Consider the following 56,073-nt stretch of genomic DNA (forward strand, 5'->3'; position numbering starts at 1 on the left):
TTCAGCGATGTGCACGTACACCTGGACTCGACCAGGATCGGCCTGCCGTTCCGGCCGCACACCGGCGGTCCGGGCGTCTGGACGATGATGCTCAACGACCGGCAGAACTGGCGCACCGCAGAGGTTCCCCTCATGGAACGGGTGGCCGGCACGCTGGAACGGATGATCGCCCGCGGCACCACGCGGGTACGGTCGTACGCCCAGGTGGACGTGGACTGCAAGCTCGAGAAGTTCGATGCCGTGGTGGCCGCGAAGGAGAAGTTCGCCGGTCAGGCCGACGTCCAGATCATGACGTTCCCGCAGGCCGGCATCCTCCGCGAGAAGGGCACCGTCGACTATCTCGAGGCCTCGCTGAAGGCGGGCGCGCAGGTGATCGGCGGCATCGATCCCTGTAGCCTCGACCGGGATCCCAAGGGGCATTTGGATGTCGTCTTCGGGCTGGCCGAGAAGTACCAGGTCGAGGTGGACATCCACCTGCACGAGCCGGGTCATCTCGGGGTGTTCTCCACCGACCTGGTGGTCGAGCGCACCCGGGCGCTGGGCATGCAGGGCAAGGTCACGATGTCCCACGCCTACGAGCTGGGCTCGGTCTCCGACTCGGAGAGCCGCCGCATCATCGACGATTTCGCGGAACTGGACATCGCAATGGCCACCGTGGCGCCGCCGAGCCGCGGACAGCTGTCACTGGTGGCGCTGACCGAGGCCGGCGTCCGGGTGGGCCTGGGCGAGGACGGCCAGCGCGACTACTGGAGCCCCTACGGCAACTGCGACATGCTCGATCGCACCTGGCAGCTGGCCTTCACCAACAACTTCCGCCGCGACGATCTGATCGAGATGTCGCTGGCGGTCGCGACCGTCGGCGGGGCCTCGATCATGAGCCACGATGTCGCTCGGCTGTCCGGCGTCGCCGACCGGCCCGGCCTGGCCGTGGGCGACCGTGCGGACCTGCTGCTGGTCGACGGGGAGACGCCGGCCAGTGCCGTGATGGACCGCGGCACCGACCGCACCGTCCTGCACGACGGCGTTGTCGTCGCCGACCAACTGGCGCTGGTACGCCGCTGAGCCGAGGAGCAACGGCCCCTCCCCTTGCCGGTGTCCGGATGTGCAGCTCGCCGTCCCGCACCACCTCTCGCCCGCCGGACATTACGGGTTCCGCCCGTGCACCGACCCAGGCACGGGACCGGCGAGACGATCAGCATCGGTAGGTCGGGCTCCCGGAGACACGAGTTCATCCAACAGCTCGCACATGCGTGACGATCTCGCCGCGACCCGGCGGGACAGCGTCGATGCGCTGTCCGGCCGGGTCATCGCGTTTCCCGTCGAAGTACCGCATCCCGGCAGGACCGACGGTCTGGCCGTCGTGCGGGAGGTATGCGCGGCCGGGGAACACCACTTGATCCCCTGTCTTGGTGGTTGGCTCCGGGAGTCCTTCGGGCGGCCCGAAAGCCGATGGGTTGCCCGGCGGTTGGTCGGACATCCGGGGCGGTGAGGCACAGGCGGCACGCGCGGTCGCCGACTCCAGGACGGCGGGCATGGGGCCAACCTGCCGGGTGGCGGGCGGCGTTGCAGGCTGCGCCCAAGTCCTGGCAGCACCTGCGTGTTCGGCCGCACCGAGCCGCACACCGGCATCGACCCGTTCTTGGCCTTGGCCCGAGAGGACGCGCCCGCACTGGTCCACGCGACGCGCACCGACCGTGCTCCGGCAGACGCCCAACCGCATCGAACCACCACACGCACACCCCGGCGATCACCCACGGGCACCCCGGCGATCACCCACGGGCACCCCGGCGATCACCCACGGGCACCCCGGCGATCACCCACGGGCACCTCGTCTGTCCACCGGACAGCCACGCCGAACCCGGACGCTGTGTCAGACCGCCTCCAGCACCATCGCATTGGCGAGTCCGCCCGCCTCGCACATCGTCTGCAGGGCGTACCGGGCGCCGCGCTCGCGCATCGCGTGGACCAGGGTGGTCGTCAGACGGGTGCCACTCGCGCCGAGGGGGTGGCCGAGGGCGATCGCGCCGCCGTGCACGTTGACCTTGGCGAGGTCGGCGCCGGTCTCCTGCTGCCAGGCCAGGACCACGCTGGAGAAGGCCTCGTTGACCTCGAACAGGTCGATGTCGTCGAGCCGCAGGTTCGCCCTGCGCAGCACCTTCTCGGTCGCCGGGATGACGCCGGTGAGCATCAGCAGCGGGTCGGAGCCGGTGACGGCGAAGCTGTGCAGGCGGGCGAGGGGGCGCAGGCCGAGGCGAGCCGCGGTCTCGCTGGAGGTGATCAGGACGGCCGAGGCACCGTCATTGATGGGGCTGGCGTTGCCCGCGGTGACGCTCCAGTCGATCTGCGGGAAGCGCTCGCCGAAGCCGGGGTCGTAGTAGGCGGGCTTGAGGCCGGCCAGGATCTCCGGGGTGCTGCCGGGCCGTACGCACTCGTCGCGCATCACGCCCTCCAGGGGCGCGGTCTCGGCGTCGAACAGGCCGGCATCCCAGGCGGCCGCCGCCTTGTGATGCGAGGAGACGGCGTAGGCGTCCATCCGCTCGCGCGTGATGGACCACTTGGCGGCGATGAGTTCGGCGCTGATGCCCTGCGGGACGAGACCCTCGGGGTAGCGCTCGGCGACTCCGGGGCCGAAGGGGTCCTTGCCGGCGGGCACGTTCGACCACATCGGCACCCGGCTCATCGACTCGACGCCACAGGCGACGACCAGGTCGTACGCGCCCGAGATGACACCCTGCGCGGCGAAGTGCACCGCCTGCTGGGAGGAACCGCACTGGCGGTCCACCGTGGTCGCCGGGACCGTCTCGGGGAAGCCTGCCGACAGCACGGCGTACCGGGTGGTGTTCATGGCCTGCTCGCCCACCTGGTCGACCGTGCCGCCGATCACGTCGTCAATGAGGGCAGGATCGACGCCGGAGCGCTCGACGAGGGTGCGCAGGGTGTGGGCGAGGAGCTCCACGGGGTGGACGTACGCGAGGGCGCCGTTCGGCTTGCCCTTGCCTATCGGTGTACGTACGGCTTCGACGATGACTGCGTCACGCATGGTGCGGGCCTCCTTGGCCTCCGGGCGACGACCGGGCCACCCGACTCCATTACCGGTGAGTAGGAACTACCGATTCACCATAACTCGGTAAGTTGGAAAATCAAAGCACTGGACGCGTGGCCGCCACGACAAATCCGCCCTGCTGCATCGCCGACACCCTCGCGCCCGTCGGCGAGAAGTACTCCCCGCCCTCCTGCACAAGGCGCGCCTCGGCAACGGCCGCTTCGACCGGCCGGTGCGCAGCATCGGCGCGCGGCTGCGCCGGCTCGTCGAGGCCGGGATCCTGGTCAAGCCCACCTGCAGCGAGCGCCGGCAACGCTTCGAGCACCGGCCCGGTCAGGCGGGTCCCGAACGGGAGTCGGCACGGTGATGGCGGCAGGGCCACGGGGTCGCGGCCGCAGCCACACGGCACTCCATGGGCCCAACATGTGGGCGCTTCCGGGAAAGCGGCCGGTCAGGACGCTTCCGTCAGAGCCTGCGCATCCGCCTCGGGCACCTTCGACGGGGCGGTTGCCGTCCGGCCCGAGCCGCCGCCACGGCTGAGGTGCACACCGAGCGCCGACGTCGCCAGGCTCAGCACCGCGGCCACGCACCAGACGATCCGGAAGTCGTGAAGCGGGGCCGCGCCGACGTGGGAGCCGACCACCGCGACCAGGACGGCGACGCCGACCGTGGTCGAGATCTGGCGGACGGAGTTGACCAGCGCCGACCCGGTCGCCGCACGGTGCCCCGGCACGGCGTGCACACCGGCGGCCACCAGAGTGCCCAGGGCCAGACCGACACCCGCACCGGTCAACACCTGGTTGGGCAGCAGGTCACGCAGATAGTCCGGCGTGACGGACGCGAAGCACGCGAACCAGACCATGCCGGCGGCGAACAACAACCCACCCGCGGCGACCAGCGGTCCGTGCCCGAAGCGCTGCGCGGCGCGGGCGGTCAGAAGGGTGACGACCGGCACGAGGGCCGGACCGGGGGCCAGGGCGAGACCGGTGCGCAGCGCGCTCCAGTGCCAGACCTCCTGGCACCACAGCACATTCGACAGGAGCATGATCGCGAAGGCGACGCCGAACACCAGGCTGCCCGCGTTCGCCGCCCCGAAGCGCGGCAGCCGCATCAGATCCAGCTCGAACAGCGGGCGGGGGTGCCGTAGGGACCTGAGGACGAACGCGGCGCCGCTGATCACCGCGACGGCCAGGAGCAGTACGGTCCTGCCGCTCGTCCAGCCCCGGTCGGGCGCCTGTACCAGCGCCCCGGACAGTGCCGCGACCGAGAAGATGACCAGCAGGGCGCCGGCGAGGTCGGGCAGCGGTCCGGCCTCCCGGGCGGTCGGTTTCGGCAGGACCGATCGGCCGGCGACGAGCGCCGCGATGCCGATGGGCACGTTGACGGCGAAGACCCACCTCCAGTCCACCTCGGTCAGAAGGCCGCCGGCGACGGGGCCGGCGGCCGCGGCGAGTCCGCCGACAGCAGCCCAGCTCCGGGTGGCCCGGGTACGGCGCTCGGCCGGCACCGTCGCCAGCAGCAGGGCCAGGGACGTCGGAATCTGGGCGGCCGCTCCGACGCCCTGCACCACCCGGGCCACGACGAGGGTCCCCAGGTTCGGGGCCAGGGCACAGCCCAGCGACGCGAGGGTGAAGACGGCGATCCCGGCGAGGAAGACCGGTCGCTGACCCAGGCGGTCACCGGCACGCCCGGCCACCACCAGCAGCGCGGCGAAGGTGATCGTGTAGGCATTGAGGACCCAGGACAGCGAACCGAGGGTCGCTCCCCTGCCGCCCCCGGAGAAGTCCTCTCCCATGGCCGGAAGCGCCACGTTGACGATCAACAGATCCAGGTTGGTCATGAAGACGGCCACCAGGACAACCGCAGAGGCCGTTCGAGCGTGCTTTGAAAATCGAAGCATGGCAGGCATGACCCAAGTCAAACATGGGGCGATTTGGAAATCAAACCCTATCGGGGTGATACTGGCTCTGTGACCACGCGCATCGATCCCCAGGACATGGCTGGACGCCCCTGTTCGCTCACCGCCGCCCTGCAGATCGTCGGCGACCGATGGGCCCTGCCGGCGATCCGCGAGGTCATGCTCGGCAACCACCGGTTCCGGCAGATCGCCCGGAACACCGGTGCCCCCACGGACCGCCTGGCGGCGCGCCTGAAGGCGCTGGTGGAGAGCGGTGTCCTCGAACGGCGCCCGCTGCCGGACGACGCACGCTACAGCGGCTACTACCTGACGGAGGCGGGGCGCGATCTCGGCGCCATCACCCGCGAGCTCATCGGCTGGGGCGACCGCTGGGCCGTCACCGCGCCGCCCAGCAGCATCCGTCACCGGGATCACGAACTCGTCACCCACACGGTCTGCGAGACCTGCGGCGAGCAGGTCCACGGCGAGGACGTCCACCGGCAGGAGCTGACCCCCGGCTGGGACCGGTCCGGCCCGCTGCAAGCCCCGTAGACCGTGCGGTGGTCGTCGCATTGGTGCGCCTACGCTACGGCGGATCCGCCGGTACCTGAGGCTTCGCCCTCCACCTTGCCGGCACCGACACGTACGAAGACACGATCCCGCCCACGGGATTCTTCGCCGGCACTCCCGAAGCGACACTCGACCCCGCGTACCGCCTCTACCCCACCGCCCCGGATATCTGACCAACCGCCGGGCAAGCCGTCGGCGGCCGAGGCAAACCCCCCGAAGGACTCCCGGAGCCAACCACTTAGGGTTCCCGCGTGACGACTACGCTCCGCCTGGCAGAGGTCACTGCCGCGAATTTCGATGTCGCGATCGGCCTGAAGGTCCGCCCCGACCAGCAGCACCTGGTCGCACCTGTCGTGAAGTCTCTCGCGGAGGCGTACGTGCACCCCGGCATCGCGTGGCCCCGCATCATCCTCGACGGTGACCGCGCTGTCGGCTTCCTCATGGCCTTCTTCGACATCGACTTCGCCGGGGACGGCACGGGCACCGACGTCCGCTCGGGGCTGTGGCGGCTCAACATCGCGGCCGGCGAACAGGCCCGCGGTTATGGGCGCTTCGCGGTCGAGTCCGTGGCCGCAGAGATCCGGCGTCGGGGCGGCACCCGCCTGACAGCGAGCTGGCACCCGGGCGAGGACGGCCCCGAACGATTCTACCTGGGGCTCGGGTTCCGCCTGACGGGTGAGATGAGCGGGGACCAGCGGGTCGGGGAGTTGGAGCTGAGTCAGGCAGATCCGCGCACATCGCGGTCCGCGTGTGTTGTGCGAAGGAATCCCGCCGGCCGGTAGTGGTCGGCGGCGGGCCCCGGTTCAGGCCGCTGCCGCGGGTCGTGACACTTGAAGTGCTCCCCCTCGTGAACGAGGCGGATCGCTGGGCGCGCCGCGGCCGGCCGGCCCGCGACATCGCTCCCGTCCCCCCGGCATCCGCGGACCGGTGAGCACCGGCGACCGTCTGGCGCCGGGGCGACGGTGCCACAGGCCGTGGCTGCGCGAACTCTACGACCGGGTGCGGAAGGAGCGGAACACGTTGCTGGTCCGGGAAGCGCCCGGCCGTTCGGCTTCGTCGCCGCTGTACTTCACGAGCTGAGGAACACGGAGCGCGAGCACCGCACCCCCTTGTTCATCTCCGTCCCCATGGCCACGAAGGCCTGCGCCACCTCGTCGAGGCTGTTCGCCTTCGTCGAGATGGCCATCAGGGATACCGAGTCGAAGTATGTGTTCTTCTTGACGACTGCTGTGATGGTCACAGCGAACCTCGCAGTTCTCTCTCCAGGTGAAGCCCGGCCACCAGACCGGACAGGGTGTCGGTGCCGGAGGTGTGGCCGTGGGCCAACGCGCGGCGGACCGGGTCTCGGACGGTTTCGATCGCCTGTGCTTCGCTCTGCCCGCGGGTTGCGGCGAGGGCCCACAGCACATCGACCAGTCCGGCACGGACCCGTCCTGACAGCGCCTCACGCAGGGTGGTCGTGCTCAGCAGCGTCGTACGACCGGGCTGCTCGTCGAGTACGTCGTGGAGCACCCGGGCGAGCGGACCGAGCCGGCTGCCCTCGAGCGACGACAGCAGGGCGATCGCGGTGAGGAAGTCGTCGCCGGCCGGGGTGAGTCCGGGGCCGAGGCCCAGGAGGGCGAGAACACCGTGACGCATGCCGACGCTGTCCGAGGACCGTACGGCCCGCACCAACTCATCGCGTCCGTGCTCCAGCGCCGTGCAGACGGCCGCCTCCATCGGCGCAGCGCCCGGCGTCGGGCCGAGCATCCCGCCGAGCTCGCCGTCGACGGACACCAGGTGGTGCAGGACCCGGGCCGGAACTGCAAGCTCGGACGGTGTCAGGGAGCCAAGGTACGGCAGAATGGGATGCCATTCTGCGGTCCCCTGCGCCGAGATCTGCAGGCCGCCGGCATCGCCCTGCAGGGCGATGCCGTCCGGGCCGAACCCGACGACCCCACCCGCCTCCACCCCGCGGTCGAGCCAGTGCGCGACGTCCACCACAAGCGTCCGGGGAGCGTCCCCACTCCCCCGCGCAGACAGCGCCATCAGCCCACCACCCGGCAACAACAGGTTGATCACGCCCCGAAAGACGCTCTCCACGCTCCCGCACCCCCTGAGCGCGCGCAGGTGCGCCAGGAGCACGGCATCACCGGAACACGCACGCAGAACCGCAGTCGCGCTCACCGATCCCACCACCACTCCTCTCCGACCGGACCGCCGGGACGCGTCGCACCCCTCGATCCCAACCATTGAAGATTGGTATACCATTTTGCAGCCGGAAGCGAACTAGTCGGAGGAGGAATCCATGCGCATCGTCGTGGCTCTCGGAGGCAACGCGCTGGCACGGCGAGGAGAGCCGATGACAGCGGACCACCTGCGTGCGAACGTCAGGTCATCCTGTGAAGCACTCGCCGGACTCGCCGGCGAGCACGAGGTGGTCATCACCCACGGCAACGGCCCGCAGGTGGGCCTGCTCGCCCTGCAGAACCTGGCCTACCAGGACGTCACTGCGTACCCGCTCGACATACTGGGCGCGGAGACACAGGGCATGATCGGGTACGTCATCCAGCAGGAGCTTTCCAACGCACTGGGCGGTCGGCGCGAGGTCGCGGCGGTCCTCACGACCACCGAGGTCGACGAGTCCGACCCCGCGTTCAGCCACCCCACCAAACTGATCGGGCCCATGTACTCCGCCCACGACGCCGCCGACGCGGCGGCCGAGTACCGGTGGACCATCGCGCGTGACGGCGTCGGCTTCTGCCGTGTCGTCCCCTCACCCCACCCGTTGCGCATCGTTCAGGCGCCCCTCGTCCGCACCCTCCTGGAGAACGACCGGCTCGTGGTGTGCGTCGGCGGTGGCGGTGTTCCCGTAAAGACCGACGGCAAGGGCCGTCAGACCGGTCTGCAGGCGGTCGTCGACAAGGACCTCGCCAGCGCCGCCCTCGCCGCCGAACTCAAGGCGGACATGCTGGTCATGCTCACGGATGGCGACTACGTCAGCGAGAACTGGGGGACGCCCGAGCAGCGGGACATCCTCACGGCCTCGCCGGAGGCCATCTCCGAGCTGGCCTTCGCCGAAGGGTCGATGAAGCCGAAGGTCGATGCCGCAGTGCGGGTCGCGAAGGCCGGCGGACGCGCACTGATCGGCCCACTGGACCGCCTGGACGACCTCCTGGCGCGACGGGTCGGCACGGAGATCCGCCCCGATGTCGCGGATGGGATCGTCTTCGTCTGACCCGGGGGGGCGCTCGTGCAGGCGGCCGGGGAACGCCTTCGTATGCCACGACGGTGCGCTCGTGCAGGCGGCGGGGGAACGTCTTCGTATGCGCCGAGGGGATCACCTTGGCGTGCGGCTGAGGGATCTCCTCGGTACACGCGAAGGGTTCGCCTCCGTACGGGCCGCCGCACGAGCGCTCACGTGTCTCTCAACCGACCGGCTCCCCCTACTCCTTGGCGGACCGCAGATGGGCCGCGGCCGCGCTGCGGCCCGTCTGTACGTGCTTCAGCACCAGCTCCTCGACGCGCGGCACATCCCGCGCCGCGATCGCGTCGTAGAGATCCTCGTGTTCCCTCGCCACACCCAGCAGATCGTCGTGCCGGCTGAGCAGCCAGCGCATGCGGCTGCGAAGGGTGCGCTCCAGCTCGCTCAGCAGCTCGTTCGCGGCCAGTGACGTCACTGTCTCGTGGAAGTCCGCCGCGGCGCGCCTCGCCTGTACGGCGTCGCCGCGCTGCGCCGCGTCCAGCTCGGCATCGAGGTCGGCTCGCAGCTTCTCCAGCCCCGCGCGGGTACGCCGCTGGGCCGCCAGCCGGAACGTCAGCGCCTCCAGCACGGAACGCACCTCGCCCAGGTCCGAGATGTCCGTGGGGCTGAATTCCCGCACCACCGCCCAGGTCCGCGGCCGGGGCGTCACAAGGCCCTCCGTCACCAGTACCTTCAGGGCATCGCGGATGGGCAGTCGGCTCACTCCGAGCTCGGCGGCCAGCTCACGCTCGACGAGCTTGCTGCCGGGCCGACGTACACCGTCGAGAATGTCGTCGCGCAACTGGCGAGTGACCCGGTCCGACTCGGGCTCGAAGTCTTCAGAACCTGCCATGCCGCTCATTCTCTCATCACGTCGAACACATCAGGTTTGGTATACCGAAGATGCCGCCATCGACCGCACCCGTCACGATACCGGGCCGCGCTGCAGCCGCTCCGGGAAGGCCGTCGCAGTCAGTGCCTTCCCGCTCGGGCCAGTGCGTCCTCCGCCTGCGCAGCGAGGTCGCTGACAAGACCTGCTGCCGATGGCAGATCGGTGATGAGGTCGACGGCCTCACCGGCCCACACCGGCAGCGGAGGAATCTCGCCTCGTGCCACGGCGGTTCGGTAGGCCAGCGCGGCCTGGGGATCAGCGGCGAGTTCGGCCTCCCGGCCGCGCCATTGGTCAAGGAAGCGGTGGCCGAGGGTGCGGGCGGTGTACTTCGATGGCCACCGCGAGCCCCGGGCGATGTCGAGCACGCGGCTGCGCTCGGTGTCCTCCCCACGCCCCTCGACGATTGCCCTGACGGTCGAGGGAGCGGCCAAGGCCTCGGTCGTGGCCTGGAAGCGGGTGCCGATGAGGGCCCCTGCGGCGCCCAGGGCCAGGGCGGCGGCCACACCGCGGCCGTCGGCGATCCCGCCGGCCGCCAGCACCGGCGCCGGTGCCGCCAGGTCCACCACGACCGGCACGAACGGCAACGTGGAGCGCCCGTGCCGAGCCCCGTGCCCACCGCTTTCCGTCCCCTGCGCCACGATGACATCGGCGCCCAGGTCCACAGCCCGCCTGGCCTCCTCCAGATCGGTCACCTGAATGATCAGTACCGCACCGGCCCGGCTGACGAGTTGAGCGAATGGGCTCGGGTCCCCGAAGGACAACATCACCGCCGTGGGGTTGTACTCCAGTACGCGCTCCACCACGCCGACGTCGATGGCCCAGCTCAGGAACCCGACGCCCCAGGGTCTGCCGGTGACACCGGCGACGATCGGCAGCTCGCGGGCCAGCCAGTCCGGGTCCCCGGCGCCGGCGCCCAGCAGCCCGAGCCCTCCGCCGCGAGAGACCGCCGCCGCCAGCGCGCCACCGGCCGACCCGCCCATCGGTGCCAGGGCAATCGGGTGCTGCACACCGAACAACTTCGTGAACGCCGTCGACAACGCCATGACCGCAATCATCTCCCCTAATTAGTCGGTGTGCAGAGACAGCAGGCACACGAACAGACCACCGGCGTCCCGATCGTCCGTGGACAGCCTGTCCCCTGCCGTGCCGCTCGGGCCGACCCCGCATACCGACGTGACCGTCCACGAGCCCAGGAACTCCGCGCACGGATCACCCGCTGCGATGATCGCGCCGGATGGCTCCCCGTCAGTGTTCATGACCGGGCAACGACGCGTGTCGTCAGGTGTCCCCGCCCGCGTTGAGGGTGGCTCGGGTGACGGCGAAGAGGCGGGCGCAGCGTTCGGCCATGGCGTCCGCGGACTGGTGGGGGTGATTGATCCACCAGCGGACCAGGGCAGTGACCATGCCTCGCCATGCGTACGTGAGCGCGTCGGCGTCCAGGGGGTCCGCGGATCCGGCGGCGCGGAGCAGGTCGGCGCTTCCGGTTGACGCGAGCTCGTCGATGGCGGCCCGGTAGCCTGCGGCGCGCTCGGCGGATTCGCTGCCGGCGGGAAGTGACGGGTCGTAGAGCACGAACCACGCCTCGCGCCGGCCTTCCAGAGCGGTGAAGAGAGCGTGAAGTACCAGCAGGGGCGTGCGCGGGGCGGTGATCTCACCCTGCCCCATCGCGGCGCGTATTGCGCCCAGCAGTTGATCGCCCACCGGCGTCAGGCAGGCGAGGTAGAGATCCTGCTTGGAGCCGAAGTACTGGTGTACCAGCGCCTTGGTCACGCCGACCTGCGTGGCGACGGCGGCCAGTGAGGTGGCCTCATATCCGTGCCGGCCGAACTCCTCGGTGGCGGCGGCCAGTATCTGCTGTTCGCGCACGACCCGGGGGACGCCCTTGGTACCGGCTCGGGAGCGGGAGGAGGTTGCCATGCCCATGATATTACCTTACGGTAAATTACCCAGTGGTTAGTTCAATGGATCAGTGGAACGGACATCTCATGGCCGACGCTACGACCGTGCCCCGCGCCTCTCGCGCTCGCTCCTGGTGGGGCTGGGGATGGGCCGACGACCACGCCGACGACGCGGAGTGCACCGCAATGGGAGCGCTGCTCCCGGGCACGCTCTCGCGCCCGCTGCCCGTCCCGCGCGTCGCCGATCTGCGCATCGGCCGGCCCGCCGTCGACCCGCCTCGGAGCCTCGCGCATCTGGTCACCGCCGACCCCGAAGCGCGCGCCGCCCACGCCATGGGCAAGGCGTACCGGGATGTCATCCGCGCCCTTCGTGGCCGGCCCGGCAGGGTTCCCGATCTCGTCGCCCGTCCGGAGTGCGACCAGGATGTGGCCGACCTCCTGGAATGGGCCGGCGGCCACGCCGTGGCCGTGATCCCCTACGGCGGGGGATCCTCGGTCACCGGGGGCGTGGAGTACCGCGGCGACGCGCACCGTGCGGTGCTGTCCCTCGATCTGACGATGATGGACCGGGTCCTGGAGATCGACACCGAGAGCCGGGCTGCGCGCATCCAGGCCGGCGCCCTCGGCCCTGCACTGGAGGACCAGCTCAGGTCGCACGCCCTGACGCTGCGGCACTTCCCGCAGAGCTTCGAGTTCTCCACCCTCGGCGGCTGGCTCGCCACCCGCGCGGGCGGCCACTACGCCACCGTCCACACGCACATCGACGACTTCGTCCAGTCCCTGCGGGTGGTCGCCCCGGCAGGCGCCGGCACGTCGTGGCGGCTGCCCGCGTCGGGCGCCGGACCGTCTCCCGACCGGCTTTTCCTCGGCTCCGAGGGCGCCCTGGGCGTCATCACCGAGGCGTGGATGCGCCTCCAGGAACGCCCCCGTCACAAGGCGTCGGCCCCGGTGTCCTTCGCCGACTTCCCCGCCGCGCTGCGCGCGGTGCGCGCGATCGCCCAGTCGGGCCTCGCGCCGGCCAACTGCCGCCTGCTGGACCCCGGCGAGGCTGCTCTGTCCGGCGCTGCCCGGGACGGTTCGTCCGTGCTCGTCCTCGGCTTCGAGTCCGCCGCCCTGCCCGTCGACACCGACCTCGCCCAGGCGCTGGATCTGGCCCGCGCCCACGGCGGCGTAAGCGGGGCCCCCTCCACCGGCTCCGGCGACGGGGCCGTCGGCGCCTGGCGCTCCGCTTTCCTGCGCATGCCGTACCTGCGCGACGGCCTCGCCCGGATGGGGGCCGTGGCCGAGACCTTCGAGACGGCCACCACCTGGGACCGGCTTCCTGCGCTGATCGACGCCGTCCGCGACGAGGTCGGCGCCGCCGCGCGCGCAGCCACCGGCCACCCCGCCACCATCAACTGCCGCCTCACGCACGTCTATCCCGACGGTGCGGCACCCTACTTCACCGTGCTGGCCGCCGGCCGCCCCGGCGACGAGGTCGCCGTCTGGGACCACCTCAAGGACGTTGCGACCGACGTCCTTCACCGCCATCACGCCACCATCACCCACCACCACGCCGTCGGCCGCGACCACCGCCCCGGCTACGACCGTCAGCGCCCCGAGCCATTCGCCCTGGCCCTGCGCGCGGCCAAGACCGCCCTCGATCCCCACGGGATCCTCAACCCCGGCGTGCTCGTGGACTGAACACCCCTCCTCGCCCATTGGCCCGGCGGACCGGCGCAGCACACGACGAGACGTACCGGCGCGGCGGGTGAAGCCGCGGAGCCCTGGCCCCTCTTGGGTGTCCATGCCGGCCACGGCATCCTGGCCACGAGCCTGGACGCCGTCGCGCGCGACATCCAGACATTCATTCCCTTCGACGCCACCGCCGACTACGCGGCCTACCGCCACACTGCCGCTCTCGACCTGATCAGCACCGCGAGCGGGCGGGTCCTCTCTGTGGACGACGTCCTGCTGGAAACGAGAGGCTGCTGAACCAGCTGCCACCGGCGGTCATGAGATGCCCGGTCGAGGTGTTCGAGCCGGACCTGATGATCTTGTTCCCGTTGAGGGTCTCCTGCTCGTCGTCCATGACCTCGTCAGGGAGGCGGAGGGGATACGGGCGGAGGCTGCACGGCCGCGTCGCGGTGACACGTACCCGGACACCGCTGATTGATGGCCGATGCCTGTCGACCTCGCTCCTACATGTCCAGCGGCCGGATCCTTCCCGACGACACCCACCGACCGTATCGCCAGGGGGCAGCCAGCCACAGAACGCCACTCGTCGCCTTCCGTCCATGGCGTTGCCGGGATGGCCGGTCGCCCTGGAGCGACACGCCGTCCGGGGCCCTGGCGGTCCGAGGCCGGGGGCCGTCGTCTCTGACGGCCCCCGTTCCGGGTGATCAGCAGCAGGCGGCGGTTACGGCGTCATTGCCGCCTACGTTGCTGCTGCCCCGGCGGATCCAGGGGAGGCTGGTCCCGGACGGGTGTCGGAACCCGCGCTCCTACTCGGCGTACGTCTCGTACTCCGCGACCTTCGGCGAGTCGGTCGAGCTGGTGATCTCGAACGTGATCTTGCGCAGCGAGGTCCGCGGGACTGCGATGACGCCCGCACCGCTGCCGGAGGTCAGGACGGTGCCGGTGTCGGCGTTGATGACCCGCCAGGATCCGATGCTGCCCGCGGAGCCTGACGCCTCCCGGATGTTGATCCTCGACACGGTGGTGGCGGAGCCCCATTTCATCGAGATGGAACCGGTCGAGCCGGCCGGTGACCAGTAGGTGCTCATGTCACCGTCCCGCACGTTGCCGTAGCTCGTCCCGTCGGCCTTGCTGGAGCCGTCGGAGCCGGCCCCGATGCTGAGATTGGTCCCGCTGGGCTGGGTCGGGCCCGGGGTGGGGTCGGTGGGATCCGGGGTGGTGGGTTCCGGCGTGGGGGTGGGCGGGATCTGCGGCGAGCAGTTGCCGTCCGACACCTGCATCCCCTTGTTGGCGCCTGCCGTCTGGCTCACGATGCTCGGCACACAGCTCGCCGCATCGAGTCTGTAGGAGTACGGGATGCTGACACTGGTGTTGGACTGCGGGTTGGGGCCGGCGGGGTTGTTCTCGCTACCGGGGCTGGACCAGGTCACGTTGTCGAAAATGTTGCCGCTCACCTGCCAGTAACCGGCCGCGTCGGTGTAGAAGGTGCCCAGGACGTCCTTCGAGTCCTTGAAGTAGTTGTTGTCCACCTTGGCGCGAGCGCCGGCTCGGGAGTTGATGCCGGACTCGTTGAGCTGCACGTAGTAGTTGTTGTAGATGTGGGCTATGCCACCACGCAGCAAGGGCGTACGGGAGTCGATGTTCTCGTACAGGTTGTGGTCGTACGTGATGAAGCCGTTCGAGAGCTCGGTCTCACTGGACCCGACGAGGCCACCGCGGCCGGAGTTGCGCAGGATGCTGTAGGACAGGGTCACGTACTGGGTGTTGTCCTTCATGTCGAAGAGGCCGTCGAACCCCTCCGATTCGCCGCCCGACGCCTCCAGGGTGGCGTGGTCCACCCAGACGTTGCGGACGTCGCTCTCCATGCCGATGGCGTCACCACCGTTGGATGTGGGCGAGCCGGACTTCTTCACGTTCCGGACGGTCACGTTCTGGATGATGATGTTGCTGGACTCGCGGATGTGGATGCCCAGCTGGTCGAAGACGGCGCCGCTGCCGACGCCGATGATCGTGACGTTGCTGATCTGCTTGAGCTCGATCACGCCGTCGGCGGTGTTGCAGCTGTCGCCCGACACCTTGCTGGTGTTGCCGTGGTTGATCGTTCCCTCGACCTGGATGACGATCGGGGTGCTGCTGCTGGCCCGGCCGCACAGGGCCGCATGGATCGCGGTCCCCGTGGTTGCCCGCACCGTCTGCCCGCCCGCACCGCCGGTGGTTCCACCGTTCTGGGACGCGTAGCCGGTGGCGTTACTGGTCGCCGCCGATGCCTCGGGCATGGACAGAACCGCGCCGGTCGCGGCCGCAAGGGCCATGGTGGCCAGCGCCGCATAGAGTCGCAGTGCGACTGGTCTTCTCATCTTCGCCTCAACCTTCGTCTTCGAATGCTGGGTGGTGCTGCTCCATGCCGTAGTCGTTGCAGCGGCCGCAAAGGTTGCCGACCTCTCGCAGGGCAACTGCCGCTCGGCGCGGATGCGGGTGACTCCTTCGATGCGATCGGGCCGGCGGTTCCGCTGCCGCCTGTGCCTGCGAGGTTGTCGGCGCCGGTCGTGAGGGCACCGCGAGGCCATCAAGTTGATGTGCCGTCATACGGGTCCAGGACCTGTCCGCGGATCTTGTGGCCGTCGGGGTCTCGCGTCGTTGGCATGATCAAGGGGCCGGAGATCTGACGGACGCGGAGTGGGTTCGACTCAAGCCGCATCTTCCGAAATCCGTTTGGCGTAGGGGAAGTTGGACAGTCATCGCAGGCTCATCAACGAGAGCTCGCACCGGCTGCGCACCGGGATGTCACGGCGGGTTCTGCCTGTGCGTCTCGGTCCGTGGAAGCCCGTCTACGAGCGACACGGACGCTGGTCGGCGGACGGCGCATGGGACAAGACCTTCGCGGCCGTCCTGGCTGACGCTCAGAGCTGCACTGTGATCGATTCAGACTGGAGCCCCCTGTGACCAGCGACGTTCACCGCCCCTCGTTCGGGATCGAGAGGCCTTTCCGCTTGATCGTCACGGGCGGCGGTACCGGCGGACACACGTACCCGGCTCTTACAGGGGTGCGTACGTTGCAAGCCCGGCTCGCGGCTCGGGGCGGTGCACTGGAAGTCCTTTGGGTGGGCAAGGCCGACAGCCTGGAGTCACGCGTCGCCGCAGCCGAGGGGATCGCGTTCGCATCAGTCGCGACAGGCAAGATCCGCCGCTCGAAGAACACCCTGAAGCTGGCCTCGCCTGCGACCGTGGCAGACATGGGACGCGTCCCATTCGGTGTCCTCCAGTCGCGTAGGGCGATCAAAGCCTTCCGTCCCGACGTGGTGCTGGCCACGGGAGGCTACGCCGCGGTCCCGGTGGGTGTGGCTGCGACGAGGCTGTGCCGAGTCCCTTTGGTTGTGCACGAGCAGACCGTGCGGCTGGGCCTGGCGAACAAGACCTTGGCTGTCGCAGCAACTCGAGTCGCGGTCTCGTCCGAATCGACTGTGTCGCTCCTGTCGGAAGCGGTACGCGCTTCAACGGTGGTCACCGGAAACCCGGTCCGGCCCGAGGTGTTCACAAGGCAGGCCGACAAGGCCATCGAGGCTCTGAGTTGGCACGGCTTCGACCGGCGGCTGCCGACCGTCTACGTCACCGGTGGCGCCCAGGGGGCGCAGCAGATCAACAGCGTGGTGCGCGACGCGCTGCCGTGGCTGCTCGACCACGCCAACGTGATTCACCAGTGCGGCCCGGACAACGTCGAGGGCCCGCGCCGGCACACGGCGCAGTTGCCCGCACAAAGCACGGCGCGCTACCACCTCACCGGGTACGTCGGCGCCGAGCTCGCCGACGTACTCGCCCTGGCCGATGTGGTGATCTCCCGCAGCGGCGCCGGAACCATCGCCGAGCTGACCGCGCTCGGCAAGGCAGCCGTATTCGTCCCCCTCGCCACGTCGGCCGGAAACGAACAGGTCCACAACGCAGAGCACTTGGCGACCAACGGCGCCGCCGTCACGCTGGTGGGTGACGTGACCGCCGAGCAGCTGTGGGCCGCTGTGGCACCGCTGCTGACGGACTCGCAGCACCGCACGGCTATGGCCGAGCGTGCTCGTTCGTACGGGCGCCCCGACGCCGCCGAGCGCCTGGTCGACGTCGTGCTCTCCGCAGCCGGGGTCTAGCGCGTATCGGGTCGTGAGATCAATGAGCGGGTTCTCCCCTCGCGCTGATCTTCGATCCCGTAGATCGTCTTCCATGACACGTGCGCAACTGACCGCTGTGGAGTGGGAGTTCAGCTAGCGTGCCTGCCGATCGGCGAGTATGGCGCGTACCCGGTGCGGCTGCGGCAGCAGTTCGAGGGGGTGATGGCGGTTTCGGACGGGCGGGCAGTAGCGGGACATGCTCGCCGAGTTCGGTGCCGGGTCGACCGAATCCAGTCTGCCTCTCCCCCGGCACCGGCAGTGGGCCACCGGAAAGATTCATGGAGGACATCGGCTTGGCCAGAACCACCCGGGGGTGTCTTCGTGTGCGAACGCCAGGCCGCCGTCGAGCTGGAACATGGCGTCGTACAAGCCACTCAAGGACGCCTTCGCCGCCCTGCTGGAGAGCCTCGGCGAGGTCGCCGGGGACGGCGTCCACCCGGCACTCCGACGGGGCACCCGCCCCGGAAGCTGCGGTGCTCACTGATCACGACCCGATACGCGCCCAAGTAGGGCCTCGCCTTCGGATCAGCCGGCGGACCAGATGAAGATGCCCGCGATGTGGAGTCCAGCTCGGAAGACGGTGGCGGTCCTCGCGCCACCGCCCGCCACGATCGCTTGTTGCTCAGCGTGGAGCGCGCCCGGTTTCACCGCAGGGTGATGTCCGCGAGTTCCGACAACACCTCAGGACTTGCGGTGGGAGCATCGAAGTGCTCGGCGCGATGAGGGGCGGCGATACGAAAGGATCACTGCATGCCGACACAAGGATCAGCTGACGAGTCGTGGTCGATGCTCGACGTGCCATGGCGGGCAGCCGTTGAGATGGCCTGGGATTCCTACCGTCACGGCGGGATCGCCGTCGGCGCCGTTCTGACTGACGGAACGGAGAACATTGTCGGCCGCGGACGCAACCAGCGCTTCGGGACGATGTCACCGCGTCGCCTGCTCGCTCATGCCGAGATGGAGGCGTTGGACGTGGTTCCAGCGAGCAAGGACCGCGCACGCGACAGCGCGCTCTACACGACCCTGCATCCGTGTCCCATGTGCCTCGGCGCCGTCGTCGTGGCGCGCGTCGGCCGACTTCATTTCGGTGCGTTCGACCCGACCTGGCAAGGGATCGAGCAGTTGCCTCAGCTCAACGACGAGGTGCAGCGCCGGTGGCCGAAAGTCGCAGGCCCGCTGACCGGACCAGTCGGCGAGTGGCTCGCGGTGCTGCCGTGCCTCAATACGAACGGGGCCCTGGTACGAGCAATGGAGGCAACGGCGCCGCAACGCGCCGAACTCGCCCGCGCTGTGGCACGGCGGCTCGACAGCACGAGCAGACTTCCTGACACCGCCGACCAAGCCCTGGAGCAGCTCTGGGATCTCCTCACCGAAAGCGGAGAGTAGCGCCGCAACCAGGCCGACCGTGAGGAACCGGGGCCGGCCGCAGCTAACCGCCCACGCCTCAAGCGTTGCCAGTTCTCATCAACATTTCGGGCCTCGGTGATCGCGAAGTGTTGCCCGGACCCGTCGATCAGCATTGCCCACTCCCACCTACGAAACCAGCGGGATGTCACTGTCACCGAGGGTTCTTGGCCGAGAGGGCGCTGCAGTTCTCAGGAACGGTTCAGCACCGCCCAGCCCGCGTACCGTGCGAATGAACCCAACTCCTCTTAGATCCAGATGAGTTGGTGGCACTTCGCCGTACGGTTGGCTGGGACAGCGAGCCGGTCTTGATCTGGCCGACTTGACGACGGTCCAGTCGGCGCGGTGCGCGGTGGCGACCATGGCGAGGACTTCGGTCAGCGTGCCTGTCCGGTTGACCTCGACCAGGACCGAGTTGCCGACACCTGGACGGATGCCCTGGCGCAGCAGTGCCTCAGCGGCCGCTCCCGGCGGCCGGATGGATCCGCAGATCAGCACGCCTCGCGAGCGGCCCGGCGCCTCATCGGCACCAACGGACCAGCTGGCGGCCACCGACGCGCTCTGCGGGCAGCCTTACCGAATCCTGGGCTCGTTCCCCCAGCAAGATCTCCTCCACGCCTGCTGTGCTCGCTACGCCGAGCCGCACTGCCATGACCTGTCCGCCCTGCACCCACAGGTCTGCGCGCCCTTCGTCAGTGGCGGGTCAGGGCGAGGGGTCAGCGGCGGTAGCCCCAGGAGTGGGTGTCCACGGTGCGGCCGTGGTTGTCGCGCAGGGTGGCCTTGTCGGCGTAGTTGCTCCAGATGTAGTTCCGGCGGGCCTGGTAGACATCGTGGCGGGTGTCACGTCCACGCCCGGTGTGGATCCGGACCGTGGCGCGGCCGGCCAGGCGCAGGTCGTCGAAGCGGTAGAGGTTGCCGTTGAAGTCCGAGAGCGACCATCCATCCAGGTCGACCGCGGCGCGGCCGGTGTTGATGACCTCCACCCACTCCCTGTTCAGCGACCAGTTCGACCAGTCGTCACGGCCGGGGCTGTCGTACTGGATGTCGCCGAGGACGACCTTCGAGTACGACGGGTGGCGGCCGTGACCGTGGCCGCCGTCGGCGGACGCGGGCATCGCCGCAACGGCGACGACGGAACCGGCCGCCAGAGCGGTAGCGGCAATGCGGCGAACAGTACGGGAAGCAGACATTGACGTCCCCTCAGGTGAAGGTGCTCAGACCCCGGCCAGGGGTCCTGCTGCGCGGTGTGGATTCCGGCCGCTGAGGCCGAGAACCACAGCCTGGAGCACCCTCCACGCCACCTGGTCGAGACACCGGCTCGTATTACCGAATGCGGACATTTCCGTAACTCGCGCATGCAGTGGTCACGTACCTCACCCAGGCGTGCCCCTGACATCGCCTGCTGGACCCACACATCCGCCCAACCGGGGGCAACCCTCGTCCCGCTCCCCCATAACGCCCCGCCCCGCCGACCCACAAGCCACCCATCCGGCGCACACATGATAGGTAACGGCCACAAGACAGAATAATTCAGGCATTCATTGCAAAATGACACATATACTCGCAGGGTGCGAGCCTCGCCATGCGGGAGCTGCCCGGCACTTGGATCAGATGGGGCTTCATCAGATGCGAGGACGCGATCATCGTTCTCGGGGAGCCGGACATCGAGGGCGTCAGATCTGCACCCCGCAGACAGGGCACAAGGCGTTGGTGCCGGTCAGGTGATGTGGTGCATCGCACGACGGCCCGAAGGCCACTGGTGTGACCCAAGGACAGCACGGGGCTGGTGAGTTCATCGGTTCCCCGTGAACTCACCAGCCCTCACCGAGGCTTCCGCTACTCGTCGATCGCCGCCCCGAACTGTGCATTGGCCACAGGCGCCCCGAGACGTGCCCCGTCGTAGGTCCACGTGCCCTTGGCGACCAGACCCGACGACGACGCGGGGATGACCCATACGAAGCCGTCGTTGGTGTTCTCGCCCGGTGCCGACGCCAGCAGGCCGAACAGACCGTCCTTGTCGGCGTCGATCAGTCGGACCTGGCCACCCCAGCGGTCCGAGGTCTCCGCCACGCCGGGGATGTCGGCAAGCTGCTGGTCGAAGCTCTTCGCACCGACGTCGGTGAGGCCGAACGGCGCACCGCGCATCACCCACACCGCGCCCGCGTTGGACACGCTGCCGATGTCCTCGCCGGGAGCGCCGATCGCGAGGTCCGGGTGGCCGTCGCCGTCGGTGTCGCCGGCCGACAGCTCGGCGCCCCACTGGTCGCCCGCCTCAGCGACGCCGGGAACGCCGGGAGAGTCCTGGGTCCACGTCTGCACCTCCTCCGGTTCGAGGCCGGACAGGTCACCCCTGCCCAGATAGACGGAGATGCCACCGCCCAGCGGGGAGCCCACGCCCGTGTCGCCGATGATGAGGTCGTCCTGACCTGTGCCGTCCCAGTCGCCGGAGACGATGGCCGGCCCGCCCCGGAACGTGCCGCCGTCACCGAGGTCGGCGATGTCCGGCGCACCGTGCAGCACCTGCACCGAGCCGATGCCCGGCTGATCACCGGTGGTGACCCCGGAGATCGCCAAGTCGGCCCAGGAGTCCTCGTTGTAGTTGCCGTGGCTGAGGTTGCGGAACTCGAAGCCGGTGTCCAGCGGCGAGAAGTCCCGCGCCCGAATGCTGCGGTCCGACACCTTCAGCTGCTGCGCCGTCGCGCCGGGCGGGGTGGTGAAGAACAGCAGCGCGTCGTCCTCCAGGACGGCAATGCTGTCGCGCGGGTTGGCGTTCGGGTTCGCCGGATCCGGGGCGAAGTAACGGGCCGCTTCGATTGCCCGCCCGAAGTTCGCGCCGGCCCTCAGCCGGTCGGGATTCTCCAGCCAGCTGCTGTCGGCCCCGTGCAACCCGGTCGGTGAGCCCCAGAAGACAACGGCGCCGCCCGCGTCGGACAGCCCGGCCAGGTCCTCGCCGGGGATACCGACGATCGCGTCGTCGTAGCCGTCGTTGTCCAGGTCGCCGGAGGCCACGGCCTTCCCGAAGCCGTCGCCGGCCTCGGCACCGCCCGGGACGCCCGAGGTGTTCTGGTGGAGGATGCTCTTCTTGGTGGTGCTGAGACCGCCTGACGAGCTGTACTGCACGGTGACATAGCCGGCGCCAGCGGCGCCGCTCACCGTGGCGCCCGGGGAGCCGATCAGCACGTCGTCGAAACCGTTGCCGTCGTAGTCGCAGTTGCGCTGCTGCCAGCCGATGGACGGGAACGGCACTACGGCCTGTGCGGCGGGAGCCGCGAACACGGCGCCGCCGCCGAGGGTGAGGAGTGCCGCGGCCGCGAGGGCCGCACTTCTGATGTGACGCACAGGAGAACCTCCTTGGTCCCCTAGGTTGCCTACGGCGTCCTGCTCAGCCGCCGTCGATGGTGCGTGGGGAAGTGGTCGGCGAAGGTGCTGGGCAGGTTTCCCGGCAGGAAGCCGAAGCACGGACCGGTACAGATGCCCGGGAGGGCCGGGCAGCGCCTCCGCGCCTGCCGCCGAACAGCGTGGAATCGTGCGCGGCCTCCCCTGTTGGGTAGTGCGGTGGGGGCAATGCCCGTAAGCACTCACCTGGAAGACATCCGAAGTTCGTCCAGGGTTGTAGGCGCTTCGCCGTACCGGCGTCCGATGTAGGGCGGTCTCAGTTGGTCACGGAGGCGAACGGGGTGTCGTCACTGCCGCGGACGGGGCTGTCGGTCGTCGGTCGTCGGTCGTCGGTCGTCGAGTAATTGTCAAGACCTGTGGATGGCCGGTCGACCGACAGTTGACCGCATGACGCACGGACGTGACGGTCGCGACCTGACGGGCTGTGGCTCCATGTGCGCCGCAGCGGGTCCCCTGCGGTGATCGAAATTGGGTCGTCTGCGGTTCATGGTCAGCCGTAAGGTGCGGCGATGGACTGGAACACCTGGCACGACAAGTACGACGTAGCCGACTCCTGGATGGCACGGAGGCTTCGGACCGTCCAATCACAGACCCGAGCCGCCCTGGACGATGCCCCGGCCGGGCCGCTGAAGGTGATCAGCCTGTGCGCCGGGGACGGTCGCGACCTCCTCCACGTCCTCTCCGATCACCCGCGCCGCCACGAGGTGCGCGCGAGGCTTGTCGAGTTGGACGCCCGCAACACCGCCGCGGCTTCGGAGACGGCGCGCCAGGCAGACCTGGAGCAGGTCGAGGTGGTGACGGGCGACGCCTCCCTCATCGACCAGTACCGGGACATGACCCCCGCGGACCTCGTACTGGTCTGCGGTGTCTTCGGAAACATCACCGACAGCGACATCGAGCACACCATCGGCGCCTGCAACCAGCTGTGCAAGACCGGCGGCACCGTCATCTGGACCCGCAATCGCGCCGCCCCCGACCGAGTGCCCCTGATCTGCGATTGGTTCGGCGGGCAGGGTTTCGAACTGCAGTGGCTGTCGGAACCGGGCGCTGGCTATGGGGTCGGTGTGCACCGCTTCACCGGCACGCCTCAACCCCTGCGCACCGGCACCCGACTGTTCGAGTTCGTGGGCTACGACGTGCTCCGTCAGCCGAGACCGCACAATCCATCTGACCTCGGCCGTGGCAACCGCACGCTCTAGATTGAGCAATTGCCCGATCCCGGCCAGCCGCCACAGGATCAGGCAGCAACCTGCGAACGTTCGACCAGGATGCCGTTCTCGAAGTGGGCGCCTGCACGGACCAGAGGCCCTCGGCCAGCGCGATCAGCTTCTTGGTGCCGTCCAGCCTCACCCCGAGCAGGACCTGGGACCGTGGTGCGGTGTGATGAGCTCATCGGTGACCTGCTTCCGCACCTCAGCGCCTTACTGCTGAAGCGTGTGTTCTTTGAGTGCGGAGTGATTCGCCTCATGGCGAACACTCGGGACGCTGAGGTGGCCTGCCTTGGGTATGCGGTGATGTCCAACCGGGCTCACAGCACGTATGGAAGACGCCTTGCTGACAACCCGGTTGGAGATCGGCCGGTGTTGATCGAACTGACGGCGCGGAGGCTGTACTGCGAAAATGTACGTTGTTCGCGACGTACGTTCGCCGAGCAGGTCGACGGGCTGACCGTTCGCTACGGCCGTCGAACGCCTAGCGGAACCCCGAGCGCCTGTGCGACGGAGAACGTACGACAGTTCGCCGCCGTCCTGGCCCCGTGCACGGAACTGACCGCCCTCCACGGGCACGTCCGCGCCTTCGCCGAGATCCTCACCACACGCTCCGGCCGGCACCTCAAAGACTGGCTCACCGCCACCCGCACCGAGGATCTGCCCGGTCTGCACACGTTCACCCATGGTCAGGAGAAGGACTGGGACGCTGTCGCCCAGGGCCCGACCACCTGCTGGAACTCCGGTCCGATGGAGGTCCGGGGCAACGACATAAAGATGATCAAGTACCAGCTGTTCGGACGAGCCAAACTCCCCCTCCTCCGGAAGCGAGTCCTGCTCACTGCAGCCCAGGGCAGCCCCCGCCGTCCGACATGACCCAGCACTGATAGAACGGCCCCATGAGCTCGAACAACGATGAGATCACCCGGGCCGAGCGTCACTTCGGAGTCCGCTTTCCGCAGGACTACCGGCATTTCCTGGCCACGCAGGGAAGCATGAGCCAATTCGTTACCCCTGCAGACGACTTCCTGATGATCAACGATGTTGCCGAGCTTATCGATGTCAATGAGCCCGGAGAATTCCAGCAACGCTTCCCCGGGAGCCTCGTCATCGGCGGGGACGGAAGCCGCGAAATGCTCACCTACGACTTCCGGCAGGAACCTCCGCCTCTGGTCCTGATCGACGTATCGGCTCAGGACTGGTCATCCGCCGTCCACCAGGCGGCTTCGCTCTCTGCCCTGCTTGAGCAGTTCCCCGAAAGCGGATGGAAGTGGGACGACTCCGAACCCTTGTCCCCCTGACCGGCGTCCTCACGGAATTTGTGCCTGATCCTCCTAGTGTCCTGAGTCAATAATTCGTCTATGGTTTGGGGATGACTCGTCCGGGACCGAAGCTTGTGCCGTTGGATCTAACTGCTGCGGAACGCGGGGAGTTGGAGCGGTGGGTGCGGCGGCGCAAGGGTGCCCAGGACATGGCTCTTCGAGCCCGCTTGATCCTGGCGTGTGAAGCGGTGGGTGAGGACGGGTTTCCGGTCTCGACGAAGGCAGTCGCGGGCGAGATCGGTGTGACGCGGGAGACGGCGTCGAAGTGGCGGAAGCGTTTCCTGGTCGACAGGCTCGCTGGTCTGCAGGACGAGCCGCGTCCTGGCCGGCCTCGCACGGTTTTGGACGAGCAGGTCGCGGATCTGATCGCACGGACTCTGGAGTCGAAGCCGGAGAACGCCACGCATTGGTCGACGCGCTCGATGGCGAAGAAGACGGGTCTGTCCCAGTCGACGGTTTCACGTGTGTGGCGGGCTTTCGGGCTGCAGCCGCACCGCTTCGAGTCGTTCAAGCTGTCGACGGATCCGTTCTTCGTCGACAAGGTCCACGACGTCGTCGGCCTGTATCTCGACCCGCCTGAACGGGCGTTGGTGCTGTGTGTGGACGAGAAGTCGCAGATCCAGGCCCTGGACCGGTCTCAGCCAGTCCTGCCGATGATGCCGGGGGTGCCGGAGCGGGCCACCCACGATTACGTCCGCGCCGGCACCACCACCCTCTTCGCCGCGTTCGACGCCGCATCCGGCAAAGTCATCGGCTCCCTCCACCGCCGCCACCGCGCGACGGAGTTCAAGAAGTTCCTCACCAAGCTCGACAAAGAGATCCCCGACGACCTCGAGGTCCATCTCGTCTGCGACAACTACGCGACCCACAAGACCGCCGACATCAAGAAATGGCTCCTGGCCCATCCCAGATTCCACATGCACTTCACGCCCACGAGCTCTTCCTGGCTGAACCTCGTAGAGCGATGGTTCGCAGAGCTGACGGCCAAACAGATACGCCGCGGCGTCCACAAATCCGTCCAGGCCCTGGAGAAGGACATCCGCAACTGGATCACCACCTGGAACGAAGACCCCAAGCCATTCATCTGGACCAAGACAGCCGACCAGATCCTCGAATCACTCGCCACGTACTGCAAACGAATTACTGACTCAGGACACTAGAGATGAACGAAGCCACCGACGGCGGCTCCAGGCTCTCGCCCGTGACCAGGCGCGCGTTCTCAGCGCAGCGGCCGGCTCTCGGGCCGCCCTGTCCGGCCCTTCTTCCGGCCGCTCGGCGCCCGCCAGTGGGCAGCTGATCGACGTCCTCGCCATGGACGGTCGCATGCCGTACGCGCTGCCGGCCGAACAGGCGGGCGTGAGCAAGCCGACGGTACGCCGCAAGCTGCGCGCCCTGCCGGCGTCGGGAAGCGTCGCCTTGCGCTGCGACCCCGCCCCGGGGGCCGCGGGCAGACCGGCGTTCCTGGTGATCACTGCGCGTGTCCGCCCCGACCGGCTGGAGGCCACGGGGCGAGCCCTCGCACACCTGCCGGAGGTCCGGCTGGTCGCCGGCTGCGTCGGGGAGGCAGACCTGTGGGCGTCGTTCTGGCTGCCCGTCATCGCGGACATGCACCGGCTGGAACGGACGCTGCTGGAGAACTTTCCCGAACTCACCTTGGCCGACCGTCTGGTGGGCATGCGGTCGGTGAAGCGAGTGGGTCGGCCTTTCGGGCCGTCGGGGCATCTGCGACGACCGCGGCACGTGAGGGTCGGCTGCGAGTCGACCGCCCGGCCGGCGTCCTTCCGGCGTGTCCAGCAGTCCTCGCGGTGGGCGGGCCGACTTCGCTCCAGCGCAGGTCAGCGCACGGGATGTACCCCCGATCAGCCCACATGCGCGCGCCTCCGCCGGAGAGCCGCCCCAGGGTCCCACGGTATGAACACTCGAAGGAAGCGAATGCGAGCCAACTTCGCCGTGCCCATAGCCACGGGGGTCTTCACGTTGACGGCTTTGGCGGGAGCGACAGTCGAGAGCGCCGCAGCTGATGGCACCCCCCGACGACCGAGCGCCGACGCCGCGGTGTCCATGCTCGGCCGGCCGATGGCGTCCGGCGCGCCCGCGGCCCCGTCGGATCCGGCCGCGGCACGTCCGCAGGCCCCCACAGGCGTCCAGGCAGCCACACTGTCGATTCCCGCCATCGGCGTGTCCGGGCTGTCCGTAGTCCCGTACCAGGGCAGTCCCGACGACGCGCCGGGCACCCGCATCCAGGACCAGGGCGTGGCCGCCAGCCCGTTCGGACCCGGGGGCGGGGTCGGTCCCGGCGACGTGGGCAACTACATCGTCACCGGGCACCGTGTCGAGGCGGGCGGGCCGCTGCGGGCGCTGCCGTCGCTACCGGCAGGCGCGTCCGTGTTCGTGACCGCCGGCGGTGTGACGTACCAGTACACGATCACCTCGTCCCGGACGACCTCCTTCCGGTCGCAGCCCTCCATCAACGCCCAGCGCGCCGCCGTCCCCGGCTCCCCCGGCATCGCCCCCACCCGCGCGATGATCACCGTGACCACGTGCCTCACGCCCGAGGACGACGCGGCAGGCAACTCCTGGCGGGATGCACAGAACAACCCGAGCACCGCATCGACAAGATCGGCGTCCTCACCGCCACCAGTCCCTGAACCGTTCCGGGTTCGGCAGGAACTCGATCATCTGACGGGATCGAGGCGTGGCACCTCTGCCCTGCCGGCGTCAACGGCAGGAGACGACGCGGACCCGGCCCCCAGGCGGGAAGAGCCGGGCAGAGCCTGCCAGTTGATGCCCTGGTCGACGAAGTGGCGCACCGCTTCGAGTATCCAACGGTGGCTGTAGCCCTTCACGACATTCGGGACGTCACCGGCCGCATCCTCTGCGCCTTCGATCCCCCGTCAGCTCCACCCCACTTCCCTCCATGTCTGCCGCAGGCGTGGAGGGAAGTGGGCTGACACGTACGGCCGCTGCTGCCAGTGCGGGTATGACCGGAGGGCCGGGGCGGACAGCCGGAGCTCACTTCCGCCGCCAGAGCATCGACGCATGCCGTTCGGGGGAACGGCGGGTGTCGCGGACAGGGGGCCGGACGTATGACTCGTACGTTCGGCTGACATGACGTACGCATCGAGTGATCAGACCTCCGGCCCCAGCCGCCGCACCACGCTTGCCGGGCTCGTCGGTGGGGCCGGGGCCGTGCTGGCCGCTGGATGCACCCCCTCGGGCGCAGCGCCCGCGAGTGCCCCCACTCCTGGTCGCACGGCGTCGGCCTCCGCCCCGGCGGGCGGCCCCACACCCGGGGTGATGACGCTCTTCAAGGACCCTGGCTTCAACTTCAACGGACTTCTCGCGCTCGGTGCGGCCGGTTGCGGCGCCGCTGAGGTGGGCGAAGTGCTCACCGCTGTGAACGCGATCAATAGGGCCGGCCTCTCCGCGCAGACGTACACCGAGACCTTCAAGAAGCTCGGCGATCAGCTGATGCAGGCGCCCCAGGGCAGCAGCCCCGGGACGGAGACCACACGCTCTCGTGCGCTGCGGGCCGCGCAGTACTACGGCCAGGCGCTGTTCTTCGTCCTCGGCTCCGACACACCCGGCAGCGAGGAGCAGCTGTACAGGGCCGGGCGCGGCGCCTGGGACACGTTCTGCAAGCTGTGCGACCCCGCACCGGTGACGGCGAACATCCCGTACGGGAAGGCACCGCTGCCCGTGTGGTTCTTCCGGCCGGACGGCTCCGGCAAGCGGCGCCCCACCGTGATCCTCACGAACGGAAGCGACGGACAGAACGTCGACATGTGGACCTACGGTGTCCCGGCCGCTCTGGAGCACGGCTGGAACGCGCTCGTCTACGACGGGCCCGGCCAGGGGCAGCTCCTCTTCGTGGACCAGGTGGTCTTCACGCCGCGCTGGGAGACCGTGGTCACGCCGCTCGTCGACTGGCTGACCGCCCGCTCGGATGTGGACACGGGCAGGATCGCCCTGACCGGACTGAGCATGGCCGGGGATCTGGCCCCTCGGGCCGCGGCGTTCGAGAACAGGATCGCCGCTCTGGTGGCCATGCCCGGCGTGCTCGCACCCTGGCTGGGCTTTCCTTCAGAAATCCGGAAGATCGTCACCCCGGACAAGGAGGAGACCAACAGCATGTGGAACAAGGAGGTCGTCCCCGCGTTGTCCCCGTCAGAGGCCGCGACAATGAAGAAGCGCATCGAGCCCTTCTCCGTGCCGGCGATGCTCGACGCCCGCGCGGGCAGGATGTTCACCGATCTCCACAGCCCCGCCGAACTCATCAAGTCGCTGGACATCACAAACGTCGTGAGCCGAATCAAGATGCCCACTCTGGTCCTCGACTACGACGACGAACAGTTCTATTCCGGCCAGCCGCGCCGGACGTTCGACAAGTTGATGGCTCCCAAGGACTACGTGAAGCTCACCGCGGCCACCGGTGCGCAGCTGCACTGCTCCCCGATGGCGCCGCAGCAGCACTGCGAGGTCGTCTTCGACTGGCTGCAGGAGAAGCTGTCAGGCAGCTGACTTCCCGGCCCGGCCGGAGCTGACTCAGGCATCCACTCGGGGGTACGCACCGTCGGGGTGCCGCAGGGCGAGGAGGTCCCGTGCGTTCATCCTGTCCGCGAACCTCATGTGCGGAGCGGCCTCGGAGCAGCGGTGCTGGCGTTCCAGGACGCGGGCGAGGGTGAGGTGGGCGGAGGGGTGGTCGGGCTCGGCGCGCAGGACTGCGCGCAGCTCCGCCTCGGCCGGGGCGAGCTGTGCCGTGTAGTAGTACGACCGGGCGAGGAGTACCCGGAGGTCCAGGTTGCGGGGTGTGGCGGCAACCAGGTCCGCGAGCACCCGTGAGGCCGCGCGGTACTGCTGGGATGCGAAGAGACTGCGCGCATACTGCCGCCGCTCGTTCCAGTTCACTCCCTGCATACCGGCCATCACGTTCTCCCTTTCCCTGCCCGAGCAATCGTTCAGCGGCCCGGGCGACCTGCGCCCCAGCCGTTCCGCGGCTTGAGGAGCCGATAGGCCCCTCGTTTGCATGTTCAAACTTCGTTGCAGTTCGAGTCATTCCCACGCGCTCCCCCACCGAGAAGGCGGCTCTCTGATCACGTCGAGCAACTCGGCCCTGTCCGGCCTCACGGAAGCCGGGACTCATACGACGGCGACGGCCTCGGCACGGCACCGTGACGATGGGTCGGGGCGATCACAGCCTGGTGGCGCAGGTCACGGCCTGGTGGCGCCACCTCGCCGCCCGGCCGACAGCACAGCTGCTGCCGCACCCCCGAAGGCACGATCCGAAGGCCAGGCGGCCCCTGACCCCCGTGGGTGGCGGTCATCATGCACATTTCTTCCGCAGAACTCCGCTTCCTTGACATGCGGGATGTCGACAATCATCCTGCATGTGGATTACTGAAATCATCCAGACTCTTGAGTGAGCACCATGACGGACACCTACGATCCAGCCCGCACCGCGGTCCTGCTGGTCGACCCTTTCAACGACTTCCTGTCGGAGGGCGGCAAGGCCTGGCCCCGACTGGAACGCATGGCGAAGGAGATCGGTCTGCTGGACAACCTGCGCTCCGTGGTCGCCTCGGCCCGCGAAACCGGCGTACGCATGGTGTTCGTCCCGCACCGCCGCTGGCAGGAAGGCGACTACAAGACCTGGACCCATCCGAACCCCACACAGCGGCAGATCCAGGAGCTGCACACCTTCGCCCGGGGCTCATGGGGCGGCGAGTTCCACCCCGACCTCCAGCCGCAGGCGGGCGATGTCGTCGCCCAGGAGCACTGGGCGCAGAGCGGGTTCGCCAACACCGATCTGGACCTCCAGCTCAAGCAGCACGGCATCACCCACGTGGCGGTCGTCGGCCTGTTGGCGAACACCTGCATCGAGTCCACGGGCCACTACGCCATGGAGCTCGGCTACCACGTGACGCTGGTCCGCGACGCCACGGCCGCATTTCTCCCCGAGATGATGCACGCCGCACATGAGCTGAACGGCCCCACCTACGCCCATGCCGTCGTCACCACGGGCGAGCTCGTCACCGCGTTCGAGCAAGCGGGGCCATGATCCCGACCGGACGAGGGCCCAGCAATGCAGCCTGCGTGGCCGGCGTGACAGCGGCGATGACGCACTGACTCCCCCTCGCGCTGCCGGGTGCACCGACTCGCGGCGCGGTATGGGCGGCTCCACCGCCCATACCGGGTTCACGTCCCCCCATTCGGCCGCGGTCGGCTCGCGCGCGTTGCCGGACCGCAGTGGTGTGGCACACGGATGCGTACCGCAGTGCACGGCATTGGCTGCACCGGACCCATCAACGGCGAAGGAGGGGACGGCGTATGTCCATACGCGGATCCATAGCGTGGCGTCGGCGTTGTGCGGCAGCCCTCGCCGCGCCGGTGATCTGCTCAACGATGTTCATCGGGCCGGAACTTGCTCGGTTCGATGGTGCGAAGTCCCCGTCGGTGACCGTCCCGCGGCTGGACTGGCGTCACTGCATACCCAAGGGTCAGTTCGATTGCGCCACCGCCAAGGTACCGCTGGACTACGGCGATCCCGGTGGTCGCACCATCGACCTGGCGGTCATCAGGCGGAGGGCAACCGGCCCCGGGCAGCGCATCGGCACGCTGTTCTTCAACCCCGGCGGCCCTGGCGGGCCCGGGACGGTGCAAATGCCACAGAATTACGAGTCCTTCCCGCAGGAGGTGCGGGAGCGGTTCGACATCGTCAGCTGGGACCCCCGCGGGATCGGCAGCAGCACCGCGGTGAACTGCTTCGACAGTCCCGAGGGAGCCGCCGCCTGGGATTCGGGCAAACCGGCCGGCTTCCCCGTGGGCGAACAGCAGCGGGCAACCTGGATCGCCGCGTACAGAGATCTGGGTCAGCGCTGCCGGCGGCACGACCCCGAGCTGCTGCGTCACGTGTCGACCGTCGACAACGCTCATGACCTAGAGCTGCTCCGCCAGGCAGTGGGCGACCCGCGACTGACCTACGCCGGGATCTCCTACGGCACGATCCTCGGCGCCACCTATGCCAACCTCTTCCCCGGCAAGGTCCGCGCCATGGTCCTCGACAGCAATATCGACCCGCAGGCGTGGACGAACCACGCCTCGCAGAGCGAACCCCGGCTTCCGACATTCCTGCGCATGGGCTCGGACCGCAGCGCGGCAGCAACTCTCGACCAGTTCCTCACCTTGTGCGGAGCCACCACCACCGCTCGCTGCGCCTTCTCCGCCGGCAGCCCGAAAGAGACCCGCGACAAGTTCCATCAGCTGACGCAACGCCTCCGGAAGCATCCGGTGGGCACCTGGACCTACGCCAGGACGGTCAGTGACGTAGTGAGCGGCCTCTACGTCGTCCACCCCGGATGGACGGACCTCGCCGGCCGGCTCCAGGATCTGTGGCACGGCCGCGCCCCGGAGCCGGCCACGCCCCCGCCCTCGCCGCCGGTCCCGCATCCGAATCCGTACACGGGCGAAGAACAGGCGGCCGCGGTGCTCTGCGGCGACAGCCCCAATCCACGTGACCCCGCCGTCTATCACGCGCTGGAGGAAGCCGGCGCCGCGCGTGCGGGCGACGCCGGACGACACTGGACCTGGGCCGCGGAGCCGTGTGCCACCTGGCCGGCCCAAGCCGCCGACACGTACGACGGTCCGTGGAACGGCCTCACGGCGCACCCCGTCCTGGTGGTCGGCACCACCTACGACCCCGCCACTCCCTACACGGGCGCGCAGGCCATGGCCAAGGAACTGGCCAACGCCCGCCTGCTCACCAACAGCGGGTACGGGCACACCGCACTGATCAACTCCAGCAGCTGCATCAACGCATACGAGAGCCGGTACTTCATCGACGGCAGCCTCCCGCCGCCCGGAACCACGTGCCAACAGGACACGCCGCCCTTCGCCGCACCCAGGCCACACGGCGGCGTCACCATCGGCGAAAGCGCGATGGTCGGCGCCGCCTCATGAGCCGACACCGGCACCAAGTCCGTGGGGGCAGGAGCTGAGCGGGTGCCTGTGGCTGTCCCGCCGCGCGTGAGAAACCTGGGGTGCGGGGTTGGGTATGGGGGCCCTGATCTCGTCGGCGCTCAGCGTCACCGTCATGTCCTTGATGACCTTCACCTCCGGGTCGACGATCGCGCCCACGGTGGTGTCCGATGCGGTCCGCTCCGCCCCGGCGTCTGCCCTGGACCCCACGACGGGCGACCGGATCGGACCGGAGTTCGCGTTCGACCGCCGGGCCCAGGTCGACAGTGCCGCACGACTGGCCGACGAGACCTTGGACAGCCAAAACCGCACCCACCTCAAGGAGCGCGCCGTCCGATCGCGATCGGACTGGCCGACATGTTCGGAACGAGCGATTCCCCCATCGTCCGGCCGGCCGTCGTTCTGGCCGCGGCACCGGTGGCGAGATCGGCGGCGTCTTCGCCGAACACATGCTCGTCAACGTCGGCCGGCCCTGACGCCGAGCTCCGAAAGGGGCTCTGTGCGTGGCCCCCCGGCCGGATCAGCCCTCACACGGTGGCGGGCTCAGTGAACGGAGAACCCGCCATCAACGAAGATCGCCTGCCCGGTGACGTAGGCGGATCCGCGGCCGGCCAGGAACACCGCTGCGCCTGCGAAGTCCTCGGCCAGGCCGTTGCGCCCGACCATCGTGCGCGCGGCCAGCGCCGCCACCTTCTCCGGATCGGACGACAACCGCGCATTGAGCGGGGTCATGACGAAGCCGGGCACCAGCGTGTTGCAGGTGACGCCATGCGGCGACCACGCCTCGGCCTGCGAGCGGGCCAGTGACTCCAGCGCCCCTTTGGAGACCCCGTAGACACCGCTCTGGACGAACGCCCGGTGCGCCTGCTGGGAGGTGATGTGGATGATCCGCCCGAAGCCCCGCTCGGCCATGCCGGGCCCGAACCGCTGGCCCAGCAGGTAGGGCGCCTCCAGGTTCACCGCCATCGTGGCGTCCCAGGTCTCCTCGCCCAGCTCACTCATCGGCGGCCGCAGATTGATCCCGGCGCTGTTGACGAGAATGTCCGGCTCGCCGAACACCTCGGCCGCCTGCTCCGCCGCTGCGCGCACCCCGTCGCGGCTGCTCAGGTCGGCGCTCACCCAGGCCGCCCGGCAGCCGTCCGCCGCCAGCTCGTCGACCGTGGCGGCCAGTTCCGACTCCTTGCGCGCCACGATCACCACGCTCGCCCCCGCTCGCGCGAGAGCCCCGGCGATGGCGCGGCCGATGCCGGAACTACCGCCCGTCACCACGGCGACCCGGCCATCCAGCGAGAACAGTTCGGAGAGGTAGCTCTGCGAGATCATGCCCGCACCCTAGTCCGCGCGTCCATGACGACAGCACCCCGGGCCAACACCTGGGACGGGAGATCAACGGAGCTGGTCGGCCGTCCACGAGCACCAGGTGAGGACGTCTGAAGAGCTCCCTCAAGCCTGCCTGAAACAGCCCGTCCCCCTTTGCCCCCAAAGACCCCGGTTAGACCGAGAAGCCCGATACGGCCGCCGCCCGGGTGAGCGCGAATCGGCTCGCGCACCATGGTGGCGCCGAACACCGGCCCCATGCGGCAAACCGCGGCACAGCCGAAGCCGCATCAGGGCGACGGCCTACGGCCGCACCGATCCTGTGGCGGAAGCCCGCGGCTTGCTCACCTTCTTGCGGGCGCGGTAAGCGGCCGCCTTCACCCTGTTTCCGCACGGATCCATCGCGCACCATTCCCGGCGGGCCCCATGCGACCGGTCGAAGTAGACCTGCGTGCACTCAGGCCTGCTGCACTCCTTGAGCAGCGACCCCTCCGGACCGCTGAGGACGCGGATGGCCTCTCGTGCCACCGAGGACAGCGCCTGCCGCGGGGTCGCCTCGATCCGGCGACCCGCCGGGGTGAGCTGCGGCACCGCCGACGGTGTACACGCCGTGCGGTTGACCAGGGCGAGCGCGTCGGCGTTATAGCTCTCCCCCGTCAGCCGGGCGGCGACGAGCACATAGATCGCCTCGCGGAGAGCCACCGCTTCCGCGACGTCGGAGGGCTCACAGTTCGTGTCGCCGTCGACGACTCCGGACTCGCGGTACCAGGCGTCGAGACTCTCCGGAGACGAGAGCATCTCCCTGGGCTCGGGGTTGCGTCGCGCCCGCAGCGTCCCCACGAAGTCCAGCGCCGGCGTGCCGCATGGAAAGGCATGCATCATGTCACCAGTTTGACAGGTGACGAACAAGAGAGCAAGAACCGCACTCTTGGCACACGACGGCACTCCGGGAACTCCGCAGTGGGGTTCCCGGGTCGCAGCCTGCGCCTCGGCAGCCGGCTCGGATCAGAGAATGCACTCACCGCATGCGTGCCCCAGCTGCTCCCGGGAGAGTTCCAGACGGAGGCCGTTGAGATCTGCCTCCGTCTGGGACATGCCGGGTTCCGCGATGCCGGACGTGATGCGGTGCTGTTCACGCCCCTTCCGCGTCTGTGCGCATGATGCGGACCGGTGGTGGCTTTGTGCCTGAGTAGCGAGAGCGCGTCAGCGCCACGGCTCGAGGCCCATCGGGGGCCACACACCCCTGGTCCTGGCCGGAATTACCGGTGATCAGCTGCGCACATTCCCGTACGAGGCCGCAACGCGCTGGAGCGTGGCTGTCAGCTGGGTGAGGTCCTGGTCGCTGAAGTGGTCGACGAGGTGTCGTCGCAGGCTGGTCAGATGCGTCGGCCAGGCACGCTCCAGGCGAGCCAGCCCGGAGTCGGTGAGCACAGCGTTCCACCCGCGCCCGTCCTCGGCGCACTTGACGCGAGTGACCCAGCCCTGCTTCTCCAGTCGCATGACGACGCGAGTCATCCCACTGAGCGAGAGGTCGCAGGCTGCAGCGAGCTCGCTCATACGCAGATGCCGTTCAGGAGCCTCGGAAATGTGCCTCAAGGCGTTGTACTCGGAGAGCGGCAGCCCCGCTTCGCGCACCATGTCGGCGTCGACGGCACGCGGCAGTACCAGCAGCACCCGGCCCAGAGCGCGGACGAATGCTTCCTCGCTCGGGCTGAGGGGCTGCAGCGACTGCTCCTTGGATGTCATGGCCCCACTCTAGTCGTCTCTTGACCGGTCAAGCATCCACATTGCTTGCTGCGGCAAATCGCCACTTCGGGGTTCCGGGCTGCGGATACCGGCCGACGGAGCATGGCTGAGTAGTGCGAGAAAACCCAGGTATAGACTGGCGGCCGAACTCGTGCGGCGGCCCGGTGTGCGGCCCCGGGGATCACGCGGGAGGTGGACAGTGCCGGCCAGAAGGCAGGTATCAGGCCCCACGAACGACGAACCGACCTGCTCCATCGAGCGGAGCCTGCAGATTCTCGGCGAGCGCTGGTCGATGCTGGTGCTCCGCGACGTCTTCGCCGGCAGACACAGATTCGCCGAGATCCAGTCGTCCCTCGGTATTGCGCCGAACCTGCTCAGCGACCGGCTCAAGCTTCTCGTCGAGGCCGGTGTGCTGCGCACGCAGACCTACCAGGAGCCGGGTAGCAGACCTCGGCAGAGCTACCACCTGACGGAGGCCGGGCACGACCTGCGGCCAGTGCTCGCCGCGCTCCAGCAGTGGGGCGACCGCCACCGCCCGCGCCCCTCGGGCCCGTCCGTCCTCCGGCGGGTGCGCGACACCAGCCGGCCGGTGCACGTCGGGTTCATCGACGACGACGGCCGCGAGGTTCCCGGCAGCGATGTGGTGATGCTGAGCACCTAGTGCCGCAGCAGGCGACGTTCGCCTCGTTGGCTGGGGGCATACTCGGTGGCGTCGGCTCGCTGCTGTCCGCCAGAATCGGCGCATGTTGAGAGTCGGTTCCGTTGTGCTGGGCGTCTCGGATGTGCCGCGTGCGGCCGCGTTCTGGATGGAGGCCCTGGGATACGTCCCGCGCGAGGAGATGGAAGGGGACTGGGTGGTGCTGGTGCCGGCGGAAGGGGCCGGGGTACAACTGGCACTCGGTCTCAGCGAGACGCCCGTCCAGGAACATCCGCGGATTCATCTGGACCTGTATGCCGGCGATGCGGCCGACCAGCTCGCCGAAGTCGAGCGGCTGGTGTCCCTGGGGGCCCAGCACGTCGACTGGGACCTTTATCCGGATGACGCCGACTTCGTCGTGCTCGCCGATCCCGAGGGCAACCGCTTCTGTGTCATCGACACCGGTCACCACTGACGGAGACCGGAGGCAGCTTGGCCGGCGGTGCGGGTGCGGGAGATCGACAGCGTTGAGGGCCGGTGGCTACTGTGGATCGCCCGCCGGGGCACGGGTGGGTGGTGACCTGGCGGCGTACGCAGATGGTGCTGCCGTCAGCTCAGGGCATGAGCGTGGCGAAGATCGCCGAGGTGATGTTCACCAGCCCGGACCGGCTCCGGGATGTGATCCATGGCTTCATCGCCGACGATCCTGAGTTCCGCGTGATCGCCTCACCTCGGCGAATCGCAGCACTGGGCGGTTGGCGGACGTGTACTCCTCCGCGATGTTGAAGACGCTGGCGCAGCGAGGGCATTCGGCCTCCCCGAAGAGATGGGCAATTCCGTCGGCGAGCGCCTCTTCCCCGTCGCGGACCACGGTCTCGTACATCCACCGTCCGATGCGGGAGAGTTCCTGGCGGGACGCCGACCGCGGGTCGCGTCGGTCCACGTCTCCCAGGTTCCAGTCCCGTATCGCCGAATAGCGCCCGTAGTCGCCGATCGATGGTCACCTCCACGCCGCAGTGGGGGCAGGCCGCGAAGTAGAAGTCGTCGGTGTATTCCCCCAGGACGGCACTCCAGTGGTACTGCCCCTCGGCCGCGAGCAGGGCGCGGAAGGCCGCGCTGCAGTCGACCGGCCGCGACTGCAGATGCCGGTCCAGTTGCCCGCGGAACTCCGTGATCGCGTCGGCGCAGTCCGCCGGCAGATCGTCGCAGCCGTGGTTTCCAGCGGAGCGCTGCAGGATCGTTCCGGCCAGTCCACGTGCCCGTTCGCTACTCGATGCGAGTCGCACCAAGCGAGGGAAGGCGGGGAAGCCGGCGGGGAAGAGGAGGTCGTGCTCGAGGCACAGCCGGTGTCCCAGCTCATCCCATGCCTCGGAGTCGTCCTCGCGCTCTACCCGCTCCAGAAGCTCAGGGACTCGATCGACATCCCCGCAGCAGTCATGCATCTGTGTCGGGTACGGCGGCACCCCGTCCAGCGTCTCTTGGATGTCGCTTCTGCACGTCGGCGACGCCAGCACTCCTGTGCCCACGTTCCCGCGCAACTTCGGCCCGACCCCGCCCCGAGGTGTGGCCGGACCGCGGGGGATTGACGAAAGCAGCACCACACACAGCTTTGACAGTTCTGGACCGGTCGTCTACTTTCTAAATAGTTGACCGGTCGTCTAGATCGATCGACCATCCCTTCCAAGCACTCCACAACGCATTCGGAGAGCCCCATGGCCACCCCCGTAAAGCTCGCAGTCGTCTACTACTCCTCGACCGGCACGATCGCCGAGATAGCCAAGGAGCTCCACGACGCCGGCATCAAGGCCGGCGCCGAAGTCCGCCTGCTCAAGGCCGGCGAACTGGCTCCCCAGGCCGCCATCGACTCCAACCCCGCCTGGGCCGCCCATCACGCTGCCACCGCCGGCATCCCCCTCGCCACGCCCGACGACATCGAGTGGGCCGACGCCGTGATCTTCGGCACGCCCACCCGCTTCGGCAACGTCTCCGCACAGCTCAAGCAGTTCATCGACACCCTCGGCGGCCTCTGGGCCCAGGGCAAACTCGCCGACAAGGTGTACAGCGGCTTCGTCTCCAGCGCCACCGCCCACGCCGGCCAGGAGTCCACCCTGCTCGCCCTCTACAACTCGGTCCACCACTTCGGCGGCGTCGCCGTCACCCCCGGCTTCACCGACCCCTCCAAGTTCGTCGACGGCAACCCCTACGGCACCTCCCACGTCGACGCCCAGGGCAACAACCCCGTCGACGGCACCACCCGCACAGCCGCACGCATCCAGGCCGAGCGCGTCATCAAGATCGCCGCACAGCTGAAGGCGGCCTGACCACCCCGGGACTCCACCCGGCATGGGCCTCTTGTCGGCGCCGCCCGCTCCCGCGGCGCCGACAAAGCCTCCCCGACAGCGCCACCGGCCCTGCCTCACCCGCGGGACAGCCGCGCCCGAACAGCGACTCCTCTGCGCCGCATCGGACTGCTCGTCAAACACGGGTCCGGGCGGCGCTTCCTCCTGTTCGCGGCCGATCACATGGATCCCCCGCTCACCGAGAAGGCCGCAGCCGACGTGCAGTGCACCGTGTTCGGCGTGGCGGCACGGCGGCCGGTCCCACCAGGCAAGGGCGCACGGTGGAGCACGAGTGGATCAAAGCCGTGCAGGAGTACGCGAGCTCGCCGCCGACACGCCCGCCCATGCGCCGGACGGCCCGATTCACACATCACTCGGGCAGCCACCGAGGGCGGAGCGCGAGCTTCGTCGGCGGGAGCGGTCCCGGCCGACCGCCCGAGCACCCGGACCTCTCCGGGCCGCCCGCACCTCGAAAGGTGTTCGAGAGCAAGGTGTGGCCCAACACTCCTTGACGAGTCAAGGAGTGTTGATATCTACTTGCACCAGCAAGCACTTCCTTGTTGAGGAAAGTACATGTTCAGGTTTTTCCGGAAGCACGAAGAGGTCAGCACCATGCCCAAGATCGGCATCATCATCGGAAGCACCCGCCCCGGCCGCAATGGCGAGGCCGTCGCCCGCTGGGTCCACGAGATCGCCGGGCAGCGCAGCGACGCCGACTTCGAAGTCGTCGACCTGCTCGACTACAAGCTGCCCATCCTCGACGAGGCCTACCCCCCGTCGATGGGCCAGTACACCCAGCCCCACACCCACGCCTGGGCGGAGAAGATCGCCTCCCTGGACGGCTTCATCATCGTCACCCCCGAGTACAACCGCTCCGTGCCCGGCGCCCTGAAGAACGCCATTGACTTCCTGTACGCCGAGTGGAACAACAAGGCCGTCGGCTTCATCAGCTACGGCGGCACCGGCGGCACCCGCGCCGTGGAGCACCTGCGCGGCATCGCCGGCGAACTGCAGATGGCCGACGTCCGCGCCCAGGTCGCGCTCTCCCTCTTCACCGACTTCGAGAACTTCAGCACCTTCAAGCCGGCCGACATCCAGCGCGACACGCTCAACACCACCCTCGACCAGGTCATCGCCTGGTCCAACGCCCTCGCCCCCCTCCGCGCCAACTGACACTGCGCAGAGATCCACCCTGAACGGCCCGAAGGCATGCCTTTCGGGCCGTTCAGCAGTGGCACGACCCACGCCGCTGCGGCGCTCCTGCGGTCCGGACGGCGTGAGGAGCAGTCGAGGCCGGCACCCGCCCGGCGGGTTCGGCGGGCGGCCGGTGTGCACCATCAGGCCCACCCGCCGAACCAACGTTCGGGGAGGTCGACGCCACCGAGCCCCGGGGCCCGACCACCCCGTGCAGGCCCACCAGGCCTTCCGCGATCGCCACTGACCGTCCTGTTGATCCGGCAGACATTGTCACTAGACGGTCGGTCGTCTATTATTTCAAGTGGCCGTCCTGCAGGCGCCTTGCGACCTGTCCCACCGCGGCCGGAACACGACCCCACCTGAGTCCGGACGGACCGGGGGCCGTCGCCGACCCGGCGCGGTCTCCGCATCCTCCGGACCCACTGCGACATGGAGACACCGACACATGCGCGTCGAGATCTGGACCGATATCGCCTGCCCCTGGTGCTACATCGGCAAAGCCCGCTTCGAACGAGCCCTGGCAGCCTTCGAGCACCGCGACCACGTCGAGGTGGTCTATCGGTCGTTCGAACTCAACCCGAAGGCCGAGGACGGCACGACACCGATCATCGACGCCGTTGCGGCCCAGTACGGGCGCACCCGCGAGCAGCAGGTCGCGCGAGAGGAGTACGCCGCATCCGAAGCGCACGCCGAAGGACTCGGTTTCCGGGTCGGCGCACGCGTCCACGGCAACACGTTCGACCTCCACCGCCTGCTGCACTTCGCCAAGGCCCGCGGCCTCCAGATCGAACTGATGAATCTCGCCCTCCGGGTGAACTTCGCAGAGGAGCGCTCGATCTACGACAGGGAGACCCTGGTGAGCCTGGCAGCCGAAGCGGGCCTCGACGAGGCAGAGGCACGCGAGGTGCTCGCCGATGCCGACGCCTACGCCCAGGAGGTACGGGCCGACGAGCGGGAGGCCGCCGAACTGGGAGCAGGTGGCGTGCCGTTCTTCGTACTGGACCGACAGTACGGCGTGACCGGCCTGCAATCCGTCGAGCTGTTCGGCCAGGCGCTGGAGCAGGCATGGCAGAACCGTCCGGCGACCCGGCACCCGGGCACTGCAGCGTGACGACTTGCCGTTCGGCGGCCTGCGAGTCCGGGCCGCGACGCCCCGCGCCGAGCACCGGGCCGCCTCACCACCAGTGACACGTACCGAATCCACCAGTGACACGTGCCGAATCTCTGGGTTGCATAAAGAAAGTCAGATGTTAGCCTGAGAGGACGCGGGCGTTTCCGCGCCTTCGTCCGAGCCGTACGTGGACGTCGGCCGGATCCGATGCCGCCGCGGTCGTGCCGGGGCCGTACGGAGTGCGGCTGTCCGAACCGTCCCGCGCGACGGCGTCCCTGCGACGAGACGACCATTTACCGAGAGCACGCCTGAACAAGGCGGCCTGTTGCAAAGGAAGCACGATGGACATCAACGGGTCAGTCGCCCTGGTGACAGGCGCCAATCGGGGCATCGGCCGCGCATTCGCCCGCGCGCTGGTGGAACATGGCGCGGCCAAGGTCTACGCGGGAGTTCGCGATCCGGCAACCGTGACCGATCAGGATCTCGTACCACTGCGGCTGGATGTCACCGACCACGACGCGGTCGCCGCTGCCGCCGAGGCCGCGGGCGACGTCTCGATCGTCATCAACAACGCGGGGATCGGGGGCGCACGCACCGGGCTCCTCGAAGGCGACTTCGCGGGTGCGCGCCAGGCGATGGAGGTCAACTACTTCGGAACCTGGGCCGTCTCCCGGGCCTTCGCCCCGATTCTGGCCCGGAACGGCGGCGGGGCGCTGGTCAACATGCTCTCGCTGGCGTCCTGGCTCGGCCAGCCGCAGTTCCCCGGCTACGCGGCCTCCAAGGCAGCACAGTGGTCGTTGACGGACTCCCTTCGGCAGGCTCTGCATGCGCAGGGCACCCTGGTGGTGGGAGTGCACGCCGGTTTCGTCGACACGGATCTCAGCGCCTGGACGGACGCACCGAAGATCGGGGCCTCCACCGTGGCCGAATTGACAATGGACGCCCTGGCCAACGACCGGCTCGAAGTCCTCGCCGACGACGAGACCAGGCGCGTCAAGGCCGCCCTTTCGCAGCCCGCGAGCACCACACCCGGCAGCTGATGCGTCGCGTCGACCGGCGACCGGCGGCGGGGCGCCAGACCCGCAGCAGATGACGTAGCGGCCGACCCAGGGCCGGCAGCAAGCCGGCCCTGGGTCGGCTGCTGCCGATCGACAGGGCCGCTTCGTCGGCCGATGACGGCACGGTTGCGTGCCCATCTCAGCGCACGGCAACTCCGGTTCGATCGGCCAGGATTTCCGGCAGCGCCGTCGGCGGCCCGCACTGTGCACGACCGATCAGCCGGTCGTTACTGCCGGGAGCTTCGAGGATCGCGTGTGTCCGAACCCGCCGCGATCCTCGCGCGAGGCGGAAAATAGTGGGCCTGCTCGGCACAGCCGCTCGTCCTTGCGGACGGCGGGAAGGCGGCCAGAACTGGCTGCTGCCCGGCCGCGCATGGACAGCCATGCGCGGCCGGGCCTGCCGGGGCGTCACGCCCCAAGCGGAGCGCATCCCGGTCGAGACTGACGCCGAGTTCCGGACCGGGCACAGTAACGCCGCGAAGGATCCCGCTGCGCTCCCGCACGTCGGGGCCGTCAGTCCGGATGCATCAGGGCATCCCTCATCGCTACCGGCACTGACGGCCACCCACGGTGCGCCCTCGGTCAGTCGAAGAGCGGACCGACGGTGCGGGTGCGCTTGATCTCGTAGAAGCCCGGCGTGGAGGCGACGGCGAGGGTGCCGTCCCACAGCTGCCCGGCCTGTTCGCCCTTGGGGGCGGGCGTGACGACCGGGCCGAAGAAGGCCACCTTGTCGGTGCCGGTGCCCGGACCCGGTACGGCGATGATCGGACTGCCGACATCCTGGCCGACCAGCGTGATGCCCTCGAGGTGCGAGGCCCGCAGCAGTTCGTCGTAGGTGTCCGTGTCGCCGGCGTCGGCAAGGTCCGCGGGCAGTCCGACGTCCCGGAGCGCCGCTTCGACGGTGGGGCGGGTCCTCGGCTGGTCCTGCAGATGGAACCGGGTGCCCAGCGCGGTGTACAGGGGTTCCAGCACCTCCGGGCCGTGCTCCTGCGAGGCCGCGGTCAGAACGCGGACCGGCGCCCACGCCTGCCCCATCAGAAGACGGATGCGCTCGGGCAGTTCGCCGAGTCGGCCCTCGTTGAGGACGGCCAGGCTCATCACATGCCAGGTGATGTCGACCGGCCGGGCCTTGCGGACCTCGAGCATCCAGCGGGAGGTCAGCCATGTCCACGGGCATACGGGATCGAACCAGAAGTCGGCCGATGTGCGGGGGTGGAAGTCGTTCACAAGGTGATCCAAACGTGGGGCGAAGCCTGCAGGGCGGGCCGGGGAAGGTTCAGCAGTCAGCGGGGAGGCCAGTAGGGGATGGCCCCGATCCGAGTATCGGTCCGCGGCAGGGACGAGGGGTGTGCGTCCCTGCCGCGGACCGGAGCGCACCGGCTCAGCGACCGGCGGTCTGGCCACCGTCGACGGGCAGGATGACGCCGGTGACGAACGGGGCGTTCTCGAGGTAGACCACCGCGTCGACGATGTCGCTCACCTCACCCATCCGGCCGACCGGGTGCAGGGCGGCGAGAAACTCGTGCGTCTCCTCGGCGTGCATCGGGGTCTTTATGGTGCCCAGGGCGACGGCGTTGCTGCGGATGCCACGGGTGGCGTACTCGATGGCCAGCGCCTTGGTGGCGGACTGCAGGCCGCCCTTGGTCAGCGAGGCGAGTACGGAGGTCACGTGGGAGTCCGGCTGGTCACCCAGGCTGCTCGAGATCTGCACGATGTGACCACCGCCCTGCTCGAGCATGCGCTCGACCGCGAGCTGGGTGATCCGGAAGAAGCCGTCCAGGTTCACGCCGAGCACCGCTTCGTAGTCGTCCTCGGTGTAGTCGGTGAAGGGCTTGGCGACGAAGATCCCGGCGTTGTTGACCAGCGTGTCGACACGGCCGAACCGCTCGACGGCCGCGGCAATGACACGCTCGGCGGTGGCACGGTCGGCGATGTCGCCCTGGACGGTGAGGATCTCACGGTCATGCGACTCGGGAATCGTGCGCGAAGTGGCGACGACGGCGTAGCCCAGCTTGCGATAGGCGGCGACCAGGCCGGCGCCGATGCCCTGCGAGGCGCCGGTGATGACCGCGACTTTCTGTACCGGGTTGCTCATGATGACCTTCTTCAGTGAGGGGAATGCTGGGACCAGTTCTAGCCGACCGGTCGTCTATCACGTTAGACGAGCGGTCGAAAAACGTCAAAGGGATGAAATTCGGGCACGATCGCAGACGCCTGGGGCGGTGCGACCGACGGGCGCCCCGCGGGTTGCGCTCAGGGGAGCGGGGCACAGCCTCGAGCCCGCGACGACGGCCGTGCGACGGAGAGTCGCGCACGGGACGGTGTGCGCGGAGTCAGGCGACGCCGGCCTTGCCCGGATCGTTGGGATGCGACTGGACGGCGGTGACCACCGAGGTCATCCACGGCCAGAGGGGCAGCGTGCCGAGCACCTTCTCGTACAGCTCGGCCTCGTCGGCGGCGCGCCACAGACCGATGCTGCGCAGTTCACCCACCGGGCGCCAGAGCCTGACGAGATGGCCCGCGGCGGCCAGCTCCCCGGCCCGGACGGCTTCGGCCGCCCGGCGGCGGTCGATCTCGGCCTGCTCGGTGCCCTCGGGGGCGGTGGTGGTGAGCTCGACCAGGAACTCCTTCATGACCTTTCCTCTCTCTGCATTCGATGGCAGCCTCCGCCGGTGCGGGGATGCACGGAAGGGGCGGTTGCACTCCCCCGGCGGACCGGGTCCGCCGAAGGCGAGCACGGTCAGGCGGACGGCCGGGCCGGGCGGCCGTGGAGCCGCGGCGGCCTCAGTGGTCGGTGGCGACCCGGGAGACGTGGTACTGGCGGATCCGCCAGCCGTCGGCATCGCGCTGCAGGACCAGCGACAGGTGCACAGGGGCCTGCCACCCGTTCGGGTCCCGGAAGACGACGTCGGCGAAGCCTCCGGCCACCTGCTCGCCGATCCGGTAGCTGTGAACGTCCCCGACGTCGGCGAAGCGGCGCTCCGCCACGGCCTCGTAGTAGCCGCGTACGGCGTCGCGCCCGAAGAGGACCTCGGGCCCGAACCCCTGGAAGAGCGTGTCGGTCGTGAACAGGTCGGCCATGACATCCGGCAGGTGACCGTCGAAGGCGGCCTTCCAGCGGCCCAGCACCTCGCGCATCGGGTCGTTCATGGTGTCAGCACTCATGGTGTCAGCTCTCCTTTGTGCAGAGCGGGGGGTGAGGCGGCACTCGCCCATGGGCGGACGCCACCCGGAACAGGGGTCGGAAAGCACTGGCGGGTCGCCGCAGCAGCGAGCTGCTGCATCCGGCCGAGCCAGGGCGGGGGCGATGGTGGTGCGGTTCCCGCACGCCGGGACGCGAGGGACCGGGTGTGCGGCGGTCGAACCGGACCGTCGCGGCCGGTGCCGGCGCGTCGCGTCTGTACAGGGACGGCCACTCACCGATCTTTAGCCGACCGGTCTAGTAAAACATAGACGAGCGGTCGTATAGTGACAACATGGGACGGACAAGTGATGCCAGAGAGAAAATTCTCAGTGCTGCGCACTCGCTCATCGAGCTGCGCGGCTATTCGGCTTTGGGCGTGGCCGAGATCTGCAAGACGGCCGGGGTGCCCAAGGGCAGTTTCTACCACTTCTTCGAGTCCAAAGAGGCGCTCGCACTCGCCGTGATCGACGAGCAGTGGGCCATCCAGCGGAGCGACTGGACCCGCCTGCTCAGGAGCGACGCGGAGCCACTGCAGCGGCTGCGGCAGCTCTTCGAGGAGACGGAGGCCGAACAGCTGGCCGGTCAGCAGAGCTGCGGGACCGTTTCGGGCTGCATGTTCGGCAATCTCACCCTGGAGATGAGCAACCAGACCGAAGCCGTCCGCAGGCGCCTGCAGGAGATCTTCGACGCCCAGGTCGAGATGGTCGATACGGTCATCACCGAGGCTCGCGAGCGTGGCGAGGTCACGGTGGGCAACACCCGCGAAGCCGCGCGATCCGTGGTCGCACAGCTTGAGGGCCAGGTCCTGTTCGCCAAGCTCTACAACAACGCTTCCCAGCTCGGCGCCCTCTGGACGAACTGCCTGGCGCTGCTGGGCGCTCGCAGCCCGCAGGTGCCGGCCGCCGTCTGACACGACGGCTGCAGGTCTCGGTCTGCAGCCGTCGGGGGCCGACCCGCGTGGCCCGGACCGGTTCGACTCGCCACGGGTCTCGACCCGGCGAGCGGTGCCACCTCACAGGAGGAACACACATGACGCTGTCGCCACTGCTCGATCTCGGGGTGAGCACCCCGATTCTCGCCGCGCCGATGGCCGGCGGCCCCACCACGTCGGCGCTGGTCACCGCGGCGGCGCGGGCGGGCGGCCTCGGGTTCCTTGCAGGCGGCTACCGAACCGCCGACGCGCTGGCCGAGCAGATCGTGCAGGTCCGCGCCGACGGCGTGGCCTTCGGCGTCAACCTGTTCGCGCCCAACCCTGTGCCCATCGACCGGGACGCCTTCCGTCGCTATGCCCGCACGATCGCACCCGATGCCCGGGCGCACGGCGTCGACGTCCTGACAGCCGGGATCACCGAGGACGACGACCACTGGTCGGACAAGATCGACCTGTTGCTGTCCGACCCGGTACCTGTTGTCAGCTTCACCTTCGGCATGCCGGAGGCAGCGGTGATCGCCGCGCTGAAGGCCGCCGGGACAGTGGTGGTCCAGACGGTCACCTCGGCCGCCGAGGCCCGACAGGCCGAGGAAGCCGGCGCGGACCTGCTGGCCGTGCAGTCCTCGGCGGCAGGGGGCCACTCCGGCACGCTGACCCCGCAGCACCTTCCGGCACCCGTGCCGCTGACCGATCTGGTGGGACAGGTGCGCCAGGCGGTGCCCCTCCCGCTCGTCGCCGCAGGCGGAGTGGCCACCCCGGCGGACGCGACCGGGGCACTGCGCGCCGGAGCCGCGGCGGTCATGGTCGGCACCGTCCTGCTGCGCTCCGACGAGGCCGGCACCTCACGACCCCACCGGACCGCCCTGGCCGACCCGGCACAGCGCCGGACCGTGGTGACCCGGGCATTCACGGGCCGCCCCGCAAGGGCGCTGCGCAACGGATTCACCGACCGCTACACCGACCTCGCCCCGGCCGGCTATCCCGCGCTGCACCACCTCACCAGCCCGATGCGCAAGGCCGCCGCTGCGGCGGGCGACCCCGAGGCGATCAATCTGTGGGCCGGCACCGGATACCGCCGTGCCACAGCCGAACCCGCCGCACTGATTCTGCAGCGTCTGGCATCCGGGCTCTGACCGGAACGGCGTGTCCGACGCCGGGCGGTCTCCGGGCGGCTCGAAGGACAGCTCCCGCCTCAGGCCAAGGGGACTCCGAGCAAGGTCTCCAACTGCGCGATCGTCTCTTCCGGGTCCTTCGCGTGGACGCCCGCCAGCCCCAACTCCGCCGCCGGCGCGAGGTACTGCTCCGTGTCGTCCACGAAGACACAGGCCTCGGCAGGCTTGCCGAGCATGTCCAGCATGAGCTGGAAGATGGCCGGTTCGGGCTTGCGCATCCCGTGCCGCTCGGAGATCACCACGGCGTCGCACAGCTGGTCCATGTCGTATCCGTCGTACAGGTTCCACGGGTCGAGGCCGACGGAGTTGGACAGGATCCCCACCGACACCCCGGCCCGCCGAGCGGCGGCCGCGGCCTTGATCATGGCGGTCTCCGGACGCAGATCCGCGAAGATGCGGCCCATGAGGTTGTCGGGAGCCACGCCGAGGCTCCCGGCTGCCGCGATGTTCCATTCCGCCTGAGTGATCGCGCCACGCTCGAGGTCGTGGGTGCGCCGGGCGCCCTCCTCGTCGAGGTAAAGCGCCGTGATGCAGGCTCCCTGCGCCAGGCCCTCGCGCTGCTCGAAGGCGAGCACGGCGGGCAGCAGCGGCGTGGTCAGCACGCCGCCGAAGTCGAGGATGAGACCGGTGCGGTGGGTCATGGCGGGAACTCCAGCTGTAGGGGCGAGGGTGTGGTGTCGATCGGCGTCTCCGGGCGCCGGCCTTGGGGCTGCGGGCCGAGGGCGCGACGTACAGCACTGCCTCCGCTCTGCACAGACGCCGAGGCGGCATCCGGAATGCGCCGGGTGTCCGAGAGGACTCCGTGCATGCGGTCACACCGTCGCCGGGGCGTTGCGCGCGAGTCGCCGACCGCACCCGAACGGCCGTACGACCACGTCTTGGTGCGCTTGTCGCTGCCCGAGCCGGGTGGTCGTCGGCTTCCGCATCTCTTCACCACAGGCGCTGACTATCGTAACGCAAGTCACCTCGGGGGCTCGAATCAACCGACCCGCCCCTCAGCTCTGCTGACGCATCGCCATGGCGGCAATCGGCGCCACCGCAGTGACACATGACGGCCGACCTCGCCCCCGACGGCCGCCAAGGCGATTTCGTCACCCGCAGGACCGTCCGGCCCGGTGACGTGTTCACCCCGGCCGCGACCTCAGGCGACGGTGGCTTCGATGGTGACCGGGATGTCGAGTGCCTTGGAGTAGGGGCAGATCCGATGGGCGCCCGCACCGAGCTCCTCGGCCGTCTGCTGGTCCACTCCACTGAGCTCGAGGTGCAGTACGGCGCTGAGGCTGTAGTCACCCGTCTCGTGCGTGTGATGCAGGGTGACTTCGGCGACGACCGCCAGATCCTTCGGGGTCACCTTCCTCTGGGCGGCGGTGATCTTGACGGCGCCCAGGAAACAGGACGCCCATCCCGCAGCGAGGAGCTGCTCGGGATTGGTGGCTCCGCCGGCGCCGCCCAGCTCCTTCGGGATTGCCAGGGTGAGGTCGAGGAGACCGTCGTCGGACGCGGCGCGCCCCCCGTTGCGACCCTCACCGGTCGCGGCGACAACGGCGGTGTAGTTCGTTTCAGTCATGATCATGCCTTTCCAGCTCGTCCCGGGCGAGATCACCCGGCATCACCTGTCTGAGTGGTGACGACTCTGGCATGCATTAAATCACCCGTCAAACAGGTGACGGAGCATTTCGTCACCCCCTTGACTGGTGACGACTCTCAAGGCATTCTGAACGAAGTGCGACCGCACGGGACCCCCAATCGACCGGCCGGCCGCCACCACATTGCAAGGAGACGATGCGATGAAACCCGCACAGGACAGCCCTGACGCCGCCGAAACCATCCGCCGCGCCCGGTTCCGCGAACTGCCGAAGCGCATCCGCCTCGAAGAGATGGTCGAGGAGCGGGCGGCCACGGTGCAGGACCCGGCACGAGACACCTACAACGCTCACCAGTGGCTCGTCCGCTACTGCTTGTGAGCCAGGCCGACCACGCAAGGAAGGATCCCGATGCGCGTACCCAAACCCCTGCTGGCAGTGTGTCTGGCGGTGCTCTCGGCAGCTGTCGGCCTGGGCTGCTACGCCCAGGTCTTCTGAGCACAACCACGGACCAACCACGGACCGACCCACTCACTGAGCCCACTACCGGCACCACCCCGGCCCGCCCCGCCGACGACGGAGCGGGCCGGACGCATGCCGGAGACCCGTCGCCGGCTCCGGCCGGAGCAGCGACCGGGTTCGCTTGACGCATTTAAGACGACCGACCATATTGGAGCGCGCAGGTCCGTCCATCGCTCCGAAGCAGCGCGGACGCGACGCGCGGACGCCCCCGGTGCTGCCCATGCCGCGATCCGGGGCTCCAGTCACCGCACCCGCCATTCATCGAGGAGAACCATGTCCACTTACCGTGCATTCGAGGTCACAGGGGCGCGGAACTTCGAGCTCGTCACTCGAGAGATCCCCACACCACCCGCCGGGCACGTGAGGCTGAGGGTGGAGAGTTGTGGGGTCTGCCACTCCGACGCGCTCGCCGTGGAGGGCATGCGGGCCGATCCGACGCAGCCGATCGTTCCCGGGCACGAGGTCGTCGGCGTCATCGACGCCGTCGGCGCGGGTGTGAGCACCTGGCACGTCGGGGACCGGGTGGGCGTGGGCTTCCTGAACGGCCACTGTGGCGAGTGCACGCCCTGCCGCCGCGGAGACTTCGTCAACTGCACCGACCAGCCCCAGACCGGGACGACCACGGACGGCGGATACGCCGAGGTGCTCGTCGCCCGCAGCAGCGGCCTGGTCCGGGTGCCGGACGGTCTGTCCGCCGTCGAGGCGGCCCCCCTCCTCTGCGCCGGCCTGACGACCTTCAGCGCACTGCGCCGGCTCGACGCCCGCCCCGGCGCCCTCGTCGCGATCCAGGGCATCGGCGGTCTCGGGCACCTCGGCATCCAGTACGCCGCCCGGCTCGGCTACCGCGTCGCGGCCATCGCCCGCGGCCGGGAGAAGGAGCAGCTCGCTGTCGAGCTGGGCGCGAGCCACTACATCGACAGCTCTGCGGAGGACCCCGGTGCCGCGCTGCAGAAGCTGGGCGGCGCCGACGCCGTCATCGCCACCGCAGCGAGCGGGGCCTCGATGACGCCGCTGGTCCCGGGCCTCGCCGCACGTGGGCACATGGTGGTGGTCGGGGTCGCTCCGGACCCCGTCACGATCTCCACGCCGGACCTCGTCCTCGGCACCCGCACGGTCAGCGGGAGCCTCACGGGCTCCTCCATCGAGAACGAGGACGGTCTCGACTTCAGCAATCGCTTCGGCATCCGCCCGATGGTGGAGACGATGCCCCTTGCGCAGGCGCCCGCAGCGTATGAGCGGATGATGTCCGGTCAGGCCCGCTTCCGGGTCGTGCTGGACATGACCGCCTGACTCCGGGACAGGGGTACCTGCGAGCCGAGGATGCACCCCGGGCCGGCACGCCGCACTGCGTGCACCAGGGCGTACCGGCCCGGGGCACACCCTGCACCTCGCGAGGCATCATTTGACCAAACCGAGGCGACCGACCATATTGCGGTGCGGAGGTGGTGTCATGGCCCGACGAAGCATGCGCGAAGAGATCGTCGACGCAGCGGTCGCACAGTTCCACTCGAAGGGATACAACGCCGCGGGCGTCAAGGACATCACCGATGCCGCCGGCGCGCCCAAGGGGTCGTTCTACAACCATTTCGACAGCAAGGAGTCACTGGCCGTCGTCGCCCTGAACCGCTACGGCGCGAGCCGGCGGATGCAGGATCTGGCGGCGTCCGACGTGGCACCGCTGGTGCGTCTGCGCAAGCACTTCGAGTTCCTGCGTGACGAGACCTCGAATGCGGGATTCACCCAGGGCTGCCTGATCGGGAACTTCGGGGCGGAGGTCGCCGACCACAGCGAGACGATCCGCGCCGGCGTCCGGGAGTCGCTCGGCCACTGGGCCTCGATGATCTCCGGTGCACTCGTCGAGGCGAAGCAGGCCGGCGCAGTGCGAGCGGACCTCGATGCGGAGAGGACGGCACGCTTTCTCCTCAACGCATGGGAGGGCACACTCATCGCCGCGCGCTCCAGCAGGTCGGGCGATGCCTTCGACGACTTCTTCGACACGGCCTTCGGGACACTGCTCGCGCCGCCTTCGGAACAGGTTCAACCGTAGGACCCACGGGTGGGCACCACCCGCCATGGCCGAGCGGGGCATGCCCCCTGCCTCCCAGAGCAACTCGGTCATGAACCGCGGCGCAGCGCACGACTGGGCGGCACAGCCGGAACGGATCATCCCGCCACCCCTGGTCGCGGGCGGACCACCCCAGCCCGGTCTTTCTTGACCGGAACGAACCGCAGAGCCACATCGTCCGGGGCATCCGAGGAGACGGACGACACGAGGCTCGCCGCGGCGACGACCGCGACATTCGGCGCGATCGGGCGCCGGTCCATGCGGTGATCAACGCTCCGAGCGGCACAGCGGCCCTCGGCAGCGGGTGACGGGGCAATCGACACCCGAGTTTCATCACCCTCTTGACAGGTGACTTTCGCTCATGTCATCGTCATCACCCTCTTGACAGGTGACAAATATGGTCGCCGTGAGCGGGACGGGTTGCTGCGGACCGCAGCTACTGCCCCGGACCGCTCGGATGCCGCGTCGGCCCCCGTCGACTCCGCCAGAAACCGAGAAGAGGCTTCATGAGCCAAGCCGTGGAATACGAGTGCGTCGTAGTGGGCACGGGAACGAGCGGCAGTGTGCCGGCAGCGCGGTTGCGTGAGGACAGCAACGCGCATGTGCTCCTGCTCAAGGCAGGCGGTTCCGTGGTGCCGCCGCCACGGTCCGGTCCTCCCGCGGGGCCCCGGCTGCCGGGCGCAACGCGCAACCGGGGAGAGCTGACGACCGCGGAATCGAGGTATCGGGGCATCGAGGGCCGGCGGATCGCCGAACCATCCGCCATGCCGTCCACCGTCTCAGGCACCACGAACACGACCGTCGGCGGCCTTGCGGAGCAGGCCGCCGAGATCTTCACCCGGCCCGGGCGGTGGTGACCATGTCCGACCGACGGAAGCAGCCGGCGGACGGCGCGCCTGTGGCGCGGCGGACCATGCTGTCGATGCTCGGCGCGGGAGTCCTCGGGCTCGCCACCGCGCCGTACGTGCAGCGCGGCTGGGAGCGGACCCTTGCCGCTGTCTCGCAGGTCGACTCCACCGGGCTCACCGGACTGCTGCCCAATCCGGGGGGTTTTCGCTACTACAGCGTCGTGGGCTCGGTGCCGCGCAAGGACGCCACGAACTACCGGCTGCGGATCGACGGCCTGGTCGACCGCCCGAAGACGTACACGCTCGAGGACCTCGGCGCCCTGCCGCAGTCCAGGGTCGTCCACGACGTGCAATGCACCGACGGCTGGCGGGTGAAGGACACCCCTTTCGAGGGCGTCAAGCTCTCCGACCTGCTCGATGCCGCCGGAGTGCGGCCCGACGGCAAGGCGATCCGTTTCACCTGCTTCGACGGCGCCTACACCGAAAGCCTCACGCTGTCCCAGGCCCGCCGCTCGGACGTGCTGCTGGCCTTGAAGATGCAGGACAAACCGATCACTCACGAGCACGGTGGACCGGTCCGGCTCTATGTGGCCCCGATGTATTTCTACAAATCAGCCAAGTGGCTGTCCGGGATCTCCGTCACCGACGAGGTCATACCCGGCTACTGGGAGGAGCGCGGCTATGACATCGACGGTTGGCTCGACGGGGCCGACAGACACGATGACGCCTCCGCCGCCTGAGCGGTCCGGGCGCATCCTCCGGTTCGGCCGGGCCGAGCGTCTGGTCCACCGCACCACCGGCTGGTTGATGCTGCTGTGTGTGGCGACCGCAGCCTGTCTGTATCTGGCGCCGCTCGCGCAGGTGGTCGGCCGCCGCCACCTGGTCGCCACCGTTCACGAATGGTCGGGAATCCTGTTGCCGGTTCCCTTCCTCCTCGGCCTCGTCTCACCCTCCTTCCGGGCCGGTCTCCGCCGGCTGAACCGCTTCGCGGTGTACGACAGACGGTGGCTGCGTGCGGTCCTCACGCGCACGACGTCACCGGGCGCGCGCCCTGCCGGCAAGTTCAACGCGGGACAGAAGCTCTACGCGGGCTGGATCGCCGGGGCGGTCCTGGTGATGATGTCCACCGGTCTGCTGATGTGGTTCACGGGCGTACTCCAGCCGATCTCCCGCACCAGCGCGATCTTCGTACACGACGTACTGGCCTGGGCCGTCGTCCTCGTCCTGATCGGGCACATGAGGATGGCGTACCGGGACCCGCAGGCGAGGCTCGGCATGCGTACGGGGTTCGTGGAGCGGGAGTGGGCGGGGATGCGGCATCCGCAGTGGCTGGAGGAAGACCGGTCCGCCCCGCATGACGGTGATGCCGGTGCGACCGTTCAGGAGCGCTGAGTCTGCGGGGTCCGAGGAGAGCGGCGCAGCGGTCGGACGCCGGCCGGCGATCACGACGGAGAGTCGACCCGGCAGCGCCATGGTCCCTCGGGCCGACTCCCCGATGCCCTGGGAACGCCCCAGACGCAACACACGGGCGGGGCCGCCGGCTGCGGCCCCGCCCATACCGTGCTGTGGCTCCGTGCGAGACGTCGAGGTGAGGGCGGGGCTCAGCGCCCCATGCCCCTCGTACCCCGCGTCGGCGGGCATGCGGGCGACTCGCATCGAATCGCCCCCATGCAGCCGTTGGTGTCAGCGCCGCAGCTCCAGCCGGTGCACGCCCCCGCTCATGGTGCCGACGTACAGATAGGCGCCGTCGGGGCTCGCCGCGAGCTTGGTGGTGTCCAGGTTCTGCAGCCCGGTCGAGACGTTGACCCAGGTCCGCCCGTTGTCGGTACTGCGCAGCACGCCACGGCCGCCCCTCGGGATGCCGTTCGACACGTATCGCGTCGTGGCCGCGTAGAGCGTCTTGCCCACGCGGGTCAGATCCGAGACACGCGTCGGGAGGCCTCCGGTGTCCGCGGTCCGGAAGGTCCGGCCGCCGTCGGTGCTCACCCGGACGCCGTCACCCCCGACGAGCAGCCGGGAACCGTCGAGTTCGATGGTGGACACGGAACCCTCGGCGACCTTTGTGACGGTGACCCCTCCGTCGTCCGACCGGTAGAGGCCATGGGCGTTGCCCAGCCACAGGCGGCCCGGATCGTGCGGGTCCGCGATCGTGGCATCGAAGAAGGCGTCGTGGTGGAGCGCCTTCCATGTCGTGCCGTTGTCGGCTGTCACGAACAGGCCTGCATCCACCGGGGTCCAGTACCCGACGAGCACGTGATCCGGGTCGGTGGGGTCGATGGTGAGCGTCGTCGGCTTCTCGGCGTAGACCGCCTTCTGCTGCCACGTCCTGCCGCCGTCGTCGCTCCGGTAGACGTAGAACGACCCATTGCCGGAACCTTCGCGGACCTTCCACACCACCTGGGGATTCTTGGGGGACACGGCCACCAGGCCGACGCTCTCCCCGAACCGTCCCTCATTGCCCGTCGCACCCCATTCAGGGGTGCTGACGGGCAGTTCGGTGCGCTGGACTCCGTAATCCGTGCCGGCCAGGAGGGTGTTGCCGGTGACCGCCAGGTCGCGCACCGTCCCGCCCTGGACGCCGATACGTCGGTAGCCGCTGCCGGACGCCGTGGCCCGGTAGAGACCGGCCGTCTGCTCGACGATCGTGAACGATCCGTCCGCCCAGCGGTCGTAGTCGAGCGGCAGGGCACCGTCCGCAGGGTTGGGAATCGACGACCAGGTACGGCCATGGTCGCGGCCGATCCAGCTCTCATGAGCCGCCGAGAGGAACACATCGCCGCCGGACATGCTGATGCCGGCGCCGACCCAGGGCTGTTCGAGCAAGGTGGACCAGGTCCGACCGCGGTCGTACGAGCCGACGACTCCGGTCCGGACGTCATAGGCGACGACGACGGAGCCGTCCGCGGCCAGTCCCCTGAGGTCGAAGCCCTCGGATTCGTAGACCTGCCGGACAGCGCCGGGTGCGCCGGAGACCACACCGGGACGCACCCAGATGCCGTTCATGGTCGCGAGGTAGAGGTCGTCACCGGCGATCGCCGCCCACTGGATGTCACCGGAGACTCCGGTGGGAGATGCGGTCCAGGTGTCGCCTGCGTCGGTGCTGACGAGGAGTCCGGCGTCGGTCACGGCAACCAGGGTGCGGGACTGCTCGTCGCTGACCAGGGCGGCGATGTGGGTATCCGGGACATCGAGGGTCTGCCAGGTGCGCCCGCGGTCCTCGGTGCGCAGGATCGTGCCCTGCGTCCTCGGAGGAGCATCGCTGTTGACGGCGTACCACCAGCGGTCCGGCTGCTTCCTGTCGATGACGACCATGCCGCTGCCGTTGGACACCGGCAGCCGGTTGAGCTGGGACCAGGTCGTGCCGCTGTCGGTGGTGAGCCACGGCCCGGGCTTGCCGGCCTGGGTGAGCACCGCCTGACGGGGCGCGCCCGGGGTGGTGGTGAGTTCGCCGCTGTCGCTGTTGGGCCCGACCGGCTTCCACTGGTTGCCGCGGCTGTCCTCGGGGGTGACCTCGAAGGCGCCGGAGCCGATGAGCCGCTGCCCGGTAGCCGTGGCAGCGTCGGCCGACACCTTGTACGCCCCGGCGTTCCGGCCGGTCACAGCGGCCCGGTACCAGTTGCCGTGGTCGGGTACGGCGGTGACCTTCATGGCCTTGCCGTGCGGCGGCGTCACGGTGACGGCCGGCGGACCGCCCAGGGCGACCGG

54 protein-coding genes and 4 pseudogenes (2 of these 58 only partly in view) are annotated in these 56,073 nt (G+C 69.1%); 34 read left to right on the top strand and 24 right to left on the bottom strand.

From position 1 onward, the window contains the following. Positions 1–1,062, top strand: partial view of an amidohydrolase family protein gene (locus tag OG878_RS01360; protein ID WP_328885002.1) — the 3' portion only. Its footprint begins 150 nt before the window's first position; 1,062 of the gene's 1,212 nt are visible here — the last part of the coding sequence; its start codon lies off the left edge, out of view; its stop codon occupies positions 1,060–1,062. A gap of 808 nt (positions 1,063–1,870) precedes the next feature. Here the strand turns inward: OG878_RS01360 and OG878_RS01365 are convergent. Next, positions 1,871–3,040 (bottom strand): thiolase family protein, encoded by a 1,170-nt coding sequence (locus OG878_RS01365; protein ID WP_328885003.1) that lies wholly within the window; start codon positions 3,038–3,040, stop codon positions 1,871–1,873. A gap of 116 nt (positions 3,041–3,156) precedes the next feature. Here OG878_RS01365 and OG878_RS01370 point away from each other — a divergent pair. Further along, positions 3,157–3,398, top strand: a pseudogene (locus OG878_RS01370) (winged helix-turn-helix transcriptional regulator); the annotation flags it as partial. Positions 3,399–3,494: 96 nt separating this feature from the next. Here OG878_RS01370 and OG878_RS01375 read toward each other — a convergent pair. Then, positions 3,495–4,952 (bottom strand): MFS transporter, encoded by a 1,458-nt coding sequence (locus OG878_RS01375; protein WP_328885004.1) that lies wholly within the window; start codon positions 4,950–4,952, stop codon positions 3,495–3,497. A gap of 60 nt (positions 4,953–5,012) precedes the next feature. On the opposite strand from OG878_RS01375, the gene OG878_RS01380 reads away from it, so the two are divergent. Then, positions 5,013–5,492, top strand: a complete 480-nt coding sequence (locus OG878_RS01380; protein ID WP_328885005.1) for a winged helix-turn-helix transcriptional regulator — start codon at positions 5,013–5,015, stop codon at positions 5,490–5,492. A gap of 269 nt (positions 5,493–5,761) precedes the next feature. After that, entirely contained in the window at positions 5,762–6,292 is a 531-nt protein-coding gene (locus OG878_RS01385; RefSeq protein ID WP_328885006.1) for a GNAT family N-acetyltransferase, read from the top strand. A gap of 287 nt (positions 6,293–6,579) precedes the next feature. On the opposite strand, the gene OG878_RS01390 is transcribed toward OG878_RS01385, so the two are convergent. Together OG878_RS01390 and OG878_RS01395 are read right to left on the bottom strand one after the other, a co-directional pair. Beyond that, a complete protein-coding gene (locus tag OG878_RS01390; protein ID WP_328885007.1) occupies positions 6,580–6,750 on the bottom strand; it encodes a hypothetical protein in 171 nt (56 codons plus the stop codon). Beyond that, positions 6,747–7,592 carry an oxamate carbamoyltransferase subunit AllH family protein gene (locus OG878_RS01395; protein WP_328885008.1) on the bottom strand — a complete coding sequence of 282 codons (846 nt, stop codon included), beginning with the start codon at positions 7,590–7,592 and terminating at the stop codon, positions 6,747–6,749. Before OG878_RS01395 ends, OG878_RS01390 begins: the two co-directional genes overlap by 4 nt. 205 nt (positions 7,593–7,797) lie before the next feature. On the opposite strand from OG878_RS01395, the gene OG878_RS01400 reads away from it, so the two are divergent. Continuing rightward, entirely contained in the window at positions 7,798–8,727 is a 930-nt protein-coding gene (locus tag OG878_RS01400) for a carbamate kinase (RefSeq protein WP_328885009.1), read from the top strand. Positions 8,728–8,935: 208 nt separating this feature from the next. Here the strand turns inward: OG878_RS01400 and OG878_RS01405 are convergent, their stop codons facing one another. The 3 genes from OG878_RS01405 to OG878_RS01415 all read right to left on the bottom strand — a co-directional run bounded on the left by OG878_RS01405 (position 8,936) and on the right by OG878_RS01415 (position 11,542). Continuing rightward, positions 8,936–9,586: a GntR family transcriptional regulator gene (locus OG878_RS01405; RefSeq protein WP_328885010.1), complete on the bottom strand. Its 651-nt coding sequence runs from the start codon at positions 9,584–9,586 to the stop codon at positions 8,936–8,938. Between the two features lie 119 nt (positions 9,587–9,705). Further along, positions 9,706–10,668 (bottom strand): NAD(P)H-dependent flavin oxidoreductase, encoded by a 963-nt coding sequence (locus OG878_RS01410; RefSeq protein ID WP_328885011.1) that lies wholly within the window; start codon positions 10,666–10,668, stop codon positions 9,706–9,708. Positions 10,669–10,903: 235 nt separating this feature from the next. Further along, complete coding sequence (locus OG878_RS01415; RefSeq protein ID WP_328885012.1) at positions 10,904–11,542, bottom strand: TetR/AcrR family transcriptional regulator; 639 nt, start codon at positions 11,540–11,542, stop codon at positions 10,904–10,906. Between the two features lie 68 nt (positions 11,543–11,610). Here OG878_RS01415 and OG878_RS01420 point away from each other — a divergent pair, with 68 nt between their 5' ends. Both OG878_RS01420 and OG878_RS01425 read left to right on the top strand, forming a co-directional pair. Continuing rightward, on the top strand, positions 11,611–13,206 hold the full coding sequence (locus OG878_RS01420) for an FAD-binding oxidoreductase (protein WP_328885013.1): 1,596 nt from the start codon (positions 11,611–11,613) through the stop codon (positions 13,204–13,206). Between the two features lie 93 nt (positions 13,207–13,299). After that, entirely contained in the window at positions 13,300–13,497 is a 198-nt protein-coding gene (locus tag OG878_RS01425) for an isochorismatase family protein (RefSeq protein ID WP_328885014.1), read from the top strand. A 509-nt stretch (positions 13,498–14,006) separates the two neighbouring features. Here the strand turns inward: OG878_RS01425 and OG878_RS01430 are convergent. Next, positions 14,007–15,557, bottom strand: coding sequence for a pectate lyase family protein (locus tag OG878_RS01430; RefSeq protein ID WP_328885015.1), 1,551 nt, complete (start codon positions 15,555–15,557; stop codon positions 14,007–14,009). Positions 15,558–15,927: 370 nt separating this feature from the next. Between OG878_RS01430 and OG878_RS42145 the strand changes: the two genes are divergently transcribed. From OG878_RS42145 to OG878_RS01445, 4 genes and pseudogenes are all read left to right on the top strand, one after another. Further along, complete coding sequence (locus OG878_RS42145) at positions 15,928–16,143, top strand: transposase (RefSeq protein ID WP_443049043.1); 216 nt, start codon at positions 15,928–15,930, stop codon at positions 16,141–16,143. A 47-nt stretch (positions 16,144–16,190) separates the two neighbouring features. Further along, positions 16,191–17,333, top strand: a complete 1,143-nt coding sequence (locus tag OG878_RS01435) for a UDP-N-acetylglucosamine--N-acetylmuramyl-(pentapeptide) pyrophosphoryl-undecaprenol N-acetylglucosamine transferase (protein ID WP_328891097.1) — start codon at positions 16,191–16,193, stop codon at positions 17,331–17,333. A gap of 388 nt (positions 17,334–17,721) precedes the next feature. Beyond that, positions 17,722–17,799: pseudogene (locus OG878_RS01440) on the top strand (TetR family transcriptional regulator); the annotation flags it as partial. A 341-nt stretch (positions 17,800–18,140) separates the two neighbouring features. Beyond that, the gene (locus tag OG878_RS01445) at positions 18,141–18,740 is read left to right on the top strand and encodes a nucleoside deaminase (RefSeq protein ID WP_328885016.1); all 600 of its coding nucleotides are present in this window, start codon (positions 18,141–18,143) and stop codon (positions 18,738–18,740) included. A gap of 266 nt (positions 18,741–19,006) precedes the next feature. Here the strand turns inward: OG878_RS01445 and eno are convergent. From eno to OG878_RS01460, 3 genes and pseudogenes are all read right to left on the bottom strand, one after another. Continuing rightward, positions 19,007–19,214: pseudogene (eno, locus tag OG878_RS01450) on the bottom strand (phosphopyruvate hydratase); the annotation flags it as partial. A gap of 260 nt (positions 19,215–19,474) precedes the next feature. Beyond that, the gene (locus tag OG878_RS01455) at positions 19,475–19,948 is read right to left on the bottom strand and encodes a lamin tail domain-containing protein (protein WP_328885017.1); all 474 of its coding nucleotides are present in this window, start codon (positions 19,946–19,948) and stop codon (positions 19,475–19,477) included. A 646-nt stretch (positions 19,949–20,594) separates the two neighbouring features. Continuing rightward, a complete protein-coding gene (locus tag OG878_RS01460; RefSeq protein ID WP_328885018.1) occupies positions 20,595–22,097 on the bottom strand; it encodes an FG-GAP repeat protein in 1,503 nt (500 codons plus the stop codon). Positions 22,098–22,663: 566 nt separating this feature from the next. Here OG878_RS01460 and OG878_RS01465 point away from each other — a divergent pair. The 6 genes from OG878_RS01465 to OG878_RS01490 all read left to right on the top strand — a co-directional run bounded on the left by OG878_RS01465 (position 22,664) and on the right by OG878_RS01490 (position 29,205). Further along, on the top strand, positions 22,664–23,353 hold the full coding sequence (locus OG878_RS01465; protein WP_328885019.1) for a class I SAM-dependent methyltransferase: 690 nt from the start codon (positions 22,664–22,666) through the stop codon (positions 23,351–23,353). A 381-nt stretch (positions 23,354–23,734) separates the two neighbouring features. Then, entirely contained in the window at positions 23,735–24,238 is a 504-nt protein-coding gene (locus OG878_RS01470) for a hypothetical protein (RefSeq protein ID WP_328885020.1), read from the top strand. Positions 24,239–24,261: 23 nt separating this feature from the next. After that, complete coding sequence (locus tag OG878_RS01475; protein ID WP_328885021.1) at positions 24,262–24,663, top strand: SMI1/KNR4 family protein; 402 nt, start codon at positions 24,262–24,264, stop codon at positions 24,661–24,663. 71 nt (positions 24,664–24,734) lie between these two features. Further along, entirely contained in the window at positions 24,735–25,844 is a 1,110-nt protein-coding gene (locus OG878_RS01480) for an IS630 family transposase (protein WP_328885022.1), read from the top strand. Between the two features lie 163 nt (positions 25,845–26,007). Next, positions 26,008–27,522: a sortase domain-containing protein gene (locus OG878_RS01485; protein ID WP_328885023.1), complete on the top strand. Its 1,515-nt coding sequence runs from the start codon at positions 26,008–26,010 to the stop codon at positions 27,520–27,522. 270 nt (positions 27,523–27,792) lie between these two features. Further along, positions 27,793–29,205 carry an alpha/beta hydrolase family protein gene (locus OG878_RS01490; RefSeq protein ID WP_328885024.1) on the top strand — a complete coding sequence of 471 codons (1,413 nt, stop codon included), beginning with the start codon at positions 27,793–27,795 and terminating at the stop codon, positions 29,203–29,205. 24 nt (positions 29,206–29,229) lie between these two features. On the opposite strand, the gene OG878_RS01495 is transcribed toward OG878_RS01490, so the two are convergent. After that, entirely contained in the window at positions 29,230–29,610 is a 381-nt protein-coding gene (locus tag OG878_RS01495) for a tetratricopeptide repeat protein (protein WP_328885025.1), read from the bottom strand. Between the two features lie 502 nt (positions 29,611–30,112). Here OG878_RS01495 and OG878_RS01500 point away from each other — a divergent pair. Together OG878_RS01500 and OG878_RS01505 are read left to right on the top strand one after the other, a co-directional pair. Further along, positions 30,113–30,742, top strand: coding sequence for an isochorismatase family cysteine hydrolase (locus tag OG878_RS01500; protein WP_328885026.1), 630 nt, complete (start codon positions 30,113–30,115; stop codon positions 30,740–30,742). Between the two features lie 269 nt (positions 30,743–31,011). Beyond that, on the top strand, positions 31,012–32,640 hold the full coding sequence (locus OG878_RS01505; RefSeq protein WP_328885027.1) for an alpha/beta hydrolase: 1,629 nt from the start codon (positions 31,012–31,014) through the stop codon (positions 32,638–32,640). Here the strand turns inward: OG878_RS01505 and OG878_RS01510 are convergent. The 4 genes from OG878_RS01510 to OG878_RS01525 all read right to left on the bottom strand — a co-directional run bounded on the left by OG878_RS01510 (position 32,635) and on the right by OG878_RS01525 (position 35,721). Then, positions 32,635–32,868 (bottom strand): hypothetical protein, encoded by a 234-nt coding sequence (locus OG878_RS01510; protein WP_328885028.1) that lies wholly within the window; start codon positions 32,866–32,868, stop codon positions 32,635–32,637. The genes OG878_RS01505 and OG878_RS01510 overlap by 6 nt on opposite strands. A gap of 333 nt (positions 32,869–33,201) precedes the next feature. Continuing rightward, positions 33,202–33,981, bottom strand: coding sequence for an SDR family NAD(P)-dependent oxidoreductase (locus OG878_RS01515; RefSeq protein ID WP_328885029.1), 780 nt, complete (start codon positions 33,979–33,981; stop codon positions 33,202–33,204). Positions 33,982–34,278: 297 nt separating this feature from the next. Beyond that, on the bottom strand, positions 34,279–34,854 hold the full coding sequence (locus tag OG878_RS01520) for a CGNR zinc finger domain-containing protein (RefSeq protein ID WP_328891098.1): 576 nt from the start codon (positions 34,852–34,854) through the stop codon (positions 34,279–34,281). A gap of 390 nt (positions 34,855–35,244) precedes the next feature. After that, positions 35,245–35,721 carry a MarR family winged helix-turn-helix transcriptional regulator gene (locus tag OG878_RS01525; protein WP_328885030.1) on the bottom strand — a complete coding sequence of 159 codons (477 nt, stop codon included), beginning with the start codon at positions 35,719–35,721 and terminating at the stop codon, positions 35,245–35,247. A gap of 199 nt (positions 35,722–35,920) precedes the next feature. Between OG878_RS01525 and OG878_RS01530 the strand changes: the two genes are divergently transcribed. The 3 genes and pseudogenes from OG878_RS01530 to OG878_RS01540 all read left to right on the top strand — a co-directional run. Beyond that, positions 35,921–36,382 carry a winged helix-turn-helix transcriptional regulator gene (locus OG878_RS01530; RefSeq protein ID WP_328885031.1) on the top strand — a complete coding sequence of 154 codons (462 nt, stop codon included), beginning with the start codon at positions 35,921–35,923 and terminating at the stop codon, positions 36,380–36,382. 82 nt (positions 36,383–36,464) lie between these two features. Next, on the top strand, positions 36,465–36,833 hold the full coding sequence (locus tag OG878_RS01535; RefSeq protein ID WP_328885032.1) for a VOC family protein: 369 nt from the start codon (positions 36,465–36,467) through the stop codon (positions 36,831–36,833). Between the two features lie 27 nt (positions 36,834–36,860). Continuing rightward, a pseudogene (locus tag OG878_RS01540) lies at positions 36,861–37,060 on the top strand (IS630 family transposase); the annotation flags it as partial. On the opposite strand, the gene OG878_RS01545 reads toward OG878_RS01540, so the two are convergent. Then, a complete protein-coding gene (locus OG878_RS01545; protein WP_328891536.1) occupies positions 37,050–37,301 on the bottom strand; it encodes a hypothetical protein in 252 nt (83 codons plus the stop codon). The pseudogene OG878_RS01540 and the gene OG878_RS01545 overlap by 11 nt on opposite strands. Positions 37,302–38,070: 769 nt before the next feature. Between OG878_RS01545 and wrbA the strand changes: the two genes are divergently transcribed. From wrbA to OG878_RS01565, 4 genes are all read left to right on the top strand, one after another. Then, the gene (gene wrbA / locus OG878_RS01550) at positions 38,071–38,679 is read left to right on the top strand and encodes an NAD(P)H:quinone oxidoreductase (RefSeq protein ID WP_328885033.1); all 609 of its coding nucleotides are present in this window, start codon (positions 38,071–38,073) and stop codon (positions 38,677–38,679) included. Between the two features lie 630 nt (positions 38,680–39,309). Then, positions 39,310–39,870 (top strand): NADPH-dependent FMN reductase, encoded by a 561-nt coding sequence (locus tag OG878_RS01555; protein WP_328891099.1) that lies wholly within the window; start codon positions 39,310–39,312, stop codon positions 39,868–39,870. Between the two features lie 469 nt (positions 39,871–40,339). Continuing rightward, positions 40,340–41,005, top strand: a complete 666-nt coding sequence (locus OG878_RS01560) for a DsbA family oxidoreductase (protein ID WP_328885034.1) — start codon at positions 40,340–40,342, stop codon at positions 41,003–41,005. Positions 41,006–41,346: 341 nt separating this feature from the next. Next, positions 41,347–42,045, top strand: a complete 699-nt coding sequence (locus OG878_RS01565; RefSeq protein WP_328885035.1) for an SDR family oxidoreductase — start codon at positions 41,347–41,349, stop codon at positions 42,043–42,045. Positions 42,046–42,645: 600 nt separating this feature from the next. Here OG878_RS01565 and OG878_RS01570 read toward each other — a convergent pair. The 4 genes from OG878_RS01570 to OG878_RS01585 form a co-directional block, all read right to left on the bottom strand. After that, a complete protein-coding gene (locus OG878_RS01570) occupies positions 42,646–43,290 on the bottom strand; it encodes a mycothiol-dependent nitroreductase Rv2466c family protein (protein WP_328885036.1) in 645 nt (214 codons plus the stop codon). A gap of 154 nt (positions 43,291–43,444) precedes the next feature. Continuing rightward, positions 43,445–44,158, bottom strand: a complete 714-nt coding sequence (locus OG878_RS01575) for an SDR family NAD(P)-dependent oxidoreductase (RefSeq protein WP_328885037.1) — start codon at positions 44,156–44,158, stop codon at positions 43,445–43,447. 238 nt (positions 44,159–44,396) lie between these two features. Then, positions 44,397–44,696 carry a muconolactone Delta-isomerase family protein gene (locus tag OG878_RS01580; protein WP_328885038.1) on the bottom strand — a complete coding sequence of 100 codons (300 nt, stop codon included), beginning with the start codon at positions 44,694–44,696 and terminating at the stop codon, positions 44,397–44,399. A 151-nt stretch (positions 44,697–44,847) separates the two neighbouring features. Beyond that, the gene (locus tag OG878_RS01585; protein WP_328885039.1) at positions 44,848–45,228 is read right to left on the bottom strand and encodes a nuclear transport factor 2 family protein; all 381 of its coding nucleotides are present in this window, start codon (positions 45,226–45,228) and stop codon (positions 44,848–44,850) included. Between the two features lie 311 nt (positions 45,229–45,539). Here OG878_RS01585 and OG878_RS01590 point away from each other — a divergent pair, with 311 nt between their 5' ends. Beyond that, positions 45,540–46,157, top strand: coding sequence for a TetR/AcrR family transcriptional regulator (locus OG878_RS01590; RefSeq protein ID WP_328885040.1), 618 nt, complete (start codon positions 45,540–45,542; stop codon positions 46,155–46,157). A gap of 119 nt (positions 46,158–46,276) precedes the next feature. Then, on the top strand, positions 46,277–47,311 hold the full coding sequence (locus tag OG878_RS01595; protein WP_328885041.1) for a nitronate monooxygenase: 1,035 nt from the start codon (positions 46,277–46,279) through the stop codon (positions 47,309–47,311). Between the two features lie 59 nt (positions 47,312–47,370). On the opposite strand, the gene OG878_RS01600 is transcribed toward OG878_RS01595, so the two are convergent. Together OG878_RS01600 and OG878_RS01605 are read right to left on the bottom strand one after the other, a co-directional pair. Continuing rightward, positions 47,371–47,991: an HAD-IA family hydrolase gene (locus tag OG878_RS01600; RefSeq protein WP_328885042.1), complete on the bottom strand. Its 621-nt coding sequence runs from the start codon at positions 47,989–47,991 to the stop codon at positions 47,371–47,373. A 500-nt stretch (positions 47,992–48,491) separates the two neighbouring features. Further along, the gene (locus OG878_RS01605) at positions 48,492–48,917 is read right to left on the bottom strand and encodes an Ohr family peroxiredoxin (protein WP_328885043.1); all 426 of its coding nucleotides are present in this window, start codon (positions 48,915–48,917) and stop codon (positions 48,492–48,494) included. 220 nt (positions 48,918–49,137) lie between these two features. Here OG878_RS01605 and OG878_RS01610 point away from each other — a divergent pair, with 220 nt between their 5' ends. From OG878_RS01610 to OG878_RS01635, 6 genes are all read left to right on the top strand, one after another. After that, positions 49,138–49,314 carry a hypothetical protein gene (locus OG878_RS01610; protein WP_328885044.1) on the top strand — a complete coding sequence of 59 codons (177 nt, stop codon included), beginning with the start codon at positions 49,138–49,140 and terminating at the stop codon, positions 49,312–49,314. A gap of 414 nt (positions 49,315–49,728) precedes the next feature. After that, positions 49,729–50,745: an alcohol dehydrogenase catalytic domain-containing protein gene (locus tag OG878_RS01615; protein WP_328885045.1), complete on the top strand. Its 1,017-nt coding sequence runs from the start codon at positions 49,729–49,731 to the stop codon at positions 50,743–50,745. A gap of 160 nt (positions 50,746–50,905) precedes the next feature. After that, the gene (locus tag OG878_RS01620) at positions 50,906–51,502 is read left to right on the top strand and encodes a TetR/AcrR family transcriptional regulator (RefSeq protein WP_328885046.1); all 597 of its coding nucleotides are present in this window, start codon (positions 50,906–50,908) and stop codon (positions 51,500–51,502) included. A 524-nt stretch (positions 51,503–52,026) separates the two neighbouring features. Continuing rightward, positions 52,027–52,377 (top strand): hypothetical protein, encoded by a 351-nt coding sequence (locus OG878_RS01625; protein WP_328885047.1) that lies wholly within the window; start codon positions 52,027–52,029, stop codon positions 52,375–52,377. Positions 52,378–52,379: 2 nt separating this feature from the next. Next, positions 52,380–53,108, top strand: a complete 729-nt coding sequence (locus OG878_RS01630; protein WP_328885048.1) for a molybdopterin-dependent oxidoreductase — start codon at positions 52,380–52,382, stop codon at positions 53,106–53,108. Further along, positions 53,050–53,760 (top strand): cytochrome b/b6 domain-containing protein, encoded by a 711-nt coding sequence (locus OG878_RS01635; protein WP_328885049.1) that lies wholly within the window; start codon positions 53,050–53,052, stop codon positions 53,758–53,760. Before OG878_RS01630 ends, OG878_RS01635 begins: the two co-directional genes overlap by 59 nt. Positions 53,761–54,051: 291 nt before the next feature. Here OG878_RS01635 and OG878_RS01640 read toward each other — a convergent pair whose 3' ends face one another. Further along, a protein-coding gene (locus tag OG878_RS01640; protein WP_328885050.1) for a S8 family serine peptidase crosses the window boundary here: on the bottom strand, positions 54,052–56,073 show its final stretch. The gene runs 2,142 nt beyond the window's last position; only the last 2,022 of its 4,164 coding nucleotides appear in the window; its start codon lies beyond the right edge, outside the window — the gene reads right to left on this strand; the stop codon is at positions 54,052–54,054.

Source organism: Streptomyces sp. NBC_00316 (assembly GCF_036158715.1).
In the GTDB taxonomy this organism is placed as follows: domain Bacteria; phylum Actinomycetota; class Actinomycetes; order Streptomycetales; family Streptomycetaceae; genus Streptomyces.

What these genes read in the sequence shown, in the direction of transcription:
- OG878_RS01365 (WP_328885003.1), bottom strand. Translation starts at nt 3,040, where the DNA reads ATGCGTGACGCAGTCATCGTCGAAGCCGTACGTACACCGATAGGCAAG.
- OG878_RS01375 (WP_328885004.1), bottom strand. Translation starts at nt 4,952, where the DNA reads ATGCCTGCCATGCTTCGATTTTCAAAGCACGCTCGAACGGCCTCTGCG.
- OG878_RS01400 (WP_328885009.1), top strand. Translation starts at nt 7,798, where the DNA reads ATGCGCATCGTCGTGGCTCTCGGAGGCAACGCGCTGGCACGGCGAGGA.
- OG878_RS01405 (WP_328885010.1), bottom strand. Translation starts at nt 9,586, where the DNA reads ATGGCAGGTTCTGAAGACTTCGAGCCCGAGTCGGACCGGGTCACTCGC.
- OG878_RS01410 (WP_328885011.1), bottom strand. Translation starts at nt 10,668, where the DNA reads ATGGCGTTGTCGACGGCGTTCACGAAGTTGTTCGGTGTGCAGCACCCG.
- OG878_RS01415 (WP_328885012.1), bottom strand. Translation starts at nt 11,542, where the DNA reads ATGGCAACCTCCTCCCGCTCCCGAGCCGGTACCAAGGGCGTCCCCCGG.
- OG878_RS01420 (WP_328885013.1), top strand. Translation starts at nt 11,611, where the DNA reads ATGGCCGACGCTACGACCGTGCCCCGCGCCTCTCGCGCTCGCTCCTGG.
- OG878_RS01430 (WP_328885015.1), bottom strand. Translation starts at nt 15,557, where the DNA reads ATGAGAAGACCAGTCGCACTGCGACTCTATGCGGCGCTGGCCACCATG.
- OG878_RS01445 (WP_328885016.1), top strand. Translation starts at nt 18,141, where the DNA reads ATGCTCGACGTGCCATGGCGGGCAGCCGTTGAGATGGCCTGGGATTCC.
- OG878_RS01455 (WP_328885017.1), bottom strand. Translation starts at nt 19,948, where the DNA reads ATGTCTGCTTCCCGTACTGTTCGCCGCATTGCCGCTACCGCTCTGGCG.
- OG878_RS01465 (WP_328885019.1), top strand. Translation starts at nt 22,664, where the DNA reads ATGGACTGGAACACCTGGCACGACAAGTACGACGTAGCCGACTCCTGG.
- OG878_RS01475 (WP_328885021.1), top strand. Translation starts at nt 24,262, where the DNA reads ATGAGCTCGAACAACGATGAGATCACCCGGGCCGAGCGTCACTTCGGA.
- OG878_RS01480 (WP_328885022.1), top strand. Translation starts at nt 24,735, where the DNA reads ATGACTCGTCCGGGACCGAAGCTTGTGCCGTTGGATCTAACTGCTGCG.
- OG878_RS01485 (WP_328885023.1), top strand. Translation starts at nt 26,008, where the DNA reads ATGCCGTACGCGCTGCCGGCCGAACAGGCGGGCGTGAGCAAGCCGACG.
- OG878_RS01490 (WP_328885024.1), top strand. Translation starts at nt 27,793, where the DNA reads ATGACGTACGCATCGAGTGATCAGACCTCCGGCCCCAGCCGCCGCACC.
- OG878_RS01495 (WP_328885025.1), bottom strand. Translation starts at nt 29,610, where the DNA reads ATGGCCGGTATGCAGGGAGTGAACTGGAACGAGCGGCGGCAGTATGCG.
- OG878_RS01500 (WP_328885026.1), top strand. Translation starts at nt 30,113, where the DNA reads ATGACGGACACCTACGATCCAGCCCGCACCGCGGTCCTGCTGGTCGAC.
- OG878_RS01505 (WP_328885027.1), top strand. Translation starts at nt 31,012, where the DNA reads ATGTCCATACGCGGATCCATAGCGTGGCGTCGGCGTTGTGCGGCAGCC.
- OG878_RS01515 (WP_328885029.1), bottom strand. Translation starts at nt 33,981, where the DNA reads ATGATCTCGCAGAGCTACCTCTCCGAACTGTTCTCGCTGGATGGCCGG.
- OG878_RS01520 (WP_328891098.1), bottom strand. Translation starts at nt 34,854, where the DNA reads ATGCATGCCTTTCCATGCGGCACGCCGGCGCTGGACTTCGTGGGGACG.
- OG878_RS01525 (WP_328885030.1), bottom strand. Translation starts at nt 35,721, where the DNA reads ATGACATCCAAGGAGCAGTCGCTGCAGCCCCTCAGCCCGAGCGAGGAA.
- OG878_RS01535 (WP_328885032.1), top strand. Translation starts at nt 36,465, where the DNA reads ATGTTGAGAGTCGGTTCCGTTGTGCTGGGCGTCTCGGATGTGCCGCGT.
- wrbA (WP_328885033.1), top strand. Translation starts at nt 38,071, where the DNA reads ATGGCCACCCCCGTAAAGCTCGCAGTCGTCTACTACTCCTCGACCGGC.
- OG878_RS01555 (WP_328891099.1), top strand. Translation starts at nt 39,310, where the DNA reads ATGCCCAAGATCGGCATCATCATCGGAAGCACCCGCCCCGGCCGCAAT.
- OG878_RS01560 (WP_328885034.1), top strand. Translation starts at nt 40,340, where the DNA reads ATGCGCGTCGAGATCTGGACCGATATCGCCTGCCCCTGGTGCTACATC.
- OG878_RS01565 (WP_328885035.1), top strand. Translation starts at nt 41,347, where the DNA reads ATGGACATCAACGGGTCAGTCGCCCTGGTGACAGGCGCCAATCGGGGC.
- OG878_RS01575 (WP_328885037.1), bottom strand. Translation starts at nt 44,158, where the DNA reads ATGAGCAACCCGGTACAGAAAGTCGCGGTCATCACCGGCGCCTCGCAG.
- OG878_RS01580 (WP_328885038.1), bottom strand. Translation starts at nt 44,696, where the DNA reads ATGAAGGAGTTCCTGGTCGAGCTCACCACCACCGCCCCCGAGGGCACC.
- OG878_RS01585 (WP_328885039.1), bottom strand. Translation starts at nt 45,228, where the DNA reads ATGAGTGCTGACACCATGAACGACCCGATGCGCGAGGTGCTGGGCCGC.
- OG878_RS01590 (WP_328885040.1), top strand. Translation starts at nt 45,540, where the DNA reads ATGGGACGGACAAGTGATGCCAGAGAGAAAATTCTCAGTGCTGCGCAC.
- OG878_RS01595 (WP_328885041.1), top strand. Translation starts at nt 46,277, where the DNA reads ATGACGCTGTCGCCACTGCTCGATCTCGGGGTGAGCACCCCGATTCTC.
- OG878_RS01600 (WP_328885042.1), bottom strand. Translation starts at nt 47,991, where the DNA reads ATGACCCACCGCACCGGTCTCATCCTCGACTTCGGCGGCGTGCTGACC.
- OG878_RS01605 (WP_328885043.1), bottom strand. Translation starts at nt 48,917, where the DNA reads ATGACTGAAACGAACTACACCGCCGTTGTCGCCGCGACCGGTGAGGGT.
- OG878_RS01610 (WP_328885044.1), top strand. Translation starts at nt 49,138, where the DNA reads ATGAAACCCGCACAGGACAGCCCTGACGCCGCCGAAACCATCCGCCGC.
- OG878_RS01615 (WP_328885045.1), top strand. Translation starts at nt 49,729, where the DNA reads ATGTCCACTTACCGTGCATTCGAGGTCACAGGGGCGCGGAACTTCGAG.
- OG878_RS01620 (WP_328885046.1), top strand. Translation starts at nt 50,906, where the DNA reads ATGGCCCGACGAAGCATGCGCGAAGAGATCGTCGACGCAGCGGTCGCA.
- OG878_RS01625 (WP_328885047.1), top strand. Translation starts at nt 52,027, where the DNA reads ATGAGCCAAGCCGTGGAATACGAGTGCGTCGTAGTGGGCACGGGAACG.
- OG878_RS01630 (WP_328885048.1), top strand. Translation starts at nt 52,380, where the DNA reads ATGTCCGACCGACGGAAGCAGCCGGCGGACGGCGCGCCTGTGGCGCGG.
- OG878_RS01635 (WP_328885049.1), top strand. Translation starts at nt 53,050, where the DNA reads ATGACATCGACGGTTGGCTCGACGGGGCCGACAGACACGATGACGCCT.